General features: G+C 58.4%; 50 protein-coding genes, 1 tRNA gene and 1 pseudogene (2 of these 52 cut by a window edge). 18 read left to right on the top strand and 34 right to left on the bottom strand.

Annotated features, from left to right (window positions below):
- The 19 genes from nadA to AACY50_RS11815 form a co-directional block, all read right to left on the bottom strand.
- A protein-coding gene (gene nadA / locus AACY50_RS11905; RefSeq protein WP_201228252.1) for a quinolinate synthase NadA crosses the window boundary here: on the bottom strand, window positions 1-513 show its start. 546 nt of this gene lie to the left of the window's left edge; the window shows 513 of its 1,059 coding nt (coding positions 1-513); its start codon is at window positions 511-513; its stop codon lies off the left edge, out of view.
- Window positions 514-784: 271 nt separating this feature from the next.
- A tRNA-Lys gene (locus tag AACY50_RS11900) sits at window positions 785-860 on the bottom strand.
- A gap of 62 nt (window positions 861-922) precedes the next feature.
- Window positions 923-1,615: a 7-cyano-7-deazaguanine synthase QueC gene (gene queC / locus AACY50_RS11895; RefSeq protein ID WP_339538597.1), complete on the bottom strand. Its 693-nt coding sequence runs from the start codon at window positions 1,613-1,615 to the stop codon at window positions 923-925.
- A gap of 1 nt (window position 1,616) precedes the next feature.
- Window positions 1,617-2,264, bottom strand: coding sequence for a 7-carboxy-7-deazaguanine synthase QueE (gene queE, locus AACY50_RS11890; protein ID WP_339430973.1), 648 nt, complete (start codon window positions 2,262-2,264; stop codon window positions 1,617-1,619).
- Window positions 2,265-2,429: 165 nt separating this feature from the next.
- Window positions 2,430-3,245 carry a tol-pal system protein YbgF gene (gene ybgF / locus AACY50_RS11885; RefSeq protein WP_339495182.1) on the bottom strand — a complete coding sequence of 272 codons (816 nt, stop codon included), beginning with the start codon at window positions 3,243-3,245 and terminating at the stop codon, window positions 2,430-2,432.
- A 6-nt stretch (window positions 3,246-3,251) separates the two neighbouring features.
- A complete protein-coding gene (gene pal, locus AACY50_RS11880) occupies window positions 3,252-3,749 on the bottom strand; it encodes a peptidoglycan-associated lipoprotein Pal (protein WP_003178634.1) in 498 nt (165 codons plus the stop codon).
- A gap of 52 nt (window positions 3,750-3,801) precedes the next feature.
- Window positions 3,802-5,082, bottom strand: coding sequence for a Tol-Pal system beta propeller repeat protein TolB (gene tolB / locus AACY50_RS11875; RefSeq protein ID WP_339431015.1), 1,281 nt, complete (start codon window positions 5,080-5,082; stop codon window positions 3,802-3,804).
- Between the two features lie 17 nt (window positions 5,083-5,099).
- Window positions 5,100-6,179: a cell envelope integrity protein TolA gene (gene tolA, locus AACY50_RS11870; protein WP_221730688.1), complete on the bottom strand. Its 1,080-nt coding sequence runs from the start codon at window positions 6,177-6,179 to the stop codon at window positions 5,100-5,102.
- Window positions 6,179-6,631: a protein TolR gene (gene tolR / locus AACY50_RS11865; RefSeq protein ID WP_221730777.1), complete on the bottom strand. Its 453-nt coding sequence runs from the start codon at window positions 6,629-6,631 to the stop codon at window positions 6,179-6,181. Before tolR ends, tolA begins: the two co-directional genes overlap by 1 nt.
- 23 nt (window positions 6,632-6,654) lie before the next feature.
- Window positions 6,655-7,350, bottom strand: coding sequence for a protein TolQ (gene tolQ, locus AACY50_RS11860; protein ID WP_007912733.1), 696 nt, complete (start codon window positions 7,348-7,350; stop codon window positions 6,655-6,657).
- Window positions 7,340-7,807: a tol-pal system-associated acyl-CoA thioesterase gene (ybgC, locus tag AACY50_RS11855; protein ID WP_339430976.1), complete on the bottom strand. Its 468-nt coding sequence runs from the start codon at window positions 7,805-7,807 to the stop codon at window positions 7,340-7,342. The genes tolQ and ybgC overlap by 11 nt, the downstream gene beginning before the upstream one ends.
- 128 nt (window positions 7,808-7,935) lie before the next feature.
- On the bottom strand, window positions 7,936-8,997 hold the full coding sequence (gene ruvB, locus AACY50_RS11850; RefSeq protein WP_221730687.1) for a Holliday junction branch migration DNA helicase RuvB: 1,062 nt from the start codon (window positions 8,995-8,997) through the stop codon (window positions 7,936-7,938).
- Window positions 8,998-9,606 (bottom strand): Holliday junction branch migration protein RuvA, encoded by a 609-nt coding sequence (gene ruvA, locus AACY50_RS11845; RefSeq protein ID WP_123467207.1) that lies wholly within the window; start codon window positions 9,604-9,606, stop codon window positions 8,998-9,000.
- Between the two features lie 114 nt (window positions 9,607-9,720).
- A complete protein-coding gene (gene ruvC, locus AACY50_RS11840; protein WP_007962095.1) occupies window positions 9,721-10,248 on the bottom strand; it encodes a crossover junction endodeoxyribonuclease RuvC in 528 nt (175 codons plus the stop codon).
- Window positions 10,249-10,406: 158 nt separating this feature from the next.
- Window positions 10,407-11,153 carry a YebC/PmpR family DNA-binding transcriptional regulator gene (locus AACY50_RS11835; RefSeq protein ID WP_122589593.1) on the bottom strand — a complete coding sequence of 249 codons (747 nt, stop codon included), beginning with the start codon at window positions 11,151-11,153 and terminating at the stop codon, window positions 10,407-10,409.
- 129 nt (window positions 11,154-11,282) lie between these two features.
- Window positions 11,283-13,058: an aspartate--tRNA ligase gene (gene aspS, locus AACY50_RS11830; RefSeq protein WP_339538596.1), complete on the bottom strand. Its 1,776-nt coding sequence runs from the start codon at window positions 13,056-13,058 to the stop codon at window positions 11,283-11,285.
- A gap of 108 nt (window positions 13,059-13,166) precedes the next feature.
- Window positions 13,167-13,388, bottom strand: coding sequence for an FmdB family zinc ribbon protein (locus tag AACY50_RS11825; protein WP_064119106.1), 222 nt, complete (start codon window positions 13,386-13,388; stop codon window positions 13,167-13,169).
- Window positions 13,389-13,544: 156 nt separating this feature from the next.
- Complete coding sequence (locus AACY50_RS11820; protein WP_339465273.1) at window positions 13,545-13,859, bottom strand: ribbon-helix-helix domain-containing protein; 315 nt, start codon at window positions 13,857-13,859, stop codon at window positions 13,545-13,547.
- Between the two features lie 182 nt (window positions 13,860-14,041).
- Window positions 14,042-14,512 carry a Dps family protein gene (locus tag AACY50_RS11815; RefSeq protein WP_339430978.1) on the bottom strand — a complete coding sequence of 157 codons (471 nt, stop codon included), beginning with the start codon at window positions 14,510-14,512 and terminating at the stop codon, window positions 14,042-14,044.
- Between the two features lie 311 nt (window positions 14,513-14,823).
- Here AACY50_RS11815 and AACY50_RS11810 point away from each other — a divergent pair, with 311 nt between their 5' ends.
- On the top strand, window positions 14,824-15,426 hold the full coding sequence (locus AACY50_RS11810) for a cold-shock protein (protein ID WP_221730684.1): 603 nt from the start codon (window positions 14,824-14,826) through the stop codon (window positions 15,424-15,426).
- A gap of 75 nt (window positions 15,427-15,501) precedes the next feature.
- On the opposite strand, the gene AACY50_RS11805 is transcribed toward AACY50_RS11810, so the two are convergent.
- Together AACY50_RS11805 and AACY50_RS11800 are read right to left on the bottom strand one after the other, a co-directional pair.
- A complete protein-coding gene (locus AACY50_RS11805) occupies window positions 15,502-15,708 on the bottom strand; it encodes a SlyX family protein (protein WP_339430979.1) in 207 nt (68 codons plus the stop codon).
- A 3-nt stretch (window positions 15,709-15,711) separates the two neighbouring features.
- A complete protein-coding gene (locus AACY50_RS11800) occupies window positions 15,712-16,137 on the bottom strand; it encodes an HIT family protein (protein ID WP_339430980.1) in 426 nt (141 codons plus the stop codon).
- A gap of 895 nt (window positions 16,138-17,032) precedes the next feature.
- On the opposite strand from AACY50_RS11800, the gene AACY50_RS11795 reads away from it, so the two are divergent.
- Entirely contained in the window at window positions 17,033-18,358 is a 1,326-nt protein-coding gene (locus tag AACY50_RS11795) for an OprD family porin (protein ID WP_339495178.1), read from the top strand.
- 227 nt (window positions 18,359-18,585) lie between these two features.
- On the opposite strand, the gene AACY50_RS11790 is transcribed toward AACY50_RS11795, so the two are convergent.
- Both AACY50_RS11790 and AACY50_RS11785 read right to left on the bottom strand, forming a co-directional pair.
- Window positions 18,586-19,428 (bottom strand): mechanosensitive ion channel family protein, encoded by an 843-nt coding sequence (locus AACY50_RS11790; protein ID WP_339495175.1) that lies wholly within the window; start codon window positions 19,426-19,428, stop codon window positions 18,586-18,588.
- A gap of 184 nt (window positions 19,429-19,612) precedes the next feature.
- Window positions 19,613-20,098 (bottom strand): YajQ family cyclic di-GMP-binding protein, encoded by a 486-nt coding sequence (locus AACY50_RS11785; RefSeq protein WP_027619814.1) that lies wholly within the window; start codon window positions 20,096-20,098, stop codon window positions 19,613-19,615.
- A 140-nt stretch (window positions 20,099-20,238) separates the two neighbouring features.
- On the opposite strand from AACY50_RS11785, the gene AACY50_RS11780 reads away from it, so the two are divergent.
- The 3 genes from AACY50_RS11780 to AACY50_RS11770 are packed head-to-tail and all read left to right on the top strand — an operon-like array spanning window position 20,239 to window position 23,826.
- A complete protein-coding gene (locus AACY50_RS11780; protein ID WP_339538595.1) occupies window positions 20,239-21,156 on the top strand; it encodes a putative 2-dehydropantoate 2-reductase in 918 nt (305 codons plus the stop codon).
- A gap of 45 nt (window positions 21,157-21,201) precedes the next feature.
- Entirely contained in the window at window positions 21,202-23,238 is a 2,037-nt protein-coding gene (locus AACY50_RS11775; RefSeq protein ID WP_339430984.1) for a sensor histidine kinase, read from the top strand.
- Window positions 23,239-23,241: 3 nt separating this feature from the next.
- Complete coding sequence (locus tag AACY50_RS11770; protein WP_339465244.1) at window positions 23,242-23,826, top strand: cob(I)yrinic acid a,c-diamide adenosyltransferase; 585 nt, start codon at window positions 23,242-23,244, stop codon at window positions 23,824-23,826.
- 118 nt (window positions 23,827-23,944) lie between these two features.
- On the opposite strand, the gene AACY50_RS11765 is transcribed toward AACY50_RS11770, so the two are convergent.
- The 4 genes from AACY50_RS11765 to secA form a co-directional block, all read right to left on the bottom strand.
- Window positions 23,945-24,889, bottom strand: a complete 945-nt coding sequence (locus tag AACY50_RS11765; protein WP_339430986.1) for a Nudix family hydrolase — start codon at window positions 24,887-24,889, stop codon at window positions 23,945-23,947.
- Complete coding sequence (locus tag AACY50_RS11760; protein WP_339430987.1) at window positions 24,886-25,518, bottom strand: glutathione S-transferase family protein; 633 nt, start codon at window positions 25,516-25,518, stop codon at window positions 24,886-24,888. The genes AACY50_RS11765 and AACY50_RS11760 overlap by 4 nt, the downstream gene beginning before the upstream one ends.
- 91 nt (window positions 25,519-25,609) lie before the next feature.
- The gene (gene argJ / locus AACY50_RS11755) at window positions 25,610-26,827 is read right to left on the bottom strand and encodes a bifunctional glutamate N-acetyltransferase/amino-acid acetyltransferase ArgJ (RefSeq protein WP_339430988.1); all 1,218 of its coding nucleotides are present in this window, start codon (window positions 26,825-26,827) and stop codon (window positions 25,610-25,612) included.
- Between the two features lie 122 nt (window positions 26,828-26,949).
- Window positions 26,950-29,685: a preprotein translocase subunit SecA gene (gene secA / locus AACY50_RS11750; RefSeq protein WP_339430989.1), complete on the bottom strand. Its 2,736-nt coding sequence runs from the start codon at window positions 29,683-29,685 to the stop codon at window positions 26,950-26,952.
- A gap of 307 nt (window positions 29,686-29,992) precedes the next feature.
- On the opposite strand from secA, the gene AACY50_RS11745 reads away from it, so the two are divergent.
- On the top strand, window positions 29,993-30,448 hold the full coding sequence (locus tag AACY50_RS11745) for a DUF721 domain-containing protein (RefSeq protein ID WP_339430990.1): 456 nt from the start codon (window positions 29,993-29,995) through the stop codon (window positions 30,446-30,448).
- A gap of 44 nt (window positions 30,449-30,492) precedes the next feature.
- Here AACY50_RS11745 and AACY50_RS11740 read toward each other — a convergent pair whose 3' ends face one another.
- On the bottom strand, window positions 30,493-31,980 hold the full coding sequence (locus AACY50_RS11740; RefSeq protein ID WP_339465241.1) for a helicase HerA-like domain-containing protein: 1,488 nt from the start codon (window positions 31,978-31,980) through the stop codon (window positions 30,493-30,495).
- Between the two features lie 188 nt (window positions 31,981-32,168).
- Between AACY50_RS11740 and AACY50_RS28765 the strand changes: the two are divergent.
- From AACY50_RS28765 to AACY50_RS11720, 5 genes and pseudogenes are all read left to right on the top strand, one after another.
- Window positions 32,169-33,200: pseudogene (locus AACY50_RS28765) on the top strand (HAMP domain-containing protein); the annotation flags it as partial.
- A 93-nt stretch (window positions 33,201-33,293) separates the two neighbouring features.
- Window positions 33,294-34,058: a methyl-accepting chemotaxis protein gene (locus tag AACY50_RS28760; protein WP_401160180.1), complete on the top strand. Its 765-nt coding sequence runs from the start codon at window positions 33,294-33,296 to the stop codon at window positions 34,056-34,058.
- 237 nt (window positions 34,059-34,295) lie between these two features.
- The gene (locus AACY50_RS11730; RefSeq protein WP_445261484.1) at window positions 34,296-35,408 is read left to right on the top strand and encodes a glycosyltransferase family 4 protein; all 1,113 of its coding nucleotides are present in this window, start codon (window positions 34,296-34,298) and stop codon (window positions 35,406-35,408) included.
- Window positions 35,401-36,177: a polysaccharide deacetylase family protein gene (locus AACY50_RS11725; RefSeq protein ID WP_339538593.1), complete on the top strand. Its 777-nt coding sequence runs from the start codon at window positions 35,401-35,403 to the stop codon at window positions 36,175-36,177. The genes AACY50_RS11730 and AACY50_RS11725 overlap by 8 nt, the downstream gene beginning before the upstream one ends.
- On the top strand, window positions 36,174-37,172 hold the full coding sequence (locus AACY50_RS11720; protein WP_339465239.1) for a lysylphosphatidylglycerol synthase transmembrane domain-containing protein: 999 nt from the start codon (window positions 36,174-36,176) through the stop codon (window positions 37,170-37,172). Before AACY50_RS11725 ends, AACY50_RS11720 begins: the two co-directional genes overlap by 4 nt.
- Here the strand turns inward: AACY50_RS11720 and AACY50_RS11715 are convergent.
- Window positions 37,138-37,332, bottom strand: coding sequence for a hypothetical protein (locus AACY50_RS11715; RefSeq protein WP_339430994.1), 195 nt, complete (start codon window positions 37,330-37,332; stop codon window positions 37,138-37,140). The genes AACY50_RS11720 and AACY50_RS11715 overlap by 35 nt on opposite strands.
- 86 nt (window positions 37,333-37,418) lie before the next feature.
- Window positions 37,419-38,267 carry a formyltetrahydrofolate deformylase gene (purU, locus tag AACY50_RS11710; protein WP_221730666.1) on the bottom strand — a complete coding sequence of 283 codons (849 nt, stop codon included), beginning with the start codon at window positions 38,265-38,267 and terminating at the stop codon, window positions 37,419-37,421.
- A gap of 311 nt (window positions 38,268-38,578) precedes the next feature.
- Between purU and mvaT the strand changes: the two genes are divergently transcribed.
- Window positions 38,579-38,956 (top strand): histone-like nucleoid-structuring protein MvaT, encoded by a 378-nt coding sequence (gene mvaT / locus AACY50_RS11705; RefSeq protein ID WP_339430995.1) that lies wholly within the window; start codon window positions 38,579-38,581, stop codon window positions 38,954-38,956.
- 97 nt (window positions 38,957-39,053) lie between these two features.
- Here mvaT and sbcB read toward each other — a convergent pair whose 3' ends face one another.
- Complete coding sequence (sbcB, locus tag AACY50_RS11700) at window positions 39,054-40,484, bottom strand: exodeoxyribonuclease I (protein WP_339430996.1); 1,431 nt, start codon at window positions 40,482-40,484, stop codon at window positions 39,054-39,056.
- A 181-nt stretch (window positions 40,485-40,665) separates the two neighbouring features.
- Between sbcB and AACY50_RS11695 the strand changes: the two genes are divergently transcribed.
- From AACY50_RS11695 to AACY50_RS11670, 6 genes are read left to right on the top strand one after another with little or no spacing between them, the layout of a single operon-like run.
- Window positions 40,666-41,391, top strand: a complete 726-nt coding sequence (locus tag AACY50_RS11695; RefSeq protein WP_339430997.1) for an RDD family protein — start codon at window positions 40,666-40,668, stop codon at window positions 41,389-41,391.
- On the top strand, window positions 41,388-42,365 hold the full coding sequence (locus AACY50_RS11690) for a stage II sporulation protein M (RefSeq protein ID WP_339430998.1): 978 nt from the start codon (window positions 41,388-41,390) through the stop codon (window positions 42,363-42,365). The genes AACY50_RS11695 and AACY50_RS11690 overlap by 4 nt, the downstream gene beginning before the upstream one ends.
- Window positions 42,352-43,899 carry a DUF4129 domain-containing protein gene (locus AACY50_RS11685; RefSeq protein WP_339465238.1) on the top strand — a complete coding sequence of 516 codons (1,548 nt, stop codon included), beginning with the start codon at window positions 42,352-42,354 and terminating at the stop codon, window positions 43,897-43,899. Before AACY50_RS11690 ends, AACY50_RS11685 begins: the two co-directional genes overlap by 14 nt.
- On the top strand, window positions 43,896-45,059 hold the full coding sequence (locus tag AACY50_RS11680; protein WP_339538591.1) for a DUF4350 domain-containing protein: 1,164 nt from the start codon (window positions 43,896-43,898) through the stop codon (window positions 45,057-45,059). The genes AACY50_RS11685 and AACY50_RS11680 overlap by 4 nt, the downstream gene beginning before the upstream one ends.
- Window positions 45,056-46,057 (top strand): AAA family ATPase, encoded by a 1,002-nt coding sequence (locus AACY50_RS11675; protein ID WP_339431001.1) that lies wholly within the window; start codon window positions 45,056-45,058, stop codon window positions 46,055-46,057. Before AACY50_RS11680 ends, AACY50_RS11675 begins: the two co-directional genes overlap by 4 nt.
- Window positions 46,054-47,385 (top strand): DUF58 domain-containing protein, encoded by a 1,332-nt coding sequence (locus AACY50_RS11670; protein WP_339431002.1) that lies wholly within the window; start codon window positions 46,054-46,056, stop codon window positions 47,383-47,385. Before AACY50_RS11675 ends, AACY50_RS11670 begins: the two co-directional genes overlap by 4 nt.
- Window positions 47,386-47,410: 25 nt before the next feature.
- Here AACY50_RS11670 and AACY50_RS11665 read toward each other — a convergent pair whose 3' ends face one another.
- The 3 genes in view from AACY50_RS11665 to AACY50_RS11655 are tightly spaced (each overlapping or abutting the next) and all read right to left on the bottom strand, a layout consistent with a single transcriptional unit that may run on beyond the window.
- A complete protein-coding gene (locus AACY50_RS11665) occupies window positions 47,411-51,463 on the bottom strand; it encodes a hypothetical protein (RefSeq protein ID WP_339465236.1) in 4,053 nt (1,350 codons plus the stop codon).
- The gene (locus tag AACY50_RS11660) at window positions 51,460-55,566 is read right to left on the bottom strand and encodes a Tc toxin subunit A-related protein (RefSeq protein ID WP_339431004.1); all 4,107 of its coding nucleotides are present in this window, start codon (window positions 55,564-55,566) and stop codon (window positions 51,460-51,462) included. Before AACY50_RS11660 ends, AACY50_RS11665 begins: the two co-directional genes overlap by 4 nt.
- Window positions 55,563-57,671 carry the 3' portion of a Tc toxin subunit A gene (locus AACY50_RS11655; RefSeq protein WP_339495159.1) on the bottom strand. It continues 1,629 nt past the right edge of the window, so the window shows 2,109 of its 3,738 coding nt (coding positions 1,630-3,738); the start codon falls outside the window, past its right edge — the gene reads right to left on this strand; it ends in the stop codon at window positions 55,563-55,565. Before AACY50_RS11655 ends, AACY50_RS11660 begins: the two co-directional genes overlap by 4 nt.

The following is a 57,671-nucleotide window of genomic DNA, read 5'->3' as shown; positions in this document are numbered from 1 at the left end:
GCCGTTGTCCATCAGGCTTTCGACGATCTCCAGCGCGCAACTCGACGTCACGACCCAGTCAGCCCGAGCCTTAACGGCGGCGGAGGTGTTGGCATAAACCACCACCGTGCGCTCCGGATGTTGATCGCAGAACGCCGAAAACTCGTCGACCGGGCAACCCAGATCCAGCGAACACGTCGCGTCCAGGGTTGGCATCAGCACACGTTTTTCAGGATTGAGAATCTTCGCGGTCTCGCCCATGAACTTCACACCGGCGACTACTACAGTCTTGGCCGGGTGGGCGTTGCCGAAGCGAGCCATCTCCAGGGAGTCGGACACACAGCCGCCGGTTTCTTCGGCCAGGGCCTGAATCACCGGATCGCAATAAAAGTGGGCCACCAGCACCGCGTCCTGAGCCTTGAGCTCGGCGGCAATGGCGGAACGGTAGTAGGCCTCTTCCTCGGCAGTCAGCGGTTTGGGCTGTTTGGCATCGAGGTGGGCTTGAACCAGAAGGCGTTCGGAAATCTGCGTCATGTTCGCAAGACCTGCAGGCGCTTTCGCGCGAAAGTCGAGTATACACCCGGCTCCGGACCGCTTGAGGGTACCGCCGGGAGAGTGAGTAGTATCAGGCACGGACAACGTTGAAGCTGCGCAAGGCTACAGAATATCCGGAGGATACAAAAGATGATTCTGACCTGTGTCAGAACTGTGGACAGTGAAGGAACATGTGCCCGAATTGCAGGCAAAAAAAAACCCGGAAATCCTCACTTTCGTGGGCCTTCCGGATTTTCTAAACCGCCAAATATGGTGGGTCGTGTGGGATTCGAACCTACGACCAATTGGTTAAAAGCCAACTGCTCTACCAACTGAGCTAACGACCCGCTGTGTGGTGGCGCGTATAATACTGATTTTTAAGGACTATTCAACACCTTTTTTAAAATAATCAAAAATAAGGTGTTGGATCGCTCACGCCAGCCGCTGCAAAGCCTTCCGCACGCAGGCGGCAGCTGTCGCATTTGCCGCAGGCACGGCCGTCATCATCGGCCTGATAGCAGGAAACAGTCAGCCCATAATCAACGCCCAGCTTCACGCCCGCCTGGACGATCTGCGCCTTGCTCAGATTCTGCAGCGGTGCCTGAATGCGGAAGCCGTTGCCTTCAACGCCGGCTTTAGTCGCCAGATTGGCCATGCGCTCGAACGATTCAATGAACTCGGGACGGCAATCCGGGTAGCCGGAGTAATCCACCGCGTTGACGCCAATAAAAATGTCTCGCGCGCCAAGCACTTCTGCCCAACCCAAAGCGAGCGACAGGAAAACGGTATTGCGCGCCGGCACGTACGTAACCGGAATGCCCTCGCCCAGCGCCTCTGGAATGTCGATGCTGGTGTCGGTCAGGGCCGAACCGCCCATGCCGTTGAAGTTCAGGCCTATCACCTTGTGTTCGACCACACCCAGGTCGCGAGCGACACGCGCCGCAGCGTGCAATTCTACGTGCGAGCGCTGGCCGTAATCAAAACTCATGGTGTAGCAGCTGTAGCCTTCGGCCCTGGCCATGGCCACGACGGTCGCCGAGTCCAGGCCGCCGGACAGCAGGATGACCGCACGCTTTTCGGTGGTGTTCAGTTGCTCAGTCATATCAGCGCCCCGGCTCGTCATTCCAAAGATATTTATGCAGCTGCAATTGCAGGCGCACAGGCAGGTTGTCCGCCACCACCCAGTCCGCCAGATCCCGAGCATTCAGATCATGGTGACTTGGTGAAAACAAGACTTCGCCAGCGCGTCGATCAAGACCGTACTGGATCAGCTTGGATACCGCCCAGTCGTAATCTTCCCGCGAACAGATGACAAACTTCACCTGATCGTTGGGAGTCAGCCGTTCGATGTTCTCGTAAAGATTGCGATGAACTTCTTTCGAACCTGGGGTTTTCAGATCGACCACACGACTGACGCGCGGGTCCACTGCCGAGATATCTAAGGCACCACTGGTTTCCAGCGAGACCTCGTAACCGGCATCACATAACTGTTTAAGCAAAGGAATGGCATTCGGCTGCGCCAAAGGCTCACCGCCCGTGACACAGACATAGCGCGGACGATAGCCGGCTACTTGCTCGAGGATATCGTCGAGGGTGCGAATCGTACCACCCGTGAACGCATAGGCGCTGTCGCAGTACTGGCAACGCAAGGGGCAACCGGTCAGGCGCACAAAAACGGTGGGCAGCCCGGCAGTCCGCGTTTCCCCCTGCAACGAGTAGAAAACTTCGGTAATTCTCAATGTGTCTTGCATAGTCGCCACGGGCGTAACAGCTAAACAGGCTGTCCGCCTCCGTCAGGCACTTCAGGCAGCCTCGCCAACGCGCAGGCCTCAAGAAGCGTGTTTCAGAAAAAGGGCGTGAATTCTAACGAAAAAACCCGCGACAGGCGCGGGTTTCTTCAAAACAGTCAAACAGGCTTACATGCGCTGCAGATCGCGTTGAGCCAACTGAGCGGCGGATGTGCCCGGATATTGGGCAACCACCTGCTGCAGAATGCCTTTCACCTTGTCGGTATGACCGAGGCGGCGCTCTACATCAGCCAGCTTGTACAGCGAGTCCGGCACTTTGGCGTGCTTGGGATATAGCTGCGAAACCTTGGCGAAAGCCTGACCCGCACCTTGCAGATCGCCCTTTGCCAGGTTTACCTCACCCAACCAGTACTGGGCATTGCCCGCGTATTGGCTGTTCGGGTATTTGCGCAGGAACGCGGCAAAAGCCTGGCTGGCCTTGTCGAAATCCTTGGCTTTGATCAGGTCGAAAGCGGCATCGTAATAGAGCTTTTCCTTGGCCGGATCAGCCGGTTCGCTACTTGCAGCAGGCGCTTGGGCAGCCGCACCGGCAGCAGCACTTGCGTCGCCACCGGCAGAAGAATTCTCAGGAGTCGCGGCAGGTGCAGCACCGGATCCTATGCGCCGATCAAGATCCTGGTATCGCTCCAGGGATTCTTGTTTCATGCGCGCAACCTGATTTTGCAGTTCTTCAATCACACCTTGCTGGCGCGATATCTGATCCTGCATTTGTTGCAGTTGATTGAACAGCATGCCTTGTGCCGAGGTAGGGGCCGAAGCCGCTCCCCCGGCATAGGCGCCGTTCGTACCGTAACCCGCAGGCGGATAACTACTCCCGCTATTGTTATAACCGGAGTTGTCATCGACCACAGGAACCGCAGCCCACGCCGCAAGCGGCAGGAGGCTGAGAGCCAGAACAGTTACAGCACGACGGCACGTTCGCATATCGAATTACTTACGCAGTTCGACGCGACGGTTTTGAGCCCAGGACTGCTCGTCGTTGCCGGTAGCAACTGGACGCTCTTCGCCGTAGGAAACCAGTTCCAGCTGAGCTGGGGAAACACCTTGCAGTACCAGGTAGCGCTGAACGGCTTTCGCACGACGCTCGCCCAGTGCCATGTTGTACTCACGAGTACCACGTTCGTCGGTGTTGCCTTCCAGAACAACGCGAGCGCCGTTTGCTTTCAGGTCTTTGGCGTGAACATCCAGAGCGCGCATGGCTTCTGGCTTCAGGTCCGAGCTGTCGTATTCGAAGTAGAAGGTGGTGATTGCGCGCAGAGCAGCTTCTTCGCTCAGGGAGCCGTCAACGGCACCAGTGTTTGCGCCGTAACCAGCGTTTGGATCAACAGCGCCTTCACCGGCGTTGTCGCCGCCTTTGGACGAGCAACCTACAGCTACAGCCATGGCCAGAGCCAGCGCAGCAAATTTACCAAACTTCAGCATTTCCATCGTGAAACTCCTAATGAACCCCAGTGTGTTAAGTAAAACGTGTAGCGCCCGCTCACTTCAGGTAAGGGGACCAGGACGGTTCTCTGACTTCGCCTTGAGCGGTAGGAAGCGGGAGCCTAACGCGTCCATTAATGGACACGAGCATCAAGACTCCCCGGCCCTGCTGGCGGGTGGCGTAGATTACCATGGTGCCGTTGGGCGCAACAGTGGGTGACTCGTCCAGAGTGCTATCAGTGAGGATCTTTACACTGCCGCGCTGCAAATCCTGGGCCGCCACCTTGAAATTGGTGAAACCGTCCTGGCGATGGATCATCACCAGGGTCTTTTCATCAGCCGAAAGCTTCGGGTTGGCATTGTAGTTGCCAATGAAGGTCACACGCTCAGCACCACCACCGCTTACGCTGGTTTTGTAGATCTGCGGCTTGCCGCCACGGTCGGAGGTGAAGTAGATGGTCGAGCCATCTTTGCCCCAGAACGGTTCGGTATTGATGCCCGGACCTGCGGTTACACGGGTGATCTGACGCGATGCAAGGTTCATCACGTAAATATCCGGGTTACCGTCTTTGGACAGCACGAATGCCAGGCGATCGCCATTCGGCGACCAGGCTGGCGCGCCGTTCAGGCCTTCGAAGTTGGTGATCTGCTCACGGCGACCGGTGTCGATGTTCTGCATGAAGATGCGCGGACGCTTCTGCTCGAACGACACGTAGGCGATGCGTTTGCCATCCGGAGCGAAACGCGGCGACAGGATCGGTTCACGCGATTGCAGCAGAGTCACGGCGCGGGCACCATCGTAGTCCGAACGCTGCAGGGTGTAGCGAGTGTTCTTCTCGGAGAAGCGCTCCGCCGTCACGTAAAGCAGACGGGTCGAAAACGCACCCGGAATACCGGTGAGCTTTTCGAACGACTGGTCAGCGATGAAGTGCGCCATGTCGCGCAGTTGCTCGGTGGTACCGGAAACACTGCCGTCAGCCACTTTCTGTTCGGTGGCAACGTTGAACAGTGCCCACTGGACCTGCAGGCGACCGCCTGCTGGAGCGATGCTGCCGACCATCATGTATTGCGCACCTACCGCCTTCCAGTCACGGAAGATGATTTCGCTCGGCTGGCTTGGCTGACTGATCATGTTTTGCTTGGGAATCGGCGAGTAGTAGCCCGAGTTCCGCAAATCGTTACCAATGATTTCAGCTATGTCGTCCGGCAGAACAGCACCGCCCTGGAAACCGAACGGTACAACAGCGATCGGGGTGGCCCGATCACTACCGCTGGTGACCAGAATGTTCTTTTCCTCAGCCATCGCGATCCCTGCCATGCAGCAGATCACGACCAGCATTCCTCGAAGAAGGTTTCTCACAAGGCTAGATCCTCAGGTGTGAATGTCATCTTGAATGAACGATACGGAGCGAAATCGCTCGGCTTCATTCCCTGCATTTCTGTCAAACGTCCAATATTCTTCACTGCCGCCACTGCCGAAGCATCGAACGGACCATCGCCACTGGACTTGGACACGTTGACCGTAGTCACCGTGCCGTCCGGCAACATGCCGATTTGCAGCACGACCGTCATGCCTTTGCGCGCTGAAGGTGGACGTGCCCACCCCTCTGCGGCTCGCGCACGAATCAAGTCATCGAAACTGCCCGCGACTTCGTCACCCTGCTCATCAGCCAAGGCCTGCTGGCGCTGCGGCGTGTCGGAAAGCAAATCTGCCAGGGCCTGAGCCTTTTTCTCTTCGGCGGATTTACGTGCCGCTTCCTGCGATTTCTTCTTCGCAGCATCGGCAGCAGCTTTCTTCTTCGCGTCGTCGGCGATTTTCTTCTTCGCCTCTTCAGCTTCAGCTTTCTTCTTGGCGTCTTCGGCGGCTTTCTTCTTCGCGTCTTCGACGATCTTCTTCTTGGCTTGTTCAGCGGCCGCTTTCTTGGCCTCTTCTTCAGCAGCCTTTTTCGCTTCTTCTTCGGCTTTCTTCTTGGCTATATCAGCCAATTGTTTCTCTTCTGCCTTCTTGGCTTCGGCGGTCTTCTTCGCTTCATCGGCTTTCTTGGCTTCATCAGCCTTTTTCGCCTCGTCCGCTTTTTTGGACTCGTCGGCCTTCTTGGCTTCCTCGGCCTTTTGAGCCGCTTCTTCTTTCTTTTGTTCCGCAGCTTTCACCGCTTCCTGCTCGACCTTTTTCTGCTCCATCTGTTCGACTTCGGTCTGACGTGCGGCGGACTTCTTCGCCTCACCCGCAATCTTCTGATTGGTCTGGGTGGTTGCCTGACTTTTCGATTTCAGCTGGTACAGGGTCGCCTGGACAATCGGCTTGGCCGGAGGCAGTTCCGGTGTGAAGGCAAAACTGACAAACAGCATGCCGAACACCAGCACGTGCAAGACAATCGCCCAGACACTAGGCCAGAAGAAGCTCTCCGAGGCGGACGGCTCTCTCTGTTGCCGCATCAGGGGGCCTCGGTAATCAAACCAACATTACCGACCCCGGCTTTCTGCAACCCGCCCATGGCACCCATGACGGCACCATAGTCAACGGTTTTGTCGCCACGGATAAAGACCTGAGTACGCTTGCCGCCTTCGTTGCCGGCACGAATGATCTTGGTCACCGCATCGGTCATTTGCGGCAGGGTCATGGCCCTGTCCTGTTGCTTCTCGGTGTCGACTTCACTGCCAAGGTTCCAGTAGTAGGTCTTGTCAGCCTTGATCGAAATGGTCAGGACCTGGGTGTTGTTGTCCTGCGGCAAGGCTTCGCTGGAAACCTTGGGCAGATCAACTTTCACGCCCTGATTGAGCATCGGCGCGGTCACCATGAAGATGACCAGCAGCACCAACATCACGTCGATGTAGGGCACTACGTTCATCTCGGCAACCGGCTTGCGCTTTTTGCGAGCTCGAGCGATTAAAGCCATTGGAAATTACCTGCTTATTCTTCGCTGGTGTGCACTTTGCGGTGCAGGATCGCCTGGAATTCATCGGCGAAGGTGTAGTAGCGGCTCAGCAAGGTTTCGCTGCGTGCAGAGAAACGGTTGTAAGCAATAACGGCCGGAATCGCGGCGAACAGACCGATCGCCGTGGCGATCAAGGCCTCAGCGATACCCGGGGCCACCGTGGCGAGGGTCGCTTGCTGGGCGCTGGCCAGACCGCGGAAGGAGTTCATGATGCCCCAAACGGTACCGAACAGACCGATGTACGGGCTGACCGACCCCACAGTGGCGAGGAACGGCAGGCTTTGCTCCAGTTTCTCTTCTTCACGGGAAATGGCTACGCGCATGGCACGGGCCACGCCTTCCATCACGGCTTCAGGATCGACGCCGGGCTGCTGACGCAGTCGGGAGAACTCCTTGAAACCGGCGCGGAAGATCTGCTCGACGCCGGAATCCGGATCCGGGTTGCTGCCGGCCTGACGATACAGTTTGGACAGATCGATACCCGACCAGAAGCGCTCCTCGAAGCTCTCCAAGGCACGTCGACCGGCACGCAGCAGATTACTGCGCTGAAAGATCATGATCCATGAGGTCACCGATGCGGCCACCAGGGTCAACATTACCAACTGCACCACGATGCTGGCATTGCTGACCAGGCTCCACATGGAGGAATGGTCGACGACGTTAGCTTCCACGCTTTATCTCCTGCTTAGAGTGTGTACCCGGGCCGCCCACGTCGGCAAAGGCCGCACGCAGGTCTTCGGGAAGGGCCCGGGGTTTCAAACTGTTAGTGCGCACACAGGCCACCAAAAACTGCCCTTCACAGAGCAGCACATTATCCGTAGCCCGCCTGACCTGCTGTTTAAAGCGCAGGCTGGCACGGTTCAATTCGATTACTTCAGCGCTTACCAGCAGTTCGTCGTCCAGTCGCGCCGGCGCGTGGTAACGCGCTTCGCTGGAATGCACGACAAACAACAGGTCCTCCCCTGCCAGCTGCGATTGGGCAAAGCCCAGCTCGCGGAGCCGCTCGGTTCGAGCCCGTTCCATAAACTTGAGGTAATTAACGTAATACACGATGCCGCCCGCATCGGTGTCCTCGTAATAAACGCGACAACGATGTGCGAACGGCTCAAGCCCGTTTTGCGCGCGCATACTCTAGTGCTTACTCCTCAGGTTGCCAATCCGGCCAGGCAACTGTTTTTTCGTTGTTCAAAGGCTTTACCGTAAAAGTACCGTCCTCTGACAGTACAAACCCTGAATAAATCGACAACAAATGTGTATTAATCGTCCACGGCATCGAGAAACTCGTCTACCACGGGCATCTCACCCATTCGTGACGGAACATTTAAACCGAAATGCAGGTACGCATGGCGCGTCACTACCCTGCCCCGCGGTGTGCGCATGATGTAGCCCTGCTGAATCAGGTACGGTTCCAGCACATCTTCGATGGTGTGGCGCTCCTCGCTGATCGCTGCCGCGAGGCTGTCGATCCCGACCGGACCGCCATCGAACTTCTCGATCATGGTCAACAGCAAACGCCGGTCCTGATGATCGAAACCGTGTTCGTCGACATCCAGCAGGTTCAGCGCCAGATCGGCAACCGATTTGGTGATATGCCCCTTGGCCCGCACTTCAGCAAAATCGCGCACCCGGCGCAGCAGGCGGTTGGCAATGCGTGGCGTACCACGGGCACGACGAGCAATTTCGAAGGCGCCTTCCGGATCCAGCGGCAGGCCGAGGATATTCGCCGAACGACTGACAATCGTCGACAGATCCGCCGTGCTGTAGAACTCAAGGCGCTGGACGATACCAAAGCGGTCCCGCAGCGGGTTGGTCAGCATGCCGGCGCGGGTGGTCGCACCGACCAAGGTAAACGGCGGCAGGTCGAGCTTGATCGAACGGGCCGCCGGCCCTTCACCGATCATGATGTCGAGCTGGAAATCCTCCATTGCCGGGTACAGCACTTCTTCGACAATGGGCGACAGGCGATGGATTTCGTCGATGAACAGCACATCGTGCGGTTCAAGATTGGTCAACAACGCGGCCAGATCACCGGGGCGCTCAAGCACCGGGCCCGAAGTGCTCTTGATCGACACGCCCATTTCCTGGGCAATGATGTTGGCCAGCGTGGTTTTACCCAGACCCGGCGGACCGAAAATCAGCGTGTGGTCGAGCGATTCACTACGGCCACGGGCAGCCTGGATGAACAGTTCCATCTGCTCGCGCACGGTCGGTTGGCCAATGTAGTCAGCCAGGCTGACCGGACGAATGGCCCGATCCTGGACTTCTTCGCGCTCACGCGGGCTATGCGCGGCAGCGATCAGACGATCAGCTTCAATCACTTAAATCATTCCCTTCAGGGCGCGGCGGATCATGTCTTCACTGCTCAGATTCTTGTCCTTGATCGCGGAAATGGCCTTGCTGGCTTCCTGCGGCTTGTAACCCAGGGAAATCAGTGCGCTGACCGCATCGTTTTCGGCGGTATTGACCGGCGCCGGGCCATCCGGCTGGTTCGGCACCAGGGCAAACATGGCCGGCGAGGTTTCCCAGGCCTTGAAGCGATCTTTCAGTTCGACCAACAAACGCTCGGCGGTTTTCTTGCCGACGCCGGGCACCTTGGTCAGCGCCGAAGTGTCCTGGGACTGCACGCAGCGAATCAATTCATCGACTTCCAGACTCGACATCAATGCCAGCGCCAGTTTTGGCCCGACACCATTGAGACGGATCAACTCGCGAAAAAAGTCTCGCTCACGCTTGCCGGCAAAACCATAGAGTAACTGCGCATCTTCACGTACGACCAAATGGGTGTGCAGGGTCAGCGGCTCACCGACCGACGGCAGGCGGTAAAGGGTGGTCATGGGCACTTCCAGCTCATACCCGAGGCCGTTTACATCCAGAATCAGGTGCGGCGGCTGTTTCTCAGCCAGGGTGCCGCGCAAGCGTCCAATCACGTTTCAGATCCTTGAGCGTTGGCCAGCCGTGGGCTGGCGACAGTCAGAGCGAAGACGTCGGGCCGACAACACAGGCGCCAAACCTTTCGCTCCGTAAATTTGATGCTGATGCTATCAGAGACGCAGGCGCCCGCCACGACTGCGTGCTGTTCCCAGGCCATGCGGCAACAGGCTGGAGCGGGTGTGCGCGTGACAAATGGCAATCGCCAGGGCATCGGATGCATCGATTTGCGGTTTGCTGGTCAGCTTTAGCATGTGCATGACCATCATCTGCACCTGCTCTTTATTCGCCGCGCCAGTGCCGACTACGGCCTGTTTGACCTGGGTCGCCGTGTATTCGGCAATCTCCAGACATTCTTCCGCGCCGGCGACAATCGCGGCTCCACGGGCCTGTCCCAACTTCAGCGCCGAATCGGCGTTTTTCGCCATGAACACCTTTTCGATGCCCATGGTGACCGGGCCGTAGGTCTGAATGATTTCACGCACACCGCGATAGACGATTTGCAGACGCTCATGCAATTCGCCAGCACCGGTGCGAATGCAACCCGAGGCCACATAAATGCAGCCGCCGCGTCCGGTATCGCGAACAATGCCGTAACCGGTGATACGCGAACCGGGGTCGATACCAAGAATTAAAGTCATAACGCCTGCAGGTTCGGTGAAAACACGATTTTCAAAACGACGAATGACCAATACGGGAGCGGGCTTGCTCGCGAAAGCGGTGTGTCATTCAGCATGTAAATCTGCTGATACGCCGCATTCGCGAGCAAGCCCGCTCCCACATTCAAGCCTGGTCGCTCTTAACCGAGCTGAGCGGCCACGTCTTCCGGGATGTCCGCGTTGGAATAGACGTTCTGCACGTCATCCAGGTCTTCAAGCATGTCGATCAGCTTGAGCACCTTTTCCGCGCCGTCCAGATCCAGTTCGGCGCTGGTGGTCGGCTGCATGACGATTTCCGCGTCATCACCCTTGAACCCGGCCGCTTCCAGCGCGTTTCGTACGGCGTAGAAGCTGGTGAACGAGGTGAAAACGTCGATCGATCCGTCTTCGTGGGTGACCACGTCGTCGGCATCGGCCTCCAGAGCCGCCTCGGTCAACGCGTCTTCGTCAACGCCCGGCGCGAAGCTGATCTGCCCCTTGCGTTCGAACAGGTACGCCACCGAACCGTCAGTACCGAGGTTACCGCCACATTTGCTGAACGCATGGCGTACCGCTGCTGCTGTGCGATTGCGGTTGTCGGTCATGCATTCAACCATCACCGCCACGCCGCCAGGGCCGTAACCTTCGTAGGTCAGCTCTTCGACGTTGTCCGCTTCGGTCGCACCGGCGCCACGCGCAACGGCACGATCGATGATGTCGCGGCTCATGTTCGCGCTCAGCGCCTTGTCCAGGGCCAGACGCAGACGCGGGTTGGAACCCGGATCACCGCCGCCCTGACGGGCCGCAACGGTCAGCTCGCGGATCCACTTGGTGAAAATCTTGCCTCTCTTGGCATCCTGACGTTCTTTGCGGTGCTTGATGTTCGCCCACTTGGAATGACCTGCCATAACTCGCTCCGAATTCTCTTTGAAACGTCGCCCGCCGCGCATGTCGCGCAGCCAGCAAACAAAAAAATCTCGACCTGCTTTCTACAGAAAGAAAAAAGGCGCATCCGAAGATGCGCCTTCAGGCCCGTCTTACTCAGCCTTTGGCGTTTCACGCAAACGAATGTGCAGTTCGCGCAGTGCCTTGGCATCCACCACACCCGGTGCTTGCGTCATCACGTCGGCAGCACTCTGGGTTTTCGGGAAGGCGATCACTTCACGGATCGACTGGGCGCCGGTCATCAGCATCACCAGACGGTCCAGACCGAAGGCCAGACCACCGTGCGGCGGCGCACCGTATTTCAGCGCGTCGAGCAGGAAGCCGAATTTCTCTTCCTGTTCCGCTTCATTGATACCCAGCAGACGGAACACCGCTTGCTGCATTTCCTTGCGGTGGATACGGATCGAACCGCCACCCAGCTCGGTGCCGTTCAGCACCATGTCGTAGGCGCGGGACAGAGCGCCAGCCGGGTTGGCTTCCAGCTCTTGCGGCGTGCACTTCGGCGCGGTGAACGGGTGGTGCAGCGCGGAGAAGCTGCCATCGTCGTTTTCTTCGAACATCGGGAAGTCGACGACCCACATTGGCGCCCACTCGCAGGTCAGCAGCTTCAGGTCGTGACCGAGCTTGATGCGCAGTGCACCCAGCGCTTCGCTGACGATCTTGGCCTTGTCGGCGCCGAAGAACACGATGTCGCCATCGACTGCGCCAACGCGATCGAGGATCACGTTCAGCTTGTCTTCCGGGATGTTTTTCACGATCGGCGATTGCAGACCTTCAACACCAGCAGCGCGCTCGTTGACCTTGATGTACGCCAGGCCCTTGGCACCGTAGATGCCGACGAACTTGGTGTAATCGTCGATCTGCTTGCGCGGCATGCTCGCCCCGCCTGGAACGCGCAACGCAGCGATACGGCATTTCGGATCGTTGGCCGGGCCGCTGAACACCTTGAAATCGACTTCTTTCAACTGATCGGCAACGTCGACCAGTTCCAGCGGGTTACGCAGGTCTGGCTTATCGGAACCGTAACGACGCATGGCCTCTTCGAAAGTCATGTGCGGGAAATCGCCGAACTCCAGACCCAGCACTTCCTTGAACAGATTGCGGATCATTTCTTCGGTCAGGCCCATGATCTCTTTTTCATCGAGGAAGCTGGTCTCGATGTCGATCTGGGTGAATTCCGGTTGACGGTCAGCGCGCAAGTCTTCGTCGCGGAAGCACTTGGCGATCTGGTAGTAACGGTCGAAGCCGGCCACCATCAGCAGTTGCTTGAACAGTTGCGGCGATTGCGGCAGGGCAAAGAACGAACCGGCATGGGTACGGCTCGGCACCAGATAGTCACGCGCGCCTTCCGGAGTAGCACGGGTCAGGATCGGTGTTTCGACGTCGAGGAAGCCGTTTTCGTCGAGGAAGCGACGGATGCTGGTGGTCATACGCGAACGCAGACGCAGCTTCTCGGCCATTTCCGGGCGACGCAGGTCGAGGAAGCGATAGCGCAGGCGGGTTTCTTCGCCAACGTCAGAGAACTCGTTCAGCGGGAACGGCGGGGTTTCCGACTCATTCAGCACTTCCAGCTCGTAGCCCAGGACTTCGATCATGCCCGACGCCATGTTGGCGTTGGTGGCACCGGCCGGACGCAGGCGAACCTTACCGGTGATTTTGACGACGTATTCGCTGCGCACGCGATCGGCGGCGGCGAAGCTCTCGGCGCGATCCGGGTCGAATACCACCTGAGCCAGACCATCACGATCACGGATATCGAGGAAAATCACCCCGCCGTGGTCGCGACGACGGTGAACCCATCCGCAAAGGGTAATTTCCTGGCCTTCCAGGCTTTCGTTCAGTTGGCCGCAATAGTGGCTGCGCATCATGGTAGTGGTTCGCTTCTCGTAATTCGAAATTCGGTGGAGATCCCGCCGCACTCAAGCATTGTGCGACTGACGGAAACTCACGCGTGTCGTTCGACCGGGGTTTGAACCCTAGTCAGATTTGTCGCCACCGGCCAGATTCTTCTTGGTTCCGGTCTTGAAATCGGTTTCGTACCAACCGCTGCCGCTAAGGCGAAAGCCGGGCATGGACAGCTGCTTCTTGAGCTCTGGCGCCTGGCAGGCAGGGCAGTCGACCAGCGGTGCCTCGCTGATCTTTTGAATGGCTTCCAACTGATGACCACAGGAAGCGCATTGGTAATCGTACATCGGCATGGGGGGTGTCTCGGCGATCAGATTGCCACCGCGCGCAGGGCTTTGCGGCGAAAGAGCGGGATTATATCCATTAAATGCGGCCTGTGCAGCCGTAAGACTGCACAGGCCGCGACCTCGTTTGCAACCACTGTGTCAAAGCGAATTGACCGGTGTGGCTTACTTGACCCCGTTCATGACGCACACCACTCGCACCAGAGCGCTGAAATTTTTCACGCCGCCATGACGCAGATGCACCTCACGATCAACGTGGGACAACAGCGAACTGATCGAACAACAATTATCTGCGGCCATATCGCCGAGGATATTCCAGTAAACCTGCTCAAGTCGCAGGCATGTCGCGTATCCGTTCAAACGCACGGATCGGGACAACGGCTGAATCAATGACATGTCGAATTCGTTGACGAACGGATCGACTTTCAACTCATGTGGCAAGCCGACAATCCTGTCGCCCCGCCTGTCTCCTTCTACCATATCGGTGACACTCCTTTGCCATCTCTGCTTGTTTTCAAAGCCACATCCTGTGACTTCATAAAAGCGCAGACGCAAAGTTATATCCAGATGACTTGGTGACCATCACCGTAGGATAAGCCAACGACACAGGTACGAATCCGGACAGCACGCGAGCAGTCCGCAGACCTGCTCGCATGCCAGGGTTATGCTTGGAGCAAAGCGCGCAGCATCCATGCGGTTTTCTCGTGAACCTGCATGCGCTGGGTCAACAGGTCGGCAGTCGGCTCATCACTGACCTTGTCGAGCAACGGGAAGATGCCGCGCGCGGTGCGGGTCACGGCTTCCTGCCCATCGACCAGTTGCTTGATCATGTCTTCAGCGCTCGGTACGCCCACCTCTTCCTTGATAGAGGACAGACGTGCGTAAGTGGCATAGGCGCCCGGTGCCGGAAAGCCCAGCGCGCGAATGCGTTCGGCAATCAGATCCACGGCCAGCGCCAGTTCGTTGTACTGCTCTTCGAACATCAAATGCAGCGTACGAAACATCGGGCCTGTGACGTTCCAGTGGAAGTTATGGGTTTTCAGATACAGCACGTAGGTGTCCGACAGCAGACGCGACAGCCCCTCGACGATGGACTTGCGATCCTCTTCACTGATACCGATATCGATTGCCATGTTTACCCCCTAACGGCGATTGAATTCATCCAACAGGTGCAGGCCCACTCTAGCAAGGCTGTCGCCAGCCCGCAGCCTCGAAAACCTGAACAGGCTGCGACAAAAAGACCGGCGCTGTGCCGCTGGCCGGGCTGATTTGAGTAGCAGCAGGCTTTGCTGTTAAATAGGCAGTGTGTCGCTACGCCCCGTTTTTCGGGGTTTCGCGCATAGGCTGATGCCGTGTACGTGTCCACCGCCTCTTATTTTGTCCCGAAGCGAACCGTGCATCTTCAGCTCTTCCTTGTGAGCCGTTATAAAGTGAGCCATTCAAAATGTTGAAAATCGTCCACCTGCTGATGGGCGCAGCGGCATTGCTGCTGTCGTTCATACCTAGCCTGAAATCCGAAGCCGTTCCTTACCTGCAACAACCCGATGCACTTTACCTGGCCTTTTTCGGCCTGCTGAACCTGGTGATTGCTCCAGTGATTCCTTACTGGAACAAAGGCCCGCGCCAGCATCTGCAAAACCTGGTCAGCGCGCTTCTGGTGCTGACTGTCGTCCTGCAAACCTTGACCCTGATCGCGCCGATGCCCGTCATCGCCGGCCAACCAGCGGTGTTGTTCAGCCTGGTGATTGCCCTGACAGCCGTAATCCTGCACCTGGCCGTCAGCTTCTATAGATCTTCACCTGCCGCCGCGCCAACCAGCTACGACATGACCAACCGCGATACCGGCACCGTCAAGTGGTTCAACACGTCCAAAGGCTTCGGCTTTATCTCCCGGGATTCCGGTGATGATATTTTCGTGCACTTTCGCGCGATCCGTGGCGAAGGCCACCGCGTTCTGGTCGAAGGCCAGCGCGTAGAGTTCTCGGTGATGAACCGGGACAAGGGCCTGCAAGCCGAGGACGTGATCGCGGCTTTGCCGCGTCGCTGATCCCAGGCAATAAAAAACCGCGAACAGCCAGACTGTTCGCGGTTTTTTTATGCCTGCACAAAACAGTGCTGTGGCTCAATAGTGCGGGGGTGGCGCCTCTTCCTCAAAGGATTCGAACTGCCCGACCATTTCTTCCTGACGCTTGAGCAGTGCGGCCATTTGCAATTGCAGGCGCTCGACCACCCGTTGCTGCGCCACCAGCACATCGTTCAAGGCCTGAATGGTGTCATCCTGAAACGCCAAACGGCTTTCCAGATCGTTAACGCGTTGTTCCAGACTCATGACTCAGCCCTCCACAAAGGTGAAATCATCGGTCAGCACGACACGCAATCGATCGCGAATAGCGGCCACCTCTTCGCTGCCATAAGGCTTGGCCGGGTGCTTGCCCCACACAGGCGCTGGCCAGGCGGCGTCATCGCGTTTTCGCACTATCACATGCATGTGCAACTGGCTGACCACGTTACCCAACGCTGCGACATTCATTTTGTCGGCATCGAACAAGTCTTTGAGCAACTCGGCCAATGCGGTGGTTTCCAACCACAATTGCTGTTGATCGGCGACATCCAACTGAAACAACTCACTGATATCGTCACGACGAGGTACCAGGATGAACCACGGGTAGCTGGCGTCGTTGGACAGCAGCAGCCGGCAGAGCGGGAAGTCGCCGATGGCAAGGGTGTCCTGTTGTAGTCGTGAATCTAAAGCAAACACTGCGCGCACTCCCGGCTGATCTACATAATTGAGCTTAGCGGCCTCGCCCGAGGGCGGCGCGCCAAGCGACAGACAGGCAGCATACCTGCGAATGCGCCCGCCTTCACGACGGCAATGCCGTTGGGCATTCTCCGAACGCCCCGAGATGGGACATTTATCGACACCCTGCACCAACGCGGGCCCCGGATTGAAGAGCAGCACACGAAAATGACCGAAAACCCTGAAACACTTGAGACCAACCTCAACCCGAACGGTATGAATCTGGTACAGCCGTAAAATTTTTTGCACCAAAACCGCACAATACGTCTACGCTCAATGCGCAAGGCATCCGCCAAATACTCACCTGTGGGGTGAACCGGTAACGTTTTTGGTTGTCACGCGCTTGCAACGGCACGGCAACACCATAAGAACAATCGCGTCAAGCCCTGAGAACCAAGGGGCTTTTCGCCCAGTATTTATGAGGCTTTTACAGGTAAAAACAGGCGTTCAGAAAAAAAGCCACACCGAAATTGCGGTTTGTGCACGCTTGTTGCATTCGTACTCATATGGACTCTAAGCGCACCACGGGACGTGGGAGCCTTAAGACCAACAAAAACAGTGGCAAGGCTGCCCGATGGAGATTCAAGTGTTTTGCCAGGGACTCTTTTTTAGCGATGCAAAAGGCTAGAAAAACAGCGAAAAGTTGTCGGTCCGATTGCATCGGTACTGTGAATTTGCGACATCTACCCAGCCATCTGCGACAGTGTCGTAAAGAAGGTGAAAGGTTGGACTCGCAAGTATCGCCAACATTGTCAGCGTGATATAAGTTTGCGCCGACACAAAAAGAAAGAGCCGCCCAGATAATAAAACAGGTGGGACGGCAGTACTCTTCTAAAAACCAAAGGAGCAAATCACGATGCGCGTGATGAAGTGGAGCATGATCGCCCTGGCTGTTGCAGCAGGCACCTCGCAGTTCGCAATGGCGTCTTCCCAAGAGGAATCCAAAGGTTTCCTGGAAGACCAGAGTCTGAAACTGAAGACTCGTATGGAATACATGAACCGTGACTTCAAAAACGGTGCAGGCAATAGCTCTTCGGGCACTGCTGGCTATCGTCAGGACACAGGTGTCAGCCAACTGCTGACTTATGAATCGGGCTTCACTCAGGGCACCGTAGGCTTCGGTCTCGACGCCATGGCCATGGGTTCAGTCAAACTCGACGGCGGCTCGGGCCACCGCGGTAACGGCCTGTTCGCCAACGACAGCGACGGCAACCCGGAAAAATCCCAAGGTAAAATCGGTGGCGCAGTTAAGTTCCGCGTATCCGACACTGTTCTGAAATACGGTCAGCAATTCGTTGCCAGCCCGGTTTTCGCCACTGACGACAGCCGTCTGATTCCAGAAGTCGCGACCGGTACCCTGATCACTTCCAAAGAGATCAAAGGTCTGGAACTGAGCGCAGGTCGCTTCACCGCGCTGAGCAAGCAAACCGGCATGGGCCGTGACAGCGTCGGCGGTCTGCCTGATGAGAACGGCAATGGCGGCAAAGGCCTGACCAACATCAACATCTTCGGTGCCAGCTACGCGTTCACCGATAACTTCACCGCTGCACTGGCTGCATCCGACGCTGATGATTACTTCAAGAAGTACTACGTCAACGCCAACTATACCCTGCCGATCAACGACGATCAGTCGTTGAACTTCGACCTGAACGGTTATCACACCAAAGGCGAGAAACGCGGCGACCAAGTCGATGCCATCGGCGACGGCACCACTGGCGTTGACAACAACCTGTGGTCCCTGGCAGCTGCTTACAGCCTGGGCGCTCACAAGTTCACCGTTGCCTACCAGCAGTCGAGCGGCGACAACGCTTACTACTACGGCGTTGACGGTAACAGCACCATCTTCGTAGCCAACTCCATCCAGATCTCCGACTTCGTGGGCCGCGAAGAGAAATCCTGGCAGGCTCGCTACGACCTGAACATGAAAACTTACGGCGTACCGGGCCTGAGCTTCATGACCCGTTACGTGATGGGTGACAACATCAAGACCAACGGTCTGGGTGAAGGCAAAGAAAACGAGTGGAACGCCGAGTCCAAGTACGTGATCCAGGAAGGCCCGGCCAAAGACCTGTCGTTCCGTCTGCGTTATGCTATGTATCGCTCCAACGGTGCATACAGCGGCTACGCTTCTGACAACAACGACACCCGTCTGATCGTTGAGTACCCACTGAACATCCTCTAATAGGGATGCACAGCTAAAGTACTACAGAGCCCTGCTCTAAAAAAACCGCCCACCTGACTCAGGTGGGCGGTTTTTTTATGCGCGGAGTAACTTGAACTCAAAATAAAATATTAGCCAACTATCTATTAGCCAGCGAACTTTAACTTCAAGCACAAAAAACCCAAGAGTGTGAACATCTCTCGGGTTTGGTGTTAATTAACTGACCGCAAGATCAGTTATCAATAGAGTTATTGTGCAGCCGTTTCCTGAACCACACGAATGACTCGCTGTGGAAACGGAATATCAATCCCTGCAGCCTTCAAGCGATCCCGTGATTGTTCGTTAAACATGAACATCACATCCCAGTAATCCGCGGTTTTAACCCACGCTCGCAGGGAGACCGTGATCGAGCTGTCGCCCAAGGTCGAAATCACCGCCTGTGGCGCTGGATCTTGCAGAACACGCTCATCCTTGGCCAGATCCAGCAGCACCTGACGCGCTTGCTGCAGATCGGCTTCGTAATCCACACCCACATCGAACACAACCTTGCGGGTTGGCTGACGGTTGGTGTTGGTAATGATGCCGTTCGACAGGTTGCCGTTCGGCAGGATGATGGTTTTGTTGTCGCCAGTCCGCAGCACGGTGTGGAAAATCTGGATGCTGTCGACCGTACCCGACACGCCTTGCGCCTCGATCCAGTCACCGATACGGAACGGACGGAACAGCAGAATCAGCACGCCGCCAGCAAAGTTAGCCAGGCTGCCCTGCAATGCCAGACCGATGGCCAGGCCGGCAGCACCGATGGCTGCAACAAACGAGGTGGTTTCCACACCGATCATCGAAGCGACGCTGACGATCAGCAGCACTTTGAGAATGACATTGGCCAGCGTACTGATAAAACCTTGCAGCGCCAGGTCGGCGTTACGCAGAGCCAATAAGCCACCGAGCTTGCGCGTGACCTTGTTGATCAGCCACCAGCCGATGGCCAACGTGATCACTGCCAGTAGCACGCGGCTGCCGTATTCCATGATCATCGGGATCCACGCTTGGGATGCCTTGACCAGGTTATCCACTTCAGCATTCAAATCCATGTTCTATCTCCTGATTTCCGGCTACGCGGCACGCAAAGAATAAGTAGCGCAAAAATCCGCCGGGGAAAATAAATCCGAGCGAGAGAGGGTTTGCCCGTGAAAGCGGTGTCTCAGTGAACCTTATTGCTCAATGACACACCGCGTTCGTGAGCAAGCCCACTCCCACAGATTGTGCGGATAGCGCTTAGTCGCGGAAGTTGTTGAACTGCAGCGGCATGCCGAACTCCTTGGCACGCAGGGCCGCGATGGCTTCTTGCAGGTCATCACGCTTCTTGCCGGTAACGCGCACCTGCTCGCCCTGAATGGCGGCCTGAACCTTGAGCTTGGCGTCCTTGATGTGGCCGACGATCTTCTTCGCCAGTTCCTTGTCGATACCTTCCTTGAGCACGGCATCCTGTTTCATCAGCTTGCCCGATGCGTAAGCGTCCTTGACCTCAAGACACTGCACATCGATCTTGCGCTTGACCAAGGCCAGTTTGAGGATCTCGATCATCGCCTCCAGCTGGAAATCGGCTTCAGCGGTCAGGTTGACGGTCAGGTCTTTTTCCTTGAACTCGAAGCTGCCTTTGCCTTTCAGGTCATAACGACGATCGAGTTCCTTCACGGCGTTCTCGACCGCGTTGGTGAGTTCGTGTTTGTCCAGTTCGGATACCACGTCGAACGACGGCATGTAATCTCTCCAATAAAAAGGCGCGCTCGATGAGGATGGAGCGCGCTTGGCTTGCGGTTAAAATCGGGCTCATTATAACGGGTCTTTTCTTACCGACACGGCGAGCCGCACATGCCTGCAACCAATCGAGCAAAAATCTGATGTCTATCCCTTGGCATGTTCTTGGCGCCGGCAGTCTCGGCACTCTTTGGGCTGCGCGGCTGGCTCGCGCTGGCTTGCCGGTCCGGCTGATCGTGCGGGACGCGATGCGCTTGCACAGCTATCAGGCAGCCGGCGGATTAACCCTCGTGGAACAAGGACAAGCCAAGACTTATGCAGTTCCCGGCGAAACGCCGGACAGCCCGCAACCAATCCGTCGCCTGTTGTTGGCCTGCAAGGCCTACGATGCCGAAAGCGCGGTCGCCCTCCTCGCTCCGCGCCTGGCGCCGGATGCCGAATTGATCCTGCTGCAAAACGGCCTGGGCAGCCAGGACGCTGTCGCCGCGCAAGTGCCGCAAGCACGCTGCATCAGTGCCTCCAGCACCGAAGGCGCGTTCCGCGATGGCGACTGGCGCGTGGTGTTTGCCGGCCACGGTTACACCTGGCTTGGCGATGCCGCTCACCCGGTAGCGCCGATCTGGCTGGATGATCTGGAGGCAGCGAATATTCCCCATGAATGGAGCACCGACATCCTCACCCGACTGTGGCGCAAGCTGGCGCTCAACTGCGCGATCAATCCGCTGACCGTGTTGCACAACTGCCGCAATGGCGGCTTGCAGGCGCACCACTGCGAAGTGGCCACGTTGTGCGCAGAACTGGCGGAGTTGCTTCAGCGTTGCGGCCAACCGGTAGCCGCCGACAACCTGCAACAGGAAGTGGAACGAGTGATCCAGGCCACCGCCGCCAATTACTCATCGATGTATCAAGACGTGGCCAACCAGCGACGCACCGAGATCAGCTATCTATTGGGGCACGCCTGCAAAGTCGCCGCACGCCATCAACTCAACTTGCCGCACCTCAGCCAATTGCAACAACGACTGGTCGCTCATCTGCACAGCCTCGGATTGCCCAGCGACTGAGCAGCGGCTACGCTGGCCACTTGTTCCCTTGCTGCGATAAACCTGATGCCATTGCGCCAGCGCCTCGAAAACCTGCCCGTCGGCCAGAAACTGCTGGCCGCCCTGCTGGTGCTGTTGACCACTGTCTTGCTCGTCGCCAACCTGACTTTTATCAGCGCCGCTTATTACATCTCCCAGGAAAGCATGGCCCCGCAAGCCTTGCAGACCATCGGCCGGCTGATTGCCAACCCAAGTCTGGTCAGCGAAGCCCTACAATCGCCGCGCAGCGCCGAACGCCTGCTCAAGGAGCTCGACAGCTATTCACCATTGCGCGCCGCCGCCCTTTATGACGGCAATGGCGAACGACTGGCGCAAGTGCAGCATGGTGACAAGCTCAACTTGCCGGAACACGATCGGCACATCGAAGCCTGGCAACTGACCGAGTTTCGCAGCAATCAATTGATCACCCTGCCCCGCCCTGGCACTTCACCCGGTCATCTGTTGCTGGTGGCCAGCAGCGAATTGCCGATGGCGTTCTACACCGGCACGCTGACCGCGAGTCTCGGCATCCTGATTTTCAGTGTGCTGCTTTGGCTGGTGATTGCCCGGCAGATCAAACGCCTGATCACCCGCCCGATTCACGAACTTGAAGAACTCTCGCGCCAGGTCACCCGCGAAGAGAACTACGCCCTGCGCGCCTCGCGCGGTAACCACGACGAAATCGGCAGTCTTGCCGAGGCGTTCAACACCATGCTCTCGCGCATCGAAGCCCGCGAACAGCAGCTCAAACGCGCCCGCGACGACTCGCAAGCCGCTTTCGATCAAGCTCAGGGGCTGGCCGAAGAAACCCGCCACACCAACCGCAAACTGGAACTGGAGGTCCAGGTGCGCAGCAAGATCGAGAAAAAACTCACCGGTTTCCAGAACTACCTCAACAGCATCATCGACTCCATGCCCTCGGCGCTGATCGCCCTCGACGAGCAGCTCTACGTCACCCAGTGGAACCAGGAAGCCAGTGCCCTGTCCGGCACGCGACTCGACGAAGCGCTGAACCAGCCGATCTTCCTGGCGTTTGAACCGCTCAAGCCGTTTCTGCCGCAGCTCAAGGAAACCGTAGAGCAACACACGGTAGCGAAAATCGAGCGCGTAACCTGGTTCAAGGACGACGAGCCCAAGCACTACGCCCTGACGTTCTACCCGCTGATGGGCGGCGCCGGGCGTGGCGTGGTGATCCGCATCGACGACATCACCCAACGCCTGTCGCTGGAAGAAATGATGGTGCAGTCGGAGAAAATGCTCTCGGTCGGCGGCCTCGCCGCAGGCATGGCCCACGAAATCAATAACCCGCTGGGCGCAATCCTGCACAACGTGCAGAACATCCGCCGGCGCCTGTCGCCGGACCTGCCGAAGAACCTCGAAACCGCCGAACAGCTGGGCATTGAACTCGACACGGTCAACCGCTACCTGCAGGGCCGAGAAGTCCCGAAATTGCTCGATGGCATTCAGCAGGCCGGCGCCCGGGCGGCGAAAATCGTCACCCACATGCTCAGCTTCAGCCGTCGTAGCACCCGGCAACTGGCCCCGTGTGATTTGCCGGCGCTGATTGATCAAGCGGTGGAAATCGCTGGCAACGACTTCGATCTGGCCATCGGTTTTGACTTCAAGGGACAGGCGATCATCCGTCAGTTCGACCCTGCGCTCGGCCCGGTTCCAGGCACGGCCAACGAACTGGAACAAGTCCTGCTCAACCTGCTGAAAAACGCCGCGCAAGCGATTCACCAACGCGAAGACGACAGCGAACCGGGGCGAATCATTCTGCGTACCAGGCTCAATCCACCGTGGGCCGAGATTCAGGTCGAGGACAACGGCATCGGCATGAGCGAGAACGTGCGTAAACGCATTTTCGAACCGTTCTTTACCACCAAGGAAGTCGGCCAGGGCACAGGCCTTGGGTTGTCGGTGTCGTACTTCATCATCACCAATAACCACAAAGGGCAGATGGAGGTGCAATCGGCGCCGGGCCAGGACACCTGCTTCACCCTGCGCCTTCCGCTGGCCCAACCTGCGCCCGTTGCGGCTCAAACCCATCAACTATCGAGGTAACCCATGGGCTTTCGCCTGTCGAAGATTTACACCCGCACCGGTGACACTGGCGAAACCGGCCTGGGCGATGGCCGCCGCGTGCCGAAGGATCACCCACGCATCGAGGCGATTGGCGAAGTCGATACGCTGAACAGCCAGGTCGGCGTATTGCTGGCCGGCCTGATTGCCGAGCGCGAGGCCTATCCGAGCCTGAGTGAACTGATCGAGGTATTGGCGCCTTGTCAGCATCGGCTGTTCGACTTGGGTGGCGAGTTGGCAATGCCGGAATATCAGGCGCTCAACGCAGCGGAAATCGAACGGCTGGAAACGGCGATTGATGTGTGGAATGAGGAGTTGGGGCCGCTGGAGAATTTCATTCTGCCGGGCGGTTCGATGCTGATCGCTCAGGCCCATGCGTGCCGAAGCCTGGCCAGGAGTGCCGAGCGACGCTGTCAGCATTTGAACGCCATTGAGCCGTTGGCCGGGGTTGGGCTGGCATATATCAATCGGCTGTCGGATTTGTTGTTTGTCGCGGCGCGGCTGATTGCGCGGCGGCAGGGGGTGGCGGAGATTCTTTGGCAGCCTGCTGCAAAACCTTCAGGACAGTAGCGCCTGAGCGGACGCCTTCGCGCGCAAGCCCCCAGTTGATTGCATTCCAATTAAAGGAACCCGATCAACTGTGGGAGCGGGCTTGCTCGCGAAGAGGCCAGCAGCATCACCACATATTTCAGCTCTCTGGCCAGAACGCCCGAATCCCCGCCACACCCTGAGCACCAACCCCCCAAGCCTTCTCCCGCTCCGCCGGACCAACGCCGCCGAGCAGGAACACCGGTTTGCTGCAACCTTCGATCAACGCTGAAGCCTGCTCCCAGCCCAGCGGCGTCGCATCCGGGTGAGTCAACGTCGGCTGCACCGGCGACAGGGTCACGAAATCCACCCCCATCTGCTCGGCCAGAGCCAACTCTTCTGCGCTATGGCAAGACGCCGCCAACCAACGCTGCGCCGGCAACGGGCGACCCGCCGCGGCGTATTTGCGCAACTGCGCAGAAGTGATATGCCAACCCGCAGACGGGAAATCACCGAGCCATTCGAACGGCCCTTTGATCATCAACTGCGCTTTACCGGCACACAGACCGGCGGCGTCTACTGCCAGATCGCGGTACTTCGGGTCATAGCCATTGGGCGCGCGCAACTGGATCAGCTTGATCCCGCCAGCAATTGCCTTCTGGATGCCGCGCAACAACGCCGCAGTTTCCAGGTCTTGCGGGGTGATCAGGTACTCAGCAGGTAACCGCGCCGCCGCAACGATCGGCTGGTTGGCGGCCGGAAACTCATAATTCGCCAGTTCCTTGGCGCTCACCCAGACCAATGGCTGGCCTTCGGCGCCATGGGGGGCGCCGCTGAAGCTCGAGACTTCCCAGACATCCAGCAGCACCTGCTTGTCCGGATAGTCATGGCGCACTTTGATCAATGGCCGGGCAGCGCCAACGACGATACCCAACTCTTCCTGCAGCTCACGGGCCAGCGCGCTTTCAACGGATTCGCCAGCCTCGACCTTGCCACCGGGGAATTCCCACAAGCCCCCCTGGTGCTGGGTATCGGCACGACGGGCAATGAGAATCTTGCCACTGTCGTCACGGATGACGGCAGCAGCGACGTGTACACGCTTCACGGGTTCAATTCCTCCAGTCCAGCCTTCTGCCAAGCCTTGAAGGCCGGCCATTGGTAGACGGTTTCAACATAGGCTTCGTCAGCCGCGGGCAGCTTCACCTGATAGGTGTGCAGACGCACGGCAATCGGAGCGAAGAACGCATCGGCCAGGCTCACGCGGCCAAACAGGTACGGCCCTTCTTCTGTGGCGACAGCACGGCATTCGGCCCACAACGCGAGCATGCGTTCAATATCGACCTTCACCTCCGGCGGCACCGGGTTCAGCGGCGCATCGTGGCTGAGGTTGAACGGCATGTGGTTACGCATGGCGAAGAAGCCGCTGTGCATTTGTGCACAGGCGGATCGGGCCTGGGCGCGGGCCGCGATGTCAGTCGGCCAGAGTGGCTCGGACGGGAACTGCTCAGCGAGGTATTCGGCAATCGCCAGCGAATCGGCGATGGTACCGCGCGCGGTTTTCAGCAGCGGCACCTTGGCCGTCGGTGAATGCTTGAGCAGTTGCTCACGGGTGTCGGGCTTGCCGAGTTTGATCAGTTCTTCGCTGTAAGGCGCGCCGGTCAGCTCAACAGCCAGCGCAGCACGTAGCGACCATGAGGAAAGCAGTTTGTCGCCGATGATCAGGTGCAGGGACATGGTTTTGGCGCCTTTTCGTCAGAGGAAAAGCTTTGGGACTTGTGGTGTCTGGACTGCCGTCTTCGCGGGCAGCTCATACCCGGCCTGTGGATCAGGTCCGGTATTCGGCGTTGATCTTCACGTATTCATGCGACAGGTCGGTGGTCCAGATCGTTTCGCTGCAATCGCCGCGACCCAGCTCGATACGGATCGTGATCTCTTCCTGCTGCATCACCGCCGAGCCTTGCGCTTCAGTGTAGGTCTCAGCACGAGCGCCACGGCTGGCGATGCACACATCACCAAGGAACACGTCGATCTTGCTCACATCCAGTTCCGGCACGCCGGCACGGCCGACAGCGGCCAGGATGCGACCCCAGTTCGGATCGGAGGCGAACAGTGCGGTCTTGATCAGCGGCGAGTGTGCCACGGTGTAACCGACGTCCAGACACTCCTGATGATTGCCGCCGCCGTTGACTTCAACGGTCACAAACTTGGTCGCGCCTTCGCCGTCACGCACGATGGCCTGGGCCACGTCCATGCACACTTCGAACACCGCTTGCTTGAGTTTGGCAAACAGTTCGCCTTCGGCACGGGTAATTTCCGGCAGAGCCGCCTGGCCGGTGGCAATCAGCATGCAGCAATCGTTGGTCGAGGTGTCGCCGTCGATGGTGATGCGGTTGAACGACTTGTTGGCGCCGTCGAGCATCAGATTTTGCAGCACGTCGCGGGCGACTTTGGCGTCTGTCGCGATGTAGCCGAGCATGGTCGCCATGTTCGGGCGAATCATGCCTGCGCCTTTGCTGATGCCGGTCACCGTGAGGGTCACGCCGTCATGCTGGAACTGGCGGCTGGCACCCTTGGGCAGGGTGTCGGTGGTCATGATGCCGGTGGCGGCCGCTTCCCAGTTGTTTTCCGACAGATCATCCAGCGCGGCTTGCAGCGCACCTTCGATTTTCTCGACCGGCAGTGGCTCGCCGATGACACCGGTGGAGTACGGCAGAATCTGATTGGCGTCGACGCCAGTCAGCTCAGCCAATCTGGCGCAAGTGCGCTCAGCCGCGGCCAGGCCTGGCTCGCCGGTGCCTGCGTTGGCATTGCCGGTGTTGGTCAGCAAGTAGCGCACAGCGTTCTGCACGCGTTGTTTCGCCAGGATCACAGGCGCAGCACAAAAAGCGTTCAACGTGAACACGCCCGCCACGGTCGAACCCTCAGCGCAGCGCATCACCACAACATCTTTGCGCCCGGGGCGCTTGATGCCGGCCGAGGCGATACCGAGTTCAAAACCGGCAACCGGGTGCAACGTTGGCAAAGGACCAAGACCAACAGCCATGAATGCGCTCCTTACTCAATGATGTCAGCACCGCCCATCGTTGGGACGGTGGCTTGAATGGCAAAACGCCGCGACGGCAGAAGCCGGTCGCGGCGCGGGTATTTCAGCCGTTGTAACGGGTTTTACTGGATCTGCCCGTGGCAATGCTTGAATTTCTTGCCCGAACCGCAGTAGCACAGTTCGTTGCGGCCCAGCTTCTGCTCGTTGCGCACCGGAGCGGTGGCGAGGGCCACATCGACCTCTTCACCCAACGCGTCCGGTTGATCCAGACCAGGAGCTTCGGCATGTTCGAACTGCAAGCGGGCAGCCAGTGCCTCAGCTTCCTCACGCAGGCGTTGCTCTTCGGCTTCCGGATCTTCGCGGCGCACCTGAACGTGCGACAGCACGCGGATCGAGTCGCGCTTGATCGAATCGAGCAGCTCGGAGAACAGCGTGAACGACTCGCGCTTGTATTCCTGCTTCGGGTTCTTCTGGGCGTAGCCACGCAGGTGGATGCCGTGACGCAGGTGATCCATGGTCGACAGGTGATCTTTCCACAGATCGTCCAGCACGCGCAGAACGATTTGCTTCTCGAAGGAGCGCAGTGCTTCGGCACCGGCCTGATCTTCTTTCTCGTTGTACGCAGCGATCAGCTCGTTCATCAGCTTCTCGCGCAGGGTTTCTTCGTACAGGTGATCGTCTTCATCGAGCCATTGCTGGATCGGCAGTTTCACCCCGAAGTCGCTGGCAAGCGCTGCTTCCAGACCGGCCACATCCCACTGCTCTGGCAGGGACTGCGGCGCAATATGGGCGCTGATGGTCGCGTTGAGCACGTCCTGACGGAAATCGGCGATGGTTTCACCGATGTTGTCGGCGGCCAGCAACGTGTTACGCATGTGATAAATCACTTTACGCTGTTCGTTGTTGACGTCATCGAACTCGAGCAGTTGCTTACGAATGTCGAAGTTACGCCCTTCAACCTTGCGCTGCGCCTTCTCGATCGCGTTGGTCACCATGCGGTGCTCGATCGCTTCGCCCGGCTGCATGCCCAGGGCTTTCATGAAGTTCTTCACCCGGTCAGAGGCGAAGATGCGCATCAGGCTGTCTTCCAGCGACAGGTAGAAGCGGCTGGAACCGGCATCACCCTGACGGCCGGCACGACCACGCAACTGGTTGTCGATACGGCGGGATTCGTGACGCTCGGAGGCGATGACCTGCAAGCCGCCGGACTCCAGCACTTGCTGGTGACGCTTTTGCCAGTCGGCCTTGATCTGGGCAATTTGCTCAGGGGTCGGGTTTTCCAGCGAAGCGACTTCAACTTCCCAGTTACCGCCCAACAGGATGTCGGTACCACGACCGGCCATGTTGGTGGCGATGGTCAGTGCGCCCGGACGACCGGCCTGCGCAATGATCTCGGCTTCTTTTTCGTGGAACTTGGCGTTCAGAACCTTGTGTTCGATGCCTTCCTTCACGAGCAGTGCGGACATGTGCTCGGAGGTTTCGATGGTGGCAGTACCCACCAGCACCGGACGGCCAGCGGCCATGCTTTCCTTGATGTCCGCCACGATCGCCGTGTATTTCTCTTCGGCGGTGAGGAATACCAGGTCGTTGTAGTCTTTACGCGCCAACGGTTTGTTCGGCGGAATGACCATGACTTCCAGACCATAGATCTGGTGGAATTCGAACGCTTCGGTGTCGGCGGTACCGGTCATGCCGGACAGCTTGGTGTACAGACGGAAGTAGTTCTGGAACGTGGTCGAGGCCAGGGTCTGGCTCTCGGCCTGAATATTCAGGTTTTCCTTGGCTTCGATGGCCTGGTGCAGGCCTTCGGACAAACGACGGCCCGGCATGGTACGGCCGGTGTGTTCGTCGACCAGTACGACCTGGCCGTCCTGCACGATGTATTCAATGTTGCGATTGAACAGCTTGTGCGCACGCAGACCGGCATAGACGTGGGTCAGCAGGCCCAGGTTATGTGCCGAATACAGGCTCTCGCCTTCAGCCAGCAGGCCAACGCGGGTAAGCATGTCTTCAATGAACTGGTGACCGGCTTCGTTGAGTTCGACCTGACGGGTCTTCTCATCGACGGTGTAATGGCCGGCCTTGGTGACTTCGCCTTCGACTTCTTCAACGTGCAGTTCCAGCTGCGGGATCAGTTTGTTGATCTCGATGTACAGCTTGGAGCTGTCCTCGGCCTGACCCGAAATGATCAGCGGGGTACGCGCTTCGTCGATAAGGATGGAGTCGACTTCGTCGATCACGGCAAAGTTGAGTTCGCGCTGGAATTTTTCTTCCATGCTGAACGCCATGTTGTCGCGCAGGTAGTCGAAACCGAATTCGTTGTTGGTGCCGTAAGTAATGTCGGCAGCGTAAGCCGTGCGTTTTTCTTCCGGCGGCTGGAACGGCGTCACGACGCCGACAGTCAGGCCGAGGAACTCATACAGCGGACGCATCCAGTTGGCGTCACGGCGGGCCAGGTAGTCGTTCACGGTCACAACGTGCACGCCCTTGCCGGACAGTGCGTTGAGGTAAACACCCAGGGTAGCCACGAGGGTTTTACCCTCACCGGTACGCATTTCGGCGATCTTGCCTTCATGCAAGGTCATGCCACCGACGAGTTGTACGTCGAAGTGGCGCATGCCCATGATGCGCTTGCCGGCTTCACGGGCGACCGCGAAGGCTTCTGGCAACAGCTTGTCGAGGGTTTCCCCTTTGGCGATGCGGGCCTTGAACTCATCGGTCTTGGCGCGCAATTGATCGTCCGAAAGGGCCACCATTTGCTCTTCGAAGGCATTGACGAGCTGCACCGTCTTGAGCATGCGTTTGACTTCACGCTCGTTCTTGCTTCCAAAAAGTTTCTTTAACAAAGGCGCAAACATATCGGCAGGATCTTCCACACTAAAGGGATGGAGGGCGGCCCCGTGAGTCGCCCGTGCAGCCCTCATGGCCGCATGCGAACGAGCATTCTACCCGGAAACGGTGGTGAGGAAAGTGGCGATGTTCCACGATGCTGGCACTGCGCTTTGACGGGGCTCACTTGAAATAGGGGCGTTTTGCTCAACTTCAAGTCATGCAGAAAAGAAGTTAGTGGTTGATTTAATGGGCAAAGCAGGGGCAAAAGCAATGGGCGAGTGATCTCGCTGCTTTCTGCTACCATGGCGCTTCTGTTACTTCAGGTGTTCGATCATGGCATTTCGCCCTCTTACGGCCAGAGCACCCGCCGTTCTACTGCGCGAAGCCAAGCCGCTCAAAGCCATCCTCGGCCATGCCCAGCGTTTGGGTCATTTGCAGCGTCTACTTGAAAGCCAACTGCAACCCGCTGCCCGCGAACACTGCCATGTCGCTTCGTGGCGTGAAGGCAGTCTGTTGCTGATTGTCACCGACGGCCACTGGGCCACACGCCTGCGTTATCAGCAAAAGCGTCTGCAACGGCAATTACAAATGTTCGACGAGTTCGCCAGCCTGACGCGGATTCTGTTCAAGGTGCAACCGCCAACGGTTCAGCGTGGCGCGAGCGGGCATACCATGGACCTGTCGACGGATGCAGCGGCGACGATTCAGGCGACGGCGGACGGGATCACTGATCCGGGTTTGCGCGCAGCGCTGGAGCGCCTTGCCGCGCACGCCAAAGCCAAGACCTGACATCGATCTGACGGGGAGCGAGCAAGCCCGCTCCCACCGGTTGATCAGCGGCGTTTGCTGCCGCCGAGCAGGGAGCCCATCAGGCCGCGTACCAGTTGCTTGCCCAGGTTGTTGGCAGCCTGGCGCATGGCCGATTTCAGCGCCTGCCCTGCCGCCGTACCAAGAAACTCCCCTGCCCTGTCGGCCAGACCAGGCTCTGGTACTGCTGGCTTGCCCGCTGGTGTTTCAGGCTCCGGCGCCAGGTTTTTGCGTCCCATGAGAATTTCATAAGCCGACTCCCGGTCAATCGGTTTGTCATACCGGCCCTTGAACGGTGAGCCGGCTATCAGCATCGTGCGCTCGGTTTGCGACAACGGCCCGATTCGTGACTGCGGCGGCGCGACCAGCACGCGCTCAACCATTTGCGGCGTGCCCTTGTCCGCGAGTGTGCCGACCAGCGCCTCGCCGATACCCAACTCAGTCAGCACCGACAAACTGTTGAACGCAGGGTTGGGCCGGAACCCGTCCGCCACTGCGCGCAGGGATTTCTGCTCTTTGGTGGTGAAGGCGCGCAACCCGTGCTGGATGCGCAAACCAAGCTGCGCCAGCACATCGTCCGGCAAGTCAGCCGGTGATTGGGTGACGAAATACACACCGACACCTTTGGACCGAATCAACCGCACCACCTGTTCCAGGCGCTCTTGCAAGGCTTTGGGTGTGTCGCCGAACAACAAATGCGCCTCATCGAAAAACAGCGCCAGCAGCGGTTTATCCGCGTCACCGCGCTCTGGCAGTTGTTCGAACAACTCGGCCAGCAGCCACAGCAAGAACGTCGCGTAGACCTTCGGCGCCTCATGCACCAGACGGCTGGCGTCAAGCAGATGAATGCGCCCACGGCCATCGGCGGCCGGTTGCAGGATGTCTTCAAGTTGCAGTGCCGGCTCGCCAAACAAGGCTTCTGCGCCCTGCTGTTCCAGGGTTGCCAGCCGACGCAATAGCGCCTGACTGGAACCGGTGGTCATCAGCGCGGCGTCGTCTCCCAACATTTGCGGATTGTCTTTGAGGTGATTGAGCAGCGCTTTCAGGTCCTTCAGATCCAGCAACAACAGCCCCTCACGATCCGCGACTTTGAACGCGGCATACAGCGCCGCTTGCTGGCTGTCGGTGAGTTCCAGCAGGCTGCCGATCAGCAGCGGGCCCATCTCACTTAACGTGGTGCGCAGCGGATGGCCCGACTCGCCGTGGATGTCCCACAACGTCACCGGATAAGCCTGCGGTTTGTAGTTGAGCCAAGGCATCCCGGCAATGCGCTCGGCGACTTTGCCCTGGGGGGTGCCGGCAGCACCAAGGCCGCACAGATCACCCTTGATGTCGGCAGCGAATACCGCCACGCCCGCGTCGCTGAAGGCTTCGGCCAGACGCTGCAAGGTGACGGTTTTACCCGTACCGGTCGCGCCGGCGACCAGCCCGTGTCGATTCGCCAGACGCATGGCCTGGGCGATCGGTTGCCCCGCGAGATCGGCGCCGATTACGAGTTGCGATGAGTCAGGCATTTTGTCACCCGTTGGTTAATCTTTGATTCTGCATGGCCGATAAAGAAAGGTGAGAGCCCGACCAAAAGTCAGGACAGACATTTCCCTAAGGAGAGACGGAAATATCAGCTTACTTTCATCCTTGCCCATTGCGCATGTTTCTATAAAAGCACGCCCTGGACATTAAGACCTTAGCGGAACCCCAAGCCATGAACAAAAATCTGCGCTTCAGCCATAAAATTTTGCTTGCCGCCGCCCTCATCGTCATTGCTGCCTTCGCCTCGTTCACGCTGTATAACGACTGGCTCCAGCGCAATGCGATTCGAGATGACCTGAACAACTACCTCAACGAAATGGGCGAAGTCACCGCCGGCAATATTCAGACGTGGCTCAGCGGCCGCATTCTGCTGGTCGAGAACGCCGCCCAAAACATCGCCATCAACCCCGAACCCGCCAATGTCGCCAGTCTGCTGGACCAGAAGGCCCTGACCTCGACGTTCATGGCCACCTACCTGGGCGATGCCACCGGTCATTTCACCATCCGCCCGGACGTGAAGATGCCGGACGGTTTCGATCCACGGGTTCGCCCTTGGTACAAAGGTGCCGAGAGCAGCAGTACCCCGACCCTGACCGAGCCCTACATCGACGCGGCCACCGGCCAACTGATCATTTCCATTGCCACCGCCTCGAAAAAGGCCGGCCAGAGCGTCGGCGTGGTTGGCGGCGACTTGAGCCTGCAATCGCTGGTCGACACCCTCGCCGCCCGGGACTTCGACGGCATGGGTTATGTGTTCCTGGTCAGCGCCGACGGCAAGATCCTCGTGCACCCGGACAAAGCGCTGGTGATGAAATCGCTGAAAGAAGCGTATCCGCAGGACACCCCGCGCATCAGCAGCGACTTCAGTGAAATCACCGTCGATGGCAAAACCCGCATCGTCACTTTTGCCCCGATCAAAGGCCTGCCGTCGGTGAACTGGTACATCGGCCTGTCGGTGGACAAGGACAAAGCCTTCGCGATGCTCAGCCAATTCCGCGCCTCGGCAGTGATTGCGACGGTTATCGCGGTAGCCATCATCATTGCCCTGCTCGGCATGCTGATCCGTATCCTCATCCAGCCACTGCACGTCATGACCCGCGCCATGGAAGACATCGCCGATGGTGAAGGCGACCTGACCAAACGCCTGACCATCGTCAATAACGATGAGTTCGGCACCCTCGGCACCGCGTTCAACCGCTTCGTCGAGCGCATCCACCGCTCGATCCGCGAAGTGTCGTCGGCCACAGGGCAAGTCAACGAAGTCGCGCTGCGCGTGGTCGCCGCGTCGAACTCGTCGATGTACAACTCCGATCAGCAAGCTTCGCGCACCAGCAGTGTCGCCGCCGCGATCAATGAGCTAGGTGCCGCGGCTCAGGAAATCGCCCGCAATGCCGCGCAAGCCTCGAATCAGGCCAGCGATGCCCGCGGCCTCGCTGAGGACGGCCAGCAAGTGGTGGATCGCAGCATCAAGGCGATGAATCAACTGTCGAGCATGCTCAGCGCATCGAGCAGCAACATTGAGTCGCTGAACAGCAAAACCGTGAACATCGGCCAGATTCTCGAAGTGATCACCAGCATTTCCCAGCAAACCAACCTGCTGGCACTCAACGCTGCGATCGAAGCGGCGCGTGCCGGCGAGGCCGGTCGTGGTTTTGCCGTGGTGGCGGATGAAGTGCGTAACCTGGCACACCGCACCCAGGAATCAGCGCAACAGGTGCAGACCATGATCGAGGAGTTGCAAGTCGGCGCCCGTGAGTCGGTGAGCACCATGAGTGACAGCCAGCGTCACAGCCAGGACAGCGTGGAGATTGCCAACCTCGCGGGTGAGCGTTTGAACAGTGTGACCCAGCGCATTGGCGAGATCGACGGGATGAACCAGTCGGTGGCCACCGCGACCGAAGAGCAAACGGCCGTGGTCGAGTCGATCAACGTGGACATCACCGAAATCAACACGCTGAATCAGGAAGGCGTTGAGAACCTGCAGGCGACGTTGCGTGCCTGTTCGGATCTGGAGCAGCAGGCTTCGCGGTTGACGCAGTTGGTGGGCAGTTTCCGCATTTAAGATCAAAAACCTCCCCCCTCACCCCAAGGTGTGAGGGAAAAGGGCGCCGATCTTCAAGCGTTTCAAACCTGAGTTGGGCTCAAACTCTCAGGTCGATGTATCAAGCCCAAACACTTCGCGCAGCCCTCTCCTTCCGGGAGAGGGCTGCGCTTCGTTGCACCGCACAAATCCCGACCGAACATCTATTGTGGATAAAGGTCAACCAAAGGAGAGCAACGCTGCGGAGGGACGATCACTGTGCACATCGCCGATATCACCATGTTCTATGCCCCGGCCAGCGGTGGCGTACGCACTTATCTTGACGCCAAACACCGCCGGTTGGGCGTCAAACCCGGGACTCGTCACAGTCTGCTGATCCCGGGCGCGCATTTCGGTGAAAACGATGGTGTTTATACGGTTCCCGCTCCCGCCCTGCCCTTTGGCAAGGGTTACCGCTTCCCCGTGCGTTTGGCCCCTTGGCGAAACGTCCTGCAGGACTTGCAGCCCGATCTGATTGAAGTGGGCGACCCGTACCTCACCGCATGGGCCGCACTGGATGCCCGGCGCCAACTGGATGTACCGGTGATCGGTTTTTACCATTCCGACCTGCCGCTGCTGGCCAGTAACCGCATGGGACATTGGGTTACGCCCAACGTCGAGGCCTATGTCACCAAGCTCTACGGCAACTTTGATCGGGTACTGGCGCCGAGCCAGGTTATGGCTGACAAGCTGACGGGCCTGGGGGTGCGCAACGTCTTCGTGCAACCGCTGGGCGTTGACCTGCAAAACTTCCACCCGGGCGCCGCTGATCCAGGCTTGCGCGCCCAACTGGGGATCGCCGAAGACACGCGCCTGCTGATCTTCGCCGGGCGCGGCTCGAAAGAGAAAAACCTGCCGGTCCTGCTCAAATGCATGCAACGCCTCGGCCCGCGCTATCACCTGCTGCTGGTGGGTTCATCGATGCCCGCCGTGGTGCCGGACAACGTCAGCGTCATCAATCAATTCTGCCCGGCACCGACCATTGCCCGACTGATGGCCAGTGCCGATGCCTTGGTGCATGCCGGCGATCAGGAAACCTTCGGTCTGGTGATCCTCGAAGCCATGGCCTGCGGTATTCCGGTTGTGGCGGTGGCGGCCGGGGCTTTTCAAGAGATCGTGCCAGAATCCTGCGGCCTGCTGTGCGCACCGAACAACCCACAAGCCATGGCCAACGCCGTGCACGAGTTGTTCAGTCGCGACAGCGCAAGACTTGGCCAACAGGCGCGCCAACATGTCGAACGGCATTACGCCTGGGACACCGTGGTCGACAGTTTGCTGAGCCACTACCACGCCGTCCTCGGCCATGTGACACGGAAGGTGGCCAATGGCTGATTCCCTGAATCGCCCCGCCGTACTGCTGACGCTGCACGACGTGGCCCCCTCTACCTGGGCGGATTACCGACCTTTAGTAGAAACAGTCGATGCTTTAGGCAACGTGCCGATGACCTGGCTGGTGGTACCGGATTTTCATCGCCGTGATGCCCTTGACGCTCACCCGGACTTTCGTCGACTGCTGAGCACCCGCCTCGCACGCGGCGATGAACTGGCTTTGCACGGTTATTTTCATGATGACCAGGAACCTGACCCGACCACGCCACGCGATTGGTTCATGCGCCGTCTCTATACCCATGAAGGCGAGTTCTATCGTTTATCCCACAACGCCGCGCTCGCCCGCCTGCGCACCGGCATTGAACTGTTCCAGCGCTACGATTGGCCGCTGCACGGCTTCGTTGCTCCAGCCTGGTTGATGAGCGAAGGCACGCGACAAGCTCTGCGCCAATTACCGCTGCGCTACACCAGCGATCCTCAGCACCTTTATCGTCTGCCGGACTTCACCCCTGTCGATGCGCCGGGGCTGGTATGGAGTGCGCGCAGCGCCTGGCGTCGTGGTCTGTCGAAGATGGTCAGCGATCAGCGCGAACACCGCTGGCGTCACGCCCCAGTGATTCGTCTAGGCTTGCACCCGGTGGACATGCGTCATGGCTACTCCCGCGATTACTGGCTCAATACCCTCCTGCGGCTGCTGGCGTCAGGACGAGTGCCGATGACCAAGGTGAACTGGCTTGCACAACAGCGCGGTCAACGGGAACGTGCCACATGAGTCGCGGCCTTGTGTTGTTGCTTGGTCTGTTCGCAGCCGTGCTGATCCCGCTGCTGCTCGGCGGCAGCGGAATCTGGGCGCGCTTGCAAAACTTTCCGCTGCAATGGCTGCTGATCATGTTCGCCATGATTCTGCTTTGCTGGGGCATCAACACCCTGCGTCTGCGCTTATTGCTCGGCGATCAGCGTAATCGCATCACGCCGATGAAGAGCCTGGGCGTGGTCATGGCCGTTGAATTCGCCTACTGCGCGACACCGGGCGGCAGTGGCGGCCCCCTGACGATCATGGCCCTACTGGGCCGCTGCGGCGTGCGCCCGTCCCGCAGCAGCGCCGTGTTTGCCATGGATCAGTTGAGTGACCTGCTGTTCTTTCTGTGCGCCTTGAGTGGCATTCTGATTTACGCCGTGTTCCGGCACCTGAGTGATCGTCTCGAATGGCTTTTAATCGTCAGCGCCGTATCGTTGTTCGGCGGGCTGTTCAGTTGCGTACTGCTGGCGCGATACCACCGCCCACTGATTCGCCTGAGCGGACGGCTACTGGCCAGAATGAACGTGCCCGCGAGCACGCGCCGTCGCTGGACGCGCAAGGTGCTGCACTTTCTCGCCGACTTCATCAATGCTCTGAAGTTGCCCTGGCAGACGTTGAGCAAAGTGTTCGCCCTCACCTGCGTGCATTGGCTGCTGCGCTACAGCGTGCTGTATCTGGCGTTGCGTGGACTGGGCGCGGACTTGCAGTGGGCCTGGAGTTTTCTGGTGCAGATGCTCTCGCTGGGCGCCGGACAGCTCAGTCTGTTACCCGGTGGCGCGGGCGCTGCGGAGTTGACCTCGGCGGCACTGTTGGCGCCAATGGTGGGAAAATCCACCGCGGCGGCGGCCATTCTGATCTGGCGGGTGGTGACGTACTACTTCTATCTACTGGTCGGCGGCCCGGTGTTCCTGTTGATGCTAGGCAGACCACTGCTCAAGAAGCTGATGAAGGCGCGGCAGGCTTCTTAGGCCCATCCTGCTCTTCTTTTATTTGCTCCCACAACTCGGCGGCGCCGGGAAACTCCGTCCCATCCTCCTCCCTCATGTCATCCGGGTCATAACGGCTCAAACAACCTTCCCCCAAGGTGGCAGGCGCTTTGGAAGTGGCTTTGTCCAGTGGATCGCTCATGGCATTTCCTCAAGGGCTGAAACGGCGAAGGGCCTGGAGCGATTGAACGCCCAGGCCCTTCGATATTCAAGCATGCGTGAGTTCGATCAGAACACCACGGTCTTGTTGCCGTGCACCAGCACCCGGTCTTCCAGGTGATAACGCAAGCCGCGAGCCAATACCATTTTCTCGACGTCACGACCGAAACGCACCATGTCTTCGATGCTGTCGCTGTGGCTGACGCGGACAACGTCCTGCTCGATGATGGGACCGGCGTCCAGCTCTTCGGTCACGTAGTGGCAGGTCGCACCGATCAGCTTCACGCCGCGCAGAGAGGCCTGGTGATACGGTTTGGCGCCCACGAACGACGGCAGGAAGCTGTGGTGAATGTTGATGACCTTGTGTGCGTATTCACGGCACAGTTCCGGCGGCAGGATTTGCATGTAGCGCGCCAGCACCACCACTTCAGCGTCGTGCTGTTTGACCAGACGCGACACTTCGGCGAACGCCGGTTGCTTGTCCTGTGGATTGACCGGGACATGGTAATAAGGAATGCCGTGCCACTCGACCATACTGCGCAGGTCGTCGTGGTTGGAGATGACGCAGGAGATTTCGCAGTCCAGTTCGTCGCTGTGCCAACGGTGCAACAAGTCAGCCAGGCAATGGGATTCGCGGCTGGCCATCAGCACAACGCGCTTCTTCTGCTCGGTGTCAGTGATGCGCCAGTCCATCGAGAACTCTTCGGCGATCGGCGCAAACTTCTCGCGCAATACGTCGATACCGAACGGCAGCGAATCGGCACGAATCTCGTGACGCATGAAGAACCAGCCGACCTGATTATCCGAGTGGTGGCTTGCTTCAGTGATCCAGCCATTGTGGGCTGCCAGAAAATTACTGACTTTGGCAACAATGCCAACGCGGTCCGGGCAAGAAATCACCAGCCGAAAAGTGCGCATGAGGGGGAACTCCAGAACTTCGCAAAGGCCGCCATTCTAGCGACTGCGCAGGAAAACTGCAGTATTGATGAACGCAGGCATCGACGCGGCCCCTGACGCACATTTTTGTGCGCAGGGCGATCATTGTTTGATCAGATAACTGTGAATATCCGTGATGACTGCATCACATTATTTAACTGAACATTCAATCTGCAGCTAAATCCCGTAACTAATTTAAATAAAAACGCCGGTTAAATGTTTACTTGATGAAACAGCCTGACTATTATTGCGGCACTGTCCCTGCCATTCAGCACTTTACTAAGGTAGTAATCATGTCCTTGATCAACGAATATCGCGCCACCGAAGAAGCTATCAAAGAGCTGCAAGCCCGTTTGAAGAACCTGTCCGAAGACGACAAATTGCAAGCCGAGCTGGAATTCGAAGGCAAGCTGCGCACCCTGATGGGCGAATACTCCAAATCCCTGCGTGACATCATCGCGCTGCTGGATCCGGATTCGAAAACCAAAGCCCCACGCGGCGGCGCAGTAAAAACTACCGGCACCAAGCGTGCTCGCAAAGTTAAACAATACAAAAACCCGCACAACGGCGAAGTCATCGAAACCAAAGGTGGCAACCACAAGACTCTGAAAGAGTGGAAACTCAAGTGGGGCGGTGACGTGGTTGAAGGCTGGGCTACCCTGCTGGGCTAAGCCGCAGCGCCTTCGCAGAGCAATCCGCGAAAAAAGAAACGCCAGCCAATGCTGGCGTTTTTTTATGCCTGGGATTTAGACCCGGTCATGTTCGATTTCAAAGATTCAATCGTTTGCGTAATGCCTGGACATGATTCTGCCATTCATTGAGAACCACTCTCTGCTCCGGCGTGGCATTAAGCGTCCATTGCTCTGCGCTCTCTGTAAAAGATTGAAAGGTATTCGGTGCGCCCCATTCCGGCTCGGACAACCGTTGCTGACAAAATATTCTCCAGCGCTCTTGCTCTTCAAAAGTCAACGTTTCAGGAAAGTTGCGTGCTCGATAGCGAAAGAGTAATTCAGGCAAACGTTCATCATCGAAAGGCCATTGCTCTTGCGCTAATTGAGCAGGATCGGCCGCTCTCACTTGCTCACATAGACGCCGGTCGCGGTCACCGATAAATCCGTCGTACAACTGTTGTTCCGGATCCTCGCTCGGGGTGAAATCTTCGCTGGCATAAATTGCCGCCACTTTATCTTTCCAAACTTGTTGTGCGTCAGTTAGCCGCAGCGCTCGCGCCTGATAAAGCGCCATGTCCAACCCCAACCGTTGCTGATCCTGTGCACGCAATACCGACAGTGGCGCCACCACCGGGCAACGGTTGATATGAATCAGCTTGAGCGGCACTGGTAACTCACCTTCCAGCAAATCGTCACGACGGGTGTACAGACGCTGCCGCAAGGCGTGTGCATCCAGGTCGAGCAAGCCCTGCGGATCAAGGTGCAGGTCGCAGACGATCAAGGCGTTGCGGTTTTTCGGGTGCCAGGCCAGCGGCAGCACCACACCGACATAACTGCGCGCCGCCGAGAATCGCCCGCTAATGTGCACCAAAGGCTGCAACAGGCGAATCTGATCCATGACTTTTTGCTTGCTGCGTAACTGGAACAGCCAGTCATACAGTTTTGGCTGTTTCTCGCGGATCAACCGCGCCAGGGCGATGGTCGCGCGCACGTCCGACAACGCTTCATGGGCATTGCCATGATCAATATTGTTGGCGGCCGTCAGACGTTCGAGCTTGAGCGTTACCCGCCCCTCTTCATCGGTCGGCCAGACCAGGCCTTCCGGGCGCAGCGCACAGGCGGCACGTACCACGTCGATCAGATCCCAGCGACTGTTGCCGCCCTGCCATTCACGGGCGTAAGGATCGAAGAAATTGCGATACAAGCTGTAGCGCGTCATCTCGTCGTCGAAGCGCAAGGTGTTGTAACCCGCACCGCAAGTGCCAGGGGCGGCCAGTTGCGCGTGCACCCGGGTCATGAAATCGGCTTCGCTCAAACCCTTTTCGGCGAGTTGGCCTGGGGTGATGCCAGTGATCACGCACGCCGCCGGGTGCGGCAGGATGTCTTCGCTGGGTTGGCAGTAGAGGTTGACCGGCTCATCGATTTCGTTGAGGTCGTGGTCGGTGCGAATCCCCGCAACCTGCAGCGGACGGTCGCAACGGGGATTGATGCCAGTGGTTTCGTAGTCGTACCAGAAGATGGAAGTCACGGGCGGTTCCTGAACTGAAGATCGGCAAAGTCTAGGCGTTCAACCGCGGTGGCGGCCAGCCTTGCGTCATTCAAGCACTTCGCGCCACACGCGGTGCAATACATAGTTATGTCGTTTTCCCCCGAGAGGCTGCTAGCATCGGGTTCACTTGCACCCCGAACAGGCGAACATCAGGTAGCCCATGCTCGAACCCACAGCACCGCCAAGGAAAGCATCGCTGGCCCCGCCGCTGGATACGCGGCATCAGGTCGAAACACCGGAAGGCATCGACTTGCCCTTGCGTCCGGCCGGGTTGATGGTGCGGTCCATCGCCTTCGCGATTGATCTGGGCCTCCGCGGCGTGCTCATGGGCGTGCTGTTTATCGTGCTGGCATTTCTCGGCAAGCTCGGCATGGGCCTCGGCTCGCTTTTGCTGTTCGCGATCAGTTGGTGGTACATGGTGCTCTTTGAAGTGCTGCGTCAGGGACGTTCGCCGGGCAAACAATGGATGGGGCTTCGCGTGGTGCACGATGACGGCACCCCCATCGGCTGGTCGGCCTCCCTGCTGCGCAACCTGCTGCGCTTTGTCGATCTGCTGCCATTCGGTTACTTCCTCGGCGCCATCAGTTGCCTGCAACACCCGACCTTCAAACGTCTGGGCGACATCGCAGCCGGCACATTGGTGGTCTACAGCGAACGCCCGCTCAGTCGTCCGCAACTGTCTGATGCCGAACCTCGACGCTCACCGGTGCCCCTGACACTCGCCGAACAACGCGCCGTGCTGGGCTTTGCCGAGCGCCAAGGAGAGTTATCGCCTGCACGGGTCAATGAACTGGCGGCCCTGCTCGCCCAGCCATTGCACATTCCAGCGCCCAAGGCTGTGGCTGAACTCAATGGCATCGCTCGCGGCTTGTTGGGCCCGACATGAAACAAAGCCTTTTCGAAACGCGGCACAAGGCCGAATGGGAGCGTTTTGCACTGGCCCTTGAACGCCTTGAGCGCGGCAAGGAGACTTCGCAAGTCGCCGGTTTCCCCAAAGCCTACCGCCGGCTTTGCCAGCATCTGGCGTTGGCGCAGGAACGCGGCTACAGCAGTTTCCTCATTGATTCGCTGCAACAACAAGTGCTGCGTGGGCATCAACAGCTTTACCGTCACCGCAGTCGACTCGGCGCCAATCTGCTGAGTTTCATCCTCGCCGACTTCCCCCGCCTGGTCCGTGCCGAATGGCCCTTTGTGCTGGTCGCCAGCCTGCTGTTCTTCGGCAGCCTGATGGGCGTCGGCGTGTTGGTGTATTTCTTTCCCGAACTGGTCTACAACCTGATCCCCGCCGATCAGGTGCGCGAGATGCAAGGCATGTACGACCCGGTCGCCGGACACCTCGGGCGTCCCGCCGAACGCGCGGCCAGCGAAGACTGGGTGATGTTCGGTTACTACGTGATGCACAACATCGGCATTGCCTTTCAGACTTTCGCCAGTGGCTTGTTGCTAGGCGTCGGCAGTGCCTTCTTTCTTTTTTACAACGGCATGGTCATCGGCGCGGTGGCCGGGCACCTCAGCGAGATCGGTTTCGGCCAGACCTTCTGGTCATTCGTCATCGCCCATGGCGCCTTTGAACTCAGTGCCATCGCCCTCGCCGGGGCCGCCGGCCTGGAACTCGGCTGGGCATTGATCGCGCCCGGGCGGCTGACCCGCAGCGAAGCGCTGAAACGCGCCGCACGCAAAAGCGTGTTGCTGGTCTGCGGCGTGATGTTGTTCCTGTTGATTGCCGCGTTTATCGAAGCTTATTGGTCGTCGAAAACCAGCGTCACACCACTGACCAAGTATCTGGTCGGCGCCGCGCTTTGGGCTCTGGTCGCGGTCTATCTGTTGTTCGCCGGAAGGACCCGCCATGCGCCTGAGTGACGCCACTGTGGTGATTCGCCCGCGCACGACCTGGGAAGCCATGGACCTGGGCGTGCTGATGAGCCAGCAACATCGGCGTCTGCTGATGACCAGTTGGGCGATTGTCACCCTGCCGCTGTTCGCCTTGCTCAGTCTGTTGCTGTGGAATTCGCCGTCACTGGCGGTGTTTATCTTCTGGTGGCTGAAACCGGCGTATGAACGCCTGCCGCTGTATATCCTGTCGAAAGCGCTGTTTGGCGAAACGCCGACACTCAAGCAAGCCCTGCGCGAATGGCCGCGCCTGCTCAAACCGCAACTGCTGGCCAGCCTGACCTGGCGCCGTCTGAGTTTCAGCCGCAGCTTCCTGCTGCCGGTGGTACAACTCGAGGGCCTCGACGGCAGCGCCAGACAACAGCGTCTGCACGTGCTCCTGCAACGCAACGCAGGTAAAGCGCAGTGGTTGACCATCATCGGCGTGCACCTGGAAACCGCGTTGTGGATCGGCCTGATGGTGCTGTTCTACATGCTGCTGCCGCAGCAAATCGAAACGGACTGGAGCTGGCAGTCGCTGATACTCGCGGCGGATCAAGACTGGCGCTGGCTCGAACACCTGACCAATGCCTTCTACGCGCTGGTGCTGGTGGTGTGGGAGCCGATCTATGTCGCCTGCGGCTTCAGTCTTTATCTGAACCGGCGCACACAACTGGAAGCCTGGGATATCGAACTGGTGTTTCGTCGCTTGCGACAGCGCCTGAACAACGGTGTATTGGGAGTGCTGCTGGCAGTTTTTCTGGTGCTGCCGAATGTGCCTTCGACCTGGGCTGATGAACCGGATGACAGTCCACAGGCACCGCGACTGTTGAATCAGCCTCTGACCAGTCAGGCCTCACGGGACAGCATCAAGGCACTGCTTGAGCAACCGCCGTTCAAGAACAAGGAATCCGTCACCCGCTATCGCTTTAGCGACGACCCGGCGAAACCTGCCCAAGCGCAAACACCGGGTGAAGCGCCGCAGTGGCTGAAAACCCTTTTGGGCTGGCTCGACGGGCAACACTTGAATGGACTGGCGAAGATTATTGAAGTGCTGTTGTGGGGCACGGTGATTGCTGCGTTCGGCTGGCTGATCTGGCGTTATCGCGACTATCTGCAAGCGTTCGTCAGCCGCCGCCCCAGACTGTCTGCCAAACCGAAACGCGCGCTGCCGCAACAAGCCTTCGGCCTGGATTTGAACCGCGACACCTTGCCTGACGACATTGCAGGCAGCGCCGAACAACTCTGGCCAAGCCAACCCCGTGCAGCGCTGGGCCTGCTGTATCGAGGGCTGCTCAGCCATCTGCTCCACGACTTCGATATGACCCTGAAACCCGCCGATACCGAACTTCAGGTACTCGCGCACGTTGAACAATTGCAACGCCCGGAACTGCTCGCCTTCAGCCGCAGCCTGACCACCCATTGGCAGAACATGGCCTATGGGCATCGCGTCCCGGCAGCCCCCTTGAAGCAGGAGCTGTGCGATGGCTGGCGTGCCTTGTTTGGTCCCGGAGCCGCCCGTTGAATCGCCGGACACTGTGGTGGGTGGCTGCGTTGATCGCCCTGTTGATCGGCACGCTGAGCGTGTTCCTCTACCTCAACGCCACGCCTTATCAGGAAGAAGTCGATCACGGCCCCTCTCCCGCCGCGCAAGCGAATCCGTATCTGGCCGCCGAGCTGTTTTTACGTGAACGCGGGCTCAACGTCAGCCATGCCGAAAGCCTCGCGGCTCTCCCCGATATCGATCCACGCCGCCACACGTTGCTGTTGTTCAACGACCGCTCACGCATGACCCCGCGTCAGGTTGACCAAGTGTTGAACTGGACCCGGGCCGGTGGGCGACTGGTGTTCGTCGCCGAATCGCTGTGGGATGAGCAGAGCAAACAAAGCAACGATCTGTTGCTCGATCGCGTGCAACTGCATCAATCCCTGAGCAAGGATCTGAAAGACGTACCCGCAGACGCTGAACCAGAGCGCTTCCCGAAACTGACCAAACTCTATCTGGAAGACGAAAACGCACCGGCCTACGCCGGCTTCGACACCGACTTCCACCTCGACGACCCGAAGAACCTCGCGCAAGCCTGGGCCAACAGCGCCAAGGCCACGCACATGATGCAACTGCCCTATAGCCTTGGCACGATCACCGTGGTCACCGACGCCGAGTTGTGGAAGAACAAGACCATCAGCCAATACGACAATGCCTGGCTGCTCTGGTATCTGAGCGCTGACACCGATGTCACGCTGATCTACGACACCGAGCACGATGGCCTGCTGAGCTTGCTCTGGCGCTACTTCCCGCAAGCCATTGTCGCCTTGCTCGCGTTGATCGGTCTGTGGCTCTGGCATGTCGGCGTGCGTCACGGCCCACTGCAATTACCCGCCCCGAGTGGACGCCGGCAATTGCAGGAACACCTGCGCGCCAGCGCCGATTTTCTGTTGCGCCACAACGGCCAGCAGGCGCTGCTGCAAGCACTGCAACAGGATGTGCTGCGCCGCGCCCGTCGCCGTCACCCCGGCTTTGATCAATTGAACGTTGCCGAACAATGGCTGGCGTTGTCGCGCCTGACCCGACAACCCACCCGCGCCATCAGCCAGGCCCTGAGCCCGGTGTCGGATCGACGCTTATCCAGTGCCGATTTCTGCCGCCAGGTCGCCCACCTGCAAACCTTGAGGAACACGCTATGACTGAACAGATCGAGCCCGGCAGCGCCAGCCACGCCGCCCAGCAACGCCAGCGCGCCAGTCAATTGGCTCAAGCGGTGCGCGGCGAATTGCACAAAGCCGTGATCGGCCAGAACGCGGTGATCGACGACGTGCTGACCGCGCTGATCGCCGGCGGCCATGTGTTGCTTGAAGGCGTTCCCGGTCTGGGCAAAACCCTGCTGGTGCGTGCCTTGGCGCGGTGTTTCGGCGGTGAGTTCGCGCGCATTCAGTTCACCCCGGACCTGATGCCCAGCGACGTCACCGGCCACGCCGTGTACGACCTGCACACCGAGCAGTTCAAGCTGCGCAAAGGCCCGTTGTTCACCAACCTGTTACTGGCCGACGAAATCAACCGCGCCCCGGCGAAAACCCAGGCGGCACTGCTCGAAGCCATGCAGGAGCGTCAGGTCACACTCGAAGGTCGTGCCCTGCCCATCGCGCAACCGTTCATGGTTCTCGCCACGCAAAACCCGATCGAACAGGAAGGCACTTACCCACTGCCCGAAGCCGAGCTTGATCGCTTCATGCTCAAGGTGCGCATGGACTACCCCGACGCCGATCAGGAGCTGAACATGGTGCGTCAGGTCAGCCGCTCGACCCGCGCCGACATGCTCGATGTGCAGCCGCTGCGCACGGTGTTGCAAGCCAAGGACGTGCAGGCCTTGCAGCGTATTGCCAGCGATTTGCCGCTGGACGATCAGGTGCTCGATTACGCCGTGCGTCTGGCGCGCAGCACGCGCACCTGGCCGGGGCTGACCCTTGGCGCCGGGCCACGCGCCTCGATTGCCCTGGTGCGTTGCGCCCGTGCCCGCGCTTTGTTGCGTGGCGGCGAGTTCGTGATTCCCGATGACATCAAGGGCTGCGCACTGGCCGTGCTGCGCCACCGCGTGCGCATCGCGCCAGAACTGGACATAGAAGGTTTGCAAGTCGATCAGGTACTGCTGCAACTGCTCGACCAAGTTCCGGCGCCGCGCCTGTGAAACCCTCGCGCCTGCTGCTGATCTGGCTGGCTCTGCTGCTGCTCATCGGCACACTGCTGGGCACCTTGCAGGCATTGCAGATCGACCTCCCGGCCAGCCTGATTTCAATCAACTGGGGATTGCTGCTGGCACTGCTGGCATTGGCGACGCTCGACGCCCTGCGCCTCAAGCGTCTGCCGGCATTGCGCATCACACGGCAGATGCCCGGCAGTCTGGCGCTCGGGCGCTGGGGTGAGGTGCAACTCAAGGTTGCACATGACTTTGCCATGCCACTGAACATTGAGCTGTTCGACCATGTGCCGGATGGCCTGAGTTTTGAAAACCTGCCACTGAACGTCGAGCTGCAGCCCGGTCAAACCAGCCAGATCAGCTATCGCCTGCGCCCGTTGCAACGCGGCCATTTCAGCTTCGAGCATTGCGAAATGAACCTGCCGAGCCCGTTGGGTTTGTGGTCGGGCAAGCGCTTGCTCGACGTGATCGACAACACCCGCGTCTATCCGGATTTCGCCAGACTTTATGGCGGCGAACTGCTGGCGGTGGACAATTGGCTCAGCCAGCTCGGCGTGCGCCAGCGGCAACGTCGCGGTCAGGGCCTGGAATTTCACCAACTGCGCGAATTTCGTGAAGGCGACAGCCTGCGCCAGATCGACTGGAAAGCCACCGCACGCCAACGCTCACCGATTGCCCGTGAATATCAGGACGAGCGCGATCAGCAGATTATCCTCATGCTCGACTGTGGCCGACGCATGCGCAGCCAGGACGATGAACTGTCGCACTTCGACCACGCGCTCAATGCCTGCCTGTTGCTCAGTTATGTGGCCTTGCGTCAGGGCGATGCGGTGGGTTTGAGTACCTTCGCTAGCGATCACCCACGCCATCTCGCGCCGGTCAAAGGCAGCGCGCAACTGAACGTACTGCTGAACACGGTTTATGACCTCGACAGCACGCAGCGCCCTGCCGACTATCAGGCCGCCGCCAATCAACTGCTGACGCGACAGAAGCGTCGGGCCTTGGTGGTGCTGGTAACCAACCTGCGCGATGAGGACGATGAGGAACTGCTGAGCGCGGTCAAACGCCTGAGCGCACAACATCGGGTATTGGTCGCCAGTCTGCGCGAAGAAACGCTGGACACGTTACGCCAGACCACGTTGCAAACGCTGCCCGAAGCGCTGGCTTACTGCGGCACGGTGAGTTACCTGAATGAGCGGGCAGAACTCCATGAGCGGTTGAGCGCTCATGGCGTTCCGGTGGTGGATGTCCGGCCCGCAGAGTTGGGGGCCGAACTGGTGACGCAGTATCTCAGTTGGAAAAGGAGCGGAACCGCATGACCCCCTACTGATTTCTGTACGAGGTTCAAGGCAACTCCGAGTCAAAGAATTGAAGCCGGAATACTTCCTCATCAAGTACCGCCCCCTGCTCATCGACAACAGAAGCACGAATGGTCTTGTAGCCAACCATTCCTTGCGACGAATAACTTTTTCTCACCCATCCATCTTCCGTTGAAAATGATGAGCCATCGGGAACACTGTTCAGTCCCCAGAGAACTTTCTGACCGACAATCGGCTTGCCGTCGGGGATCGAGACGATCCTGAATGAGACAGGCACAGATTGATCCACCGGGTAACTGCCACTGCCTCTGATCTCAGTCATCATTCGCTCGTGCGCTTTAAGCGTAAAAGGAATCGAACTGACCTCCCATCCAGCCAAGCCCCCCCGAACGCCTGCATCGAGAAGACCGGGTTGAAGAGCCGAAAGTCGGAACACAACATTGGCGATACCTTCGCTATCGGTTGTCGTCGGCGCGATGTCGACTCCAGGGAATTCCCAATTGACCTCAACGTTTGCCAAGGGATTACCGGTAATGGCCGAGACGACGTAAACCCGGGCTGAAACTTCCTGCCCCGGATAACCGGTCAGATCATCGCTGAACAGTTCCTTGATCTGTCGAGGTTCATGCAGGAAATACGGCAATGAAATCGCTTCCGAATACTGCGCATCCCCCACCGTCGCGGTCAGTTGCGCCGCTCCGGGAGTCCTGGGCACAAAGCGGATCCGCGCCTCGCCGTAGAAGTTGGTGGTCGTCGTCACCTCGCCAAGATCCGGAGTGCGCCAGACAACATTCATCCCCGCCATCGGCCTGCCGCTGATGGTCGAAACAACGGTGATCTGCTCGGACACAGCCTCGCCCCAGTACAGCGTCTGGCTAACCCTCGAACGCTCGGCGATCTTCACCACTTGCGCGCCTTCACCCACCGACATTGCATTGACAGGTGACCATCGAGCCAGGCTTTCGCAGGCCAGAAACAAGCCGAAACTGCCGTTACGCTTGTCATCGACCATGAAGGAATCGGTGAATCCCGCCTCGCGGCTAAAGACCCTTGGCAAACCGAGTACTGGCTGAGTAAAACGAATGCCGAGTGCCTCAGGCCCGGTGCCGACCATGCCCAGCGTCAAATTTCGACCGGACAAGAAGGTGTCTTGCGGGGCAGTTACGTCGATTCTATGGGTCAGTTTGCGACGCGCAAAACCGGTGTCCTGGCCGAAAGGCTGTGCAGGCCCGTTGTCCATACTGAACTGCAATCGAGCCCATGGATCGTCGGCCAGCGAACAGACCTCCATCGAACGTGTATCTGTAGCATTGTCATACGGACTGCTGACAGACACCTCAACCGTTGCCGATCCGCCTGTGGTTGCCCCATACGCAAAGCCTGCCCAGCCATCGTCAGCAGTCACATGTTCTTCAGAATGACCATCCACCTTCCACTGAGTTGGCACTTGAACCATGGCAGCTTGCGAGAAATCCGAACGTACTTTCGCCCACATCCATGCTGGGTCCTGACCCACGATCGGGAAAACGGCAGACTCACGTACGGTTTCAATGCTGAGTTTGTTGTGGCCCAAGTGCATTCTGGTGACATCCGTCGAGCCATCCCACGTCAAGAATTTCAGACCGAACGCCCCGCCCCCCCGACTATCTGAACAATCCAGTGTCCAGGTCATGCCACTTTCATCAATAACATTGTGGCTATGTGGAGGCGGGTCGAGAACGATATCCAACTCTGACGCTGGAGTTCCGTTCCATTGCAAATCCATGGCAAGCCCCACCAGGGCACTCAGTGCGTTAGTTCTGAAAATATACCGGTGTACGGCACCCAGGCAGGGATACAGCGACTGACCTCGGTCGGTGCTCATATGATCCAGTTCCAGAGTGAATTCATCGTAAATGTCCGGTGAAACCAAGCGGCCGAGCAACTCTCGATCTTCCAGTGAATTGGTCAACAACCGCAGTCCGAACATGCTGCTGCGGCTCTTGGCGAATTCAGAGCTCAGGGTCCAGATCAGCGGTTCATCTGCCCGCAATACCCTGGGCTCGCCAAGTTCACTCACCACCAGCCCGATGCCTGGTTCGTCGATGCCCCATGCCAACGTAATTTCCTGGCCGATAAGAGGACTGCCGGCGAGGGCAGTGACCTCCAGGGAATGGGTGAGACCTCGTTTGCAGGCAACCCCTCGATCCTGGTTGATCAGACCACGATCAAATGTGATGTTGACCTTGTCTTTCCAAGAACTCCTGGCCATCGCGGTCACGCTGAATTCGCACTCATGCGGCGCAGCAGATTCATGCGCCCGGACCGCTGCGGTGATCGCATGAGTCCCGGGTTCTCTGGTGTAAAACTTCAGGCTCCCCCAACCACCGATTCCCGTTTGGCTTTGCACGACGCTGTCGGCGGTTTGCCACTCGACCAGCGCACCGATCACCGGTTCGCCGTCGCCCTGATCAGTAACATGCACCACTTGCAAGCGCAGGTACGCACTTTCGTGTTCCTCCACCACCGGACTATTCTCGGCCTGGCGTACCTCTTTGATCCTGATCCTGTTGCGCGCCAGCGACATGCGTTTTCTGGGCGACGGCAACAACAGCTTCGAGCAGACCAGTGACAACTCGAATATCCCGTCGCGCCGGTCTTCGCAGTTCAGCGTCCAGGATGCAGTGCCCCCTCCATCGATCGGCATGGGCACCGATGTTTCCAGTGGCGGACTGACCACGACACCCAGTTGCCCTGGCTTGTCACCGTGCCAATGCAAATAGAAGTCGCTGCCTCGCAGACGACTGTTGGTCTCTAGCATTACATCAATGAAATGGGTAGAACCCCGGTTCGGATAACTGTTATCAATCCAGTCCCTGATTTCGTTGTTTTCACGGACAGTCAACCGTGCCCACGGATCCTCGCCCAGTACCAGTACGTCAAACGTCTGAGTCCACACACCCTGCTCGTAATAAAGGCTGACCACAGAGGCTTCAATAACGAAGTCCCCTGCTGCCTTCGCCTCATAATCGAAGTAAGCCCAACCTTGTTCACCAGTAACGGTAGCCGCCAACACCCCATGCTCGGCGGTCGCCCAGTTCACCGTAAGCCCGGCAAATGGCTGGCCGGTGTAATACGACGCTACTTGCACACCCAAACGGACACTTTGCTCAATCAACGGGTAATAAGCGGCCTCGACCACCTCACGAAAAATCAGTCGATGATGCCCCAGCGATACGAGGATCTCGTAGGCCTGCGCGGTGTAACGGTTGCGCAAGCTCAGGGTGAATTCGTAGTCCTGATCATCGATTAACGGGCAATCGAGCGTCCATGGCACGTCCAGCGATTGCTGGGTGTCCCAAGCAGGCGTCGCGACAATCGCGCCCTGCGGGTTATTGTCGATGCTCAATTCAACCGGGGTGCCGTCCCAAGGGTTATCCGGCACAGGTACAAAACCGAGTACGTGGGGCGTGATCAATGCATTGCTGCCAAAAGCTCCGCCCCTGCTGGCGCCCTGACACAGGTACATTTTGCGCAAGGGCAGAAACGACACGCCGTCCAGCCCAATTTCCTGCAACTCAAGTGGCGCGAGTTTCAACTCGACTTTGACGCGTGTAACCCAGAGTTCGCCAAATGGACTTGAAGACTCTGTCGAGCTGTATATTTCGATGCGCAGCGGCTTTGAGCTTGAGATGTCCGATGTCAGTTGCACTTCATGCAGGGTCGGACTGAATCGCCTCTCTGGCCCTGATCCGAGACCCTCGCGATGTTGTACCTGATCAGGTTTACCGACGGGTTTGAGTTCGATGCGGTAATGCTCGATTTCTCCCTGAGAAATCCTCACCCAGCCTGATTGGCTGAAACTGCTTTCCCACAGAAAACTCAGCCAATAAGCACCATTGCCATCAGGATCTCTTGGAAGTGTGACGTCCTGCGTGACACCCGTGCCCTTCGGCGCTTTGATGTGTTTGACAGGCGTGTTGTCGTAATACGCCAGGCCTATGGCAACCGCACCCGTCCTTGCCCAACATTCGAACCTTTCTTCGAAATCACCGTTGCACACCAGGTTTTCATTGACCTGAACGATAGGATTATTCATGACTGCGCACTCCCTTGCCCTTGCCGGCCAGACGCTCTTGCTTGTGCTGCATTGACCAACTCCTTCACCGAATCGGTAAACGACTGATCTCCGCTCTTGCACGTATAGCGAATGCGCAAGATGCAATCGTTCATCGAGCGCAGCATGGCCTTCTGCGGCGGTTCGTTATGCCATGGACATTTCAGCTCCCAGGCAGACACCGCACCGGTATTTTCAAATGGAAAGAGCAAACCTTCGTCTGGCTTCGCCGCCGCCATGCCGTTGTCGGCAATCCCCACCGACAGGGCGATCTGCTGGCCCGGACGCAAGTTGAACAGCACATCGGAAGGGGCCACTTCCCCAGGATCAGGTTTATGCAAGTACTGCACTGACTGCACCGAAGCCCGGCTGGCGGTCATGCTGCCAACCTGCAGCAAGGTCACGCGCACGTCCTCGAAAGGACCCGTCAGCACTGGCAAGTCGACTTCCACCGAACTGATCTGCCGGCAGTAATGTCCCGGATAATCCCGATCGAACAGCAATTGCGTCAGTCTGAACTCCAGCGAGCCGGTCGTCTGCAATTGCGCCAATGCAGCCTCCCAACCACCAACGCCCTGAGGGTCAGTTGCGTCATTGAACAGGCGACGCAACGAGATGGTTTTCACCAGTTCAAGCCGTCGCTCGGTGCGTTGCAAGTACTCACGCTCCATACGCAGCAGGTGCGCGCGCAGATGCTCGCCAGCAGTCAAACCGTGACGTTGATCCTGCCAGACCTGCGGCAAGGGAATATGTGAATCGTAATCGCCGGTTTCGGCGCTCATCGCCGTTTGCGCGCTGAGGCAAAGACTGACCACCGCGTCGTAAGCCTGATAGTGCAAGGCCTTGAGCTGGCCCAGCATCCAGCCGAACAATTCGGCATTGGTTGCGCGCTTTTTAAGATAGTTGTACATCGTCAGCGCCTGAGCGTTAGCTCGCAGCGTTTGCGCAAGGTTGGTTCTAGCCGCATCAACCGCATGGTTCTGCGCGACGATTTGCGCATCGATGGCCGCGATTTCTGCCAGCGCCTGATCGCGTTGCAGCCCCCATTCATTGCGGCGACGGCGATAACCTTCGGTGGTGGCTTGCTTGTCGGCATCGATTTGCAGCATCGACGAAGCTATCTCCAGGCCAAAGCAGATGGCATCCGTAACTTTGTCGATACGAAACCCGCCGTTCGCCATACCGAAGATATTGGGCGCGGCCGCCAAGGCCGCGCCTACCGGTTTGAGGATTTTGGCAGTCAGCGCCAGCTCTTTGGACTGGTCCAGGTTTGCCATGACCTGATATTCGACAGCCGACACGTTTTCGTCATAGCGGGCTGCGTAAGCAGCAGCCCGTTCCCGGGCCACTGTCCGGCTCTGCTCGAGCGCCGTCATGCTCGCTTCCAACTGAGCGATGGATTGCTCCTGCACGGTTTTGGCGTAGTTGCCCAACTCCACCAGATGGTTTTGCTGCAGCTCTTCCTGCTCGGCACGATCACGCCGCTCAAGCAGATTGAGTACTTGGCTGCCGTAATCCTGCAAGACCTGCACCGCACGCAAGGCAACCTCGAAGATCGTACGCCAGCGAAACGCAATCACCACCAGCCGTCCGCCCATCGGTCTGGCACCACCGACACCACCTGCGGCCAGAGCGCGCAGCAATTGGTTCGGGTCAGTCGGTGGGTTGAACAACGGCAGGAGCATGGGCTTGCCATCAATGGTCAAGTTGTTGCGCAAGTTGTTCATGCGGTACTGCGGCTCGTTGAACCACGCGAACAACTCATCATTGATGGGTGCCCTGAACGGCGGACACCCCAACATGCCCAGCATGGGAGCCGTATCGGAGCCGCCCGGAACATCTGCCAGGCTGTAATTCAATGTCTGCTCGAACGCTTCCAGTGCCGTACGCGTGCAACTTTGGGCCAGAAGGTTCCCCAGCGTCGCGGTCTGCCACAAGTTCACCGTTTGAGTCAGAGGCGGTTTGCCCATCAATGATCCCGCTTGTACATAGCACAGCTTCGCCGCCACCAGGCTTTCGCGGGTCAGTTGGCGGTAATGCCAGTCCCCCCAGGCCATGAGGTTCTTCACATATTCGATGAACATCAGCAGCCTCAGATGCACAGGCGCCGAATATCCAATCGCATCCGGGTCGGCGGGCGCTGCGGCTTCACAACCGGCATGCCCCAGATCGTTGATCAAGGGGCGGCAGCGCCAGAAACGTGGTTTCTCGGGTACCGAGCTGCTGTCGGCAGGGGCCCGGGGATCGAAAATGAAATGCAGCCACGTCTGGGCTTCGGCAAACCGCTCTTCATCACGCAAGCGTGTCGCGATCAAATGCGGCAGATGGAAAAACAGCTCCCAGAAAAACAGCCCGTTGGCACCGTCGAAAGCGCCGTTGCGCTCCTCGAAATCAACATTGGTAGGCGGCGGCTCTGACAGATGCTGGGAGTCCAAATTAATCAGAGTCGCCGCAGAGACAGTGGAGCGCGTGACCAGCTCGGGGCCGAACAGCGAATTGAGCCGAACGTATCGCAACGCCCAGTCATCACCCAGTTGAAAGTCGAGGAACTGGGCGGCATCCGTTGTGTTTTTAAGCAGCGTTGGCGGGAGGAAATACGGGAGGTCGACAATCGTCAGGGCAAACTGTTTACCGCCAAAGCCGTCAGTATCGTTCTTTAGAGTGAACCTGACGTTGCTCCACGTCCCCTTTGGTCGAGTGAAAGTACCCAAAAAATTCATTGTCCAACCGCCGGCTGTCGACACCGCACGCTTCACCGGCGCGGGGTCGCCATTGGCGGGATTTTCCAACTGCAAGGTAAAGTTTGTATTTTTCTCTGACAAACCTGTGGGCCGGCAAAAACCCTCAACCGTCAGCACATCATTACTACCCGATCGCATGGCGAAGACGTTCAGCCCCAGAAAAGCTGCCATGGAGCCTGACGGTGACTCACTTGGGACCACAGTAACCTCAAGACCCAAGGGGTGCTGAACCGTCAAGGCAGAAACAAATCGCTCAGTCTTGGCCAGCTCCAGCCAGTTACCACCGTCTTCAACAACGGGGCGCATCAGCACATCGATGATCGCGGTCTCTTTCAAGGCAGCTGTGCCGGTTTTATCATTGTCCAGCAATACCCCGAGCTTGCCTTTGGGATTCTGAGAGTCGACCCACACGGTTGCAATCAACCGGGCACCCGCAGAGAGATCCTCATCAAACTCGCCATGGCGTAAATTCAAAGGCGCCGACCACTGGCCGTTCTGCCTCATGAAGGCCACATTGATATCCAGCTGATGGGGCACGAATCGGGATCTGTCGTCCTTTGAGGGATCCGCGGGGACGGCTTTGATGAGCTCGCCGACCTTGTCCCGCCACTGCGCCCAGACCAGACACAGTCGGCCATTCCAGACCACCGGACGCATGTCCAGCACCCGCCCGGCAAGTTGAACATCCACCGCTTTCCATTCACTCCACGCCGCCGGGTTGACGGCCACACACGTGGGCGTGATCTCGATTTGCGCCTTGCGCCAGAAGTACTGGAACGGCGGCACCCGCTGACGCCCGAGAAAGTAATAATCGGCGCGCTCCGGGGTCGTGCCGTCCATGTAGCCACTGACAACATCCAGATCGCAGATCTGTTCGAAGGCTTGCAAGTAATCCTGTAGCGCGGCTTGAACCGAATCGCTGTTCAAACGGGCCTGGTTGAGGTTGTTTTCAAGGGCCTTGAACAGATCCGTCTTACGCTGACGGACGAACGGATTGATGTAGTTTTCCGGGTAGAGCGCGATCATCTGCACTGCGGCCCAGTCCGAGTAGTTGTTGTACAGCGCCCAGTTTTCAAGCTGTTCAGGGGGAAACTCGTGGTTTTCGAAACCGGGCTCCATTTTGTTGTACACCGCACTGATATATTGCTGCGCACAACTGATCGCTTCGGCCACCCCCGACGTCTGCACTCGAGCACTGTCCAACGGGTCGATGCGCAGCAATTCGAACACGTCCTCCGGGGTCCGCAAAGGCGGGTAACGCTCCGCCTTTACTTGCCCGATGCAATACTCAAGCAACGCGGTACGACGTTTTTCCTGCAACAGACCAATGTTGTTCGATGTCATGATCCTTGCTCCGTGGAAGAGGTTCCCGAGTCACTGGCGGAAGGCGTTGACGCTTGTTCAAGCGAGTGGCTGCGGCCTTGCGTCACCCCAAACCTGATGGGTTCGAAGAGTGTCCCCAACCCGCTTGCCAGGCTGCGTATACCGACTTCGAATTCACCGCTGAAATCGCTGGTGATATAAACCGTGGTTTGACCTTGCTGATTGGTGAAACCCTGTGCCGGACGGATCGTTGGTCGTTCTTCGGGATCTGTATCTCCTTCCCAGGCCCAGTCCACCAGCATGTTGGCCCCAAGGTTTGCGTACTGGTCCACCATCGTGGCGTAGAGTGTGATTTCCTGACCAAGCGGCACGACCTCCGTTGGCACCGGAGACATCAGCCCGGTCGGGAAACTCATGCTCTCGGCGTGAGCGATGACGTTGATGCTCACTGCCCACTCAGGCTCGAGCAGGCTCATGGAAAAATAAAGGCTGTCCGTGCCCAAGACTGTGCCCGGAAAATACTCAGCCGTGAGGACTCCATTGGGATCGGTGATGCCCGATTTGATGGTCCCTAGCTCGGAGTGCCAATCAACAGCGATGCCTTTCAACGCTGCGCCTCGGGCGTCGGTGAGCGTCATCGTAATGATCGCTTTCTCATCTTTTTTACTAGCGAAGACTTCCGTCGGTTCTACTGCGCAAGTCATCCTGACCAACTGCTTCAGTTCGCCCGGTGCTTGCACGACAGGCACAGGCGTCTGGGTCTGACTGAGCAAAGCCAGTTCAGCTGCCTGGGCATAGGCCTCGCTGGCATCGGTTGTCTCCGGCAAGGTACCGATCCGCAAAATGGTCCGGGCATCCATACCGGTCTGCATCGACAACTGGTAAACGCGTATCAGCAGATCCAGTTGTTCCAGGGTTTTCAACACTTGGGTTTCAGGATCGATATGGCGAACACATTCGCTGACTTCCTGCGCGCTCCAGGCAAAGAATTCAGCCAGTTTGATGGCTGCTGCCTGCTGCACCACCCGCAATGCATCCTCGCTGGGTCGGGCAGGAAGCGAATGGACCTGACGCAGATAGTCCAGCAATTTCTGTTCCGGCTGTTCACTCATGCTGAACGCGCGGGTCAGCGTGGTCATCGCGTAAAGTATGCGCACCGAGAACACAGATTTTTGAGAGGGATCGATGATGCTTTGGTCGACCCACGCCTCATATCCATAATCCAGATAATCCCGGAGCAGGGCCGCACTCAAACCCAGCATTGAAACGACTTCGGCGCGCTGGCGCACAACAGCCAGCAATTGGAGTAACGGATCTGAAGGTTCGTCGCGCCTGCGCTGCGTCGCTGGCGGTTCGAGGTCAGTGCGGTCATACACCTGGCGCAACAGTTGGTACACCGAAGCATCGACCCAGTTCAGCACCAGAACGGCCAATTCGCCCTCAATGCCGGCGTAGACTGCCAGCGACTCCCTGACCAGCGACACTTGAGCGTCTCTGGCCTGCAGAAGAACGGCGAGCATGATCTCGGCCAAGACGCTGACCTGGGCGTCCTCAATGTCCAGGCCGTTCCTGACGGCCCATTCAAGCTTCTCGCGGGCAAAGGCCGAATAATCCTCCGGCGTCATGGCAGTGGCCAGTATCAGCCCATTGACATCGACAACCGGCGCCAACCCCTCACTGTCAATCGACAGTAAATCCAGCCAGTCGCTTTCTCCGGCCGGCGGAATACCGGCTACGAGAAAAGAATTATTGGATAACCGCGCGCTGGGCAGGAGGGTGCCGATCTTGTCGAAGAACTGTTGGTCCTGCTGGGAGAAATCGCTCAGACGCAGTGGTGCACTCACGTGCTGCAACATCCACAGCACCGACATGTTGCTTTGCTCGCACCATTGCACGCAGGCCTGCATGGCTTCGATCAGGCTCAGCACACCCGGATCGCCAGCCGTGGCGTCAATGCGGCTGTCATCACCCGCCACGTCGACAATACACGGCGTGCCCGCCAGCCCTTTGAGCCAGGTTTCTCCCCCCAGCACACTGAGCATCAACACGCCTTCGACCGGCGTGATATTCAACAGCCGGGGCAGTTTTACCAGACGGTAAAAACTGGAAATGACCGGCGAACTGCG

It is taken from the genome of Pseudomonas sp. RA_15y_Pfl2_54 (assembly GCF_963971015.1).
In the GTDB taxonomy this organism is placed as follows: domain Bacteria; phylum Pseudomonadota; class Gammaproteobacteria; order Pseudomonadales; family Pseudomonadaceae; genus Aquipseudomonas; species Aquipseudomonas baetica_A.
This window is presented reverse-complemented; position numbering and strand designations above follow the sequence as displayed.

Coding starts and splice junctions, on each gene's coding strand:
- AACY50_RS11745 (WP_339430990.1), top strand. CDS start 29,993: ATGGCATTTCGCCCTCTTACGGCCAGAGCACCCGCCGTTCTACTGCGC.
- AACY50_RS11690 (WP_339430998.1), top strand. CDS start 41,388: ATGAAACAAAGCCTTTTCGAAACGCGGCACAAGGCCGAATGGGAGCGT.
- AACY50_RS11715 (WP_339430994.1), bottom strand. CDS start 37,332: ATGAGCGATCCACTGGACAAAGCCACTTCCAAAGCGCCTGCCACCTTG.
- pal (WP_003178634.1), bottom strand. CDS start 3,749: ATGGAAATGCTGAAGTTTGGTAAATTTGCTGCGCTGGCTCTGGCCATG.
- AACY50_RS11775 (WP_339430984.1), top strand. CDS start 21,202: ATGCCATTGCGCCAGCGCCTCGAAAACCTGCCCGTCGGCCAGAAACTG.
- AACY50_RS11815 (WP_339430978.1), bottom strand. CDS start 14,512: ATGGCAATCGATATCGGTATCAGTGAAGAGGATCGCAAGTCCATCGTC.
- queC (WP_339538597.1), bottom strand. CDS start 1,615: ATGACTGAGCAACTGAACACCACCGAAAAGCGTGCGGTCATCCTGCTG.
- tolA (WP_221730688.1), bottom strand. CDS start 6,179: ATGCGGCAACAGAGAGAGCCGTCCGCCTCGGAGAGCTTCTTCTGGCCT.
- argJ (WP_339430988.1), bottom strand. CDS start 26,827: ATGGCTGTTGGTCTTGGTCCTTTGCCAACGTTGCACCCGGTTGCCGGT.
- AACY50_RS11785 (WP_027619814.1), bottom strand. CDS start 20,098: ATGCCGTCGTTCGACGTGGTATCCGAACTGGACAAACACGAACTCACC.
- secA (WP_339430989.1), bottom strand. CDS start 29,685: ATGTTTGCGCCTTTGTTAAAGAAACTTTTTGGAAGCAAGAACGAGCGT.
- AACY50_RS11685 (WP_339465238.1), top strand. CDS start 42,352: ATGCGCCTGAGTGACGCCACTGTGGTGATTCGCCCGCGCACGACCTGG.
- ybgF (WP_339495182.1), bottom strand. CDS start 3,245: ATGCGAACGTGCCGTCGTGCTGTAACTGTTCTGGCTCTCAGCCTCCTG.
- AACY50_RS11660 (WP_339431004.1), bottom strand. CDS start 55,566: ATGACATCGAACAACATTGGTCTGTTGCAGGAAAAACGTCGTACCGCG.
- AACY50_RS11675 (WP_339431001.1), top strand. CDS start 45,056: ATGACTGAACAGATCGAGCCCGGCAGCGCCAGCCACGCCGCCCAGCAA.
- AACY50_RS11725 (WP_339538593.1), top strand. CDS start 35,401: ATGGCTGATTCCCTGAATCGCCCCGCCGTACTGCTGACGCTGCACGAC.
- AACY50_RS11780 (WP_339538595.1), top strand. CDS start 20,239: ATGTCTATCCCTTGGCATGTTCTTGGCGCCGGCAGTCTCGGCACTCTT.
- AACY50_RS11805 (WP_339430979.1), bottom strand. CDS start 15,708: ATGAGTCTGGAACAACGCGTTAACGATCTGGAAAGCCGTTTGGCGTTT.
- mvaT (WP_339430995.1), top strand. CDS start 38,579: ATGTCCTTGATCAACGAATATCGCGCCACCGAAGAAGCTATCAAAGAG.
- ruvC (WP_007962095.1), bottom strand. CDS start 10,248: ATGACTTTAATTCTTGGTATCGACCCCGGTTCGCGTATCACCGGTTAC.
- AACY50_RS11695 (WP_339430997.1), top strand. CDS start 40,666: ATGCTCGAACCCACAGCACCGCCAAGGAAAGCATCGCTGGCCCCGCCG.
- aspS (WP_339538596.1), bottom strand. CDS start 13,058: ATGATGCGCAGCCACTATTGCGGCCAACTGAACGAAAGCCTGGAAGGC.
- ybgC (WP_339430976.1), bottom strand. CDS start 7,807: ATGCGCGCGCAAAACGGGCTTGAGCCGTTCGCACATCGTTGTCGCGTT.
- AACY50_RS11795 (WP_339495178.1), top strand. CDS start 17,033: ATGCGCGTGATGAAGTGGAGCATGATCGCCCTGGCTGTTGCAGCAGGC.
- AACY50_RS11835 (WP_122589593.1), bottom strand. CDS start 11,153: ATGGCAGGTCATTCCAAGTGGGCGAACATCAAGCACCGCAAAGAACGT.
- AACY50_RS28760 (WP_401160180.1), top strand. CDS start 33,294: ATGTACAACTCCGATCAGCAAGCTTCGCGCACCAGCAGTGTCGCCGCC.
- AACY50_RS11740 (WP_339465241.1), bottom strand. CDS start 31,980: ATGCCTGACTCATCGCAACTCGTAATCGGCGCCGATCTCGCGGGGCAA.
- queE (WP_339430973.1), bottom strand. CDS start 2,264: ATGCAAGACACATTGAGAATTACCGAAGTTTTCTACTCGTTGCAGGGG.
- AACY50_RS11770 (WP_339465244.1), top strand. CDS start 23,242: ATGGGCTTTCGCCTGTCGAAGATTTACACCCGCACCGGTGACACTGGC.
- AACY50_RS11790 (WP_339495175.1), bottom strand. CDS start 19,428: ATGGATTTGAATGCTGAAGTGGATAACCTGGTCAAGGCATCCCAAGCG.
- tolB (WP_339431015.1), bottom strand. CDS start 5,082: ATGCTGGTCGTGATCTGCTGCATGGCAGGGATCGCGATGGCTGAGGAA.
- purU (WP_221730666.1), bottom strand. CDS start 38,267: ATGCGCACTTTTCGGCTGGTGATTTCTTGCCCGGACCGCGTTGGCATT.
- AACY50_RS11720 (WP_339465239.1), top strand. CDS start 36,174: ATGAGTCGCGGCCTTGTGTTGTTGCTTGGTCTGTTCGCAGCCGTGCTG.
- AACY50_RS11760 (WP_339430987.1), bottom strand. CDS start 25,518: ATGTCCCTGCACCTGATCATCGGCGACAAACTGCTTTCCTCATGGTCG.
- AACY50_RS11810 (WP_221730684.1), top strand. CDS start 14,824: ATGTTGAAAATCGTCCACCTGCTGATGGGCGCAGCGGCATTGCTGCTG.
- AACY50_RS11820 (WP_339465273.1), bottom strand. CDS start 13,859: ATGGTAGAAGGAGACAGGCGGGGCGACAGGATTGTCGGCTTGCCACAT.
- AACY50_RS11825 (WP_064119106.1), bottom strand. CDS start 13,388: ATGCCGATGTACGATTACCAATGCGCTTCCTGTGGTCATCAGTTGGAA.
- AACY50_RS11665 (WP_339465236.1), bottom strand. CDS start 51,463: ATGAATAATCCTATCGTTCAGGTCAATGAAAACCTGGTGTGCAACGGT.